This is a genomic window from Vandammella animalimorsus, assembly GCF_002285265.1.
GTDB lineage: Bacteria > Pseudomonadota > Gammaproteobacteria > Burkholderiales > Burkholderiaceae_C > Lampropedia.
On the sequence record NZ_NSJB01000001.1, the window covers coordinates 1 to 55,111 of the forward strand.

Annotated in this window: 54 protein-coding genes (1 of these 54 cut by a window edge); 21 read left to right on the forward strand and 33 right to left on the reverse strand. The window is 67.6% G+C overall.

Annotation, left to right across the window (positions count from 1 at the left end; genetic code table 11):
• The first annotated feature begins 136 nt into the window (after positions 1-136).
• The 5 genes from CK625_RS13445 to CK625_RS13805 all read left to right on the forward strand — a co-directional run bounded on the left by CK625_RS13445 (position 137) and on the right by CK625_RS13805 (position 4,755).
• Positions 137-1,093, forward strand: coding sequence for a hypothetical protein (locus tag CK625_RS13445; protein ID WP_143326117.1), 957 nt, complete (start codon positions 137-139; stop codon positions 1,091-1,093).
• 24 nt (positions 1,094-1,117) lie between these two features.
• Positions 1,118-1,909 carry a peroxide stress protein YaaA gene (gene yaaA, locus CK625_RS00015; RefSeq protein WP_095538254.1) on the forward strand — a complete coding sequence of 264 codons (792 nt, stop codon included), beginning with the start codon at positions 1,118-1,120 and terminating at the stop codon, positions 1,907-1,909.
• 443 nt (positions 1,910-2,352) lie between these two features.
• Positions 2,353-3,255: a 2OG-Fe(II) oxygenase gene (locus tag CK625_RS00020; RefSeq protein WP_095538255.1), complete on the forward strand. Its 903-nt coding sequence runs from the start codon at positions 2,353-2,355 to the stop codon at positions 3,253-3,255.
• Between the two features lie 66 nt (positions 3,256-3,321).
• Positions 3,322-4,095: a serine O-acetyltransferase gene (cysE, locus tag CK625_RS00025; protein WP_095538970.1), complete on the forward strand. Its 774-nt coding sequence runs from the start codon at positions 3,322-3,324 to the stop codon at positions 4,093-4,095.
• Between the two features lie 483 nt (positions 4,096-4,578).
• Positions 4,579-4,755 (forward strand): hypothetical protein, encoded by a 177-nt coding sequence (locus tag CK625_RS13805; RefSeq protein ID WP_172425029.1) that lies wholly within the window; start codon positions 4,579-4,581, stop codon positions 4,753-4,755.
• Positions 4,756-5,107: 352 nt separating this feature from the next.
• On the opposite strand, the gene CK625_RS00035 is transcribed toward CK625_RS13805, so the two are convergent.
• Positions 5,108-7,600, reverse strand: a complete 2,493-nt coding sequence (locus CK625_RS00035) for a TonB-dependent siderophore receptor (protein WP_143326118.1) — start codon at positions 7,598-7,600, stop codon at positions 5,108-5,110.
• 190 nt (positions 7,601-7,790) lie between these two features.
• Between CK625_RS00035 and CK625_RS14195 the strand changes: the two genes are divergently transcribed.
• Positions 7,791-7,922 (forward strand): hypothetical protein, encoded by a 132-nt coding sequence (locus tag CK625_RS14195; protein ID WP_275250104.1) that lies wholly within the window; start codon positions 7,791-7,793, stop codon positions 7,920-7,922.
• An 88-nt stretch (positions 7,923-8,010) separates the two neighbouring features.
• Here the strand turns inward: CK625_RS14195 and CK625_RS00040 are convergent, their stop codons facing one another.
• From CK625_RS00040 to CK625_RS13450, 3 genes are all read right to left on the reverse strand, one after another.
• Positions 8,011-9,480, reverse strand: coding sequence for a sigma-70 family RNA polymerase sigma factor (locus CK625_RS00040; RefSeq protein ID WP_172425030.1), 1,470 nt, complete (start codon positions 9,478-9,480; stop codon positions 8,011-8,013).
• Positions 9,481-9,626: 146 nt separating this feature from the next.
• On the reverse strand, positions 9,627-10,730 hold the full coding sequence (locus tag CK625_RS00045) for an acyltransferase (RefSeq protein ID WP_095538259.1): 1,104 nt from the start codon (positions 10,728-10,730) through the stop codon (positions 9,627-9,629).
• A 133-nt stretch (positions 10,731-10,863) separates the two neighbouring features.
• Positions 10,864-11,169, reverse strand: a complete 306-nt coding sequence (locus tag CK625_RS13450; RefSeq protein ID WP_124855553.1) for a hypothetical protein — start codon at positions 11,167-11,169, stop codon at positions 10,864-10,866.
• Here CK625_RS13450 and CK625_RS00050 point away from each other — a divergent pair.
• Positions 11,168-12,175, forward strand: coding sequence for a hypothetical protein (locus tag CK625_RS00050; RefSeq protein ID WP_095538260.1), 1,008 nt, complete (start codon positions 11,168-11,170; stop codon positions 12,173-12,175). The two genes, CK625_RS13450 and CK625_RS00050, sit on opposite strands and share 2 nt — an antisense overlap.
• A 197-nt stretch (positions 12,176-12,372) precedes the next feature.
• Here CK625_RS00050 and lpdA read toward each other — a convergent pair whose 3' ends face one another.
• From lpdA to CK625_RS00105, 12 genes are all read right to left on the reverse strand, one after another.
• On the reverse strand, positions 12,373-13,791 hold the full coding sequence (lpdA, locus tag CK625_RS00055) for a dihydrolipoyl dehydrogenase (RefSeq protein WP_095538261.1): 1,419 nt from the start codon (positions 13,789-13,791) through the stop codon (positions 12,373-12,375).
• A 72-nt stretch (positions 13,792-13,863) separates the two neighbouring features.
• Positions 13,864-15,216: a dihydrolipoamide acetyltransferase family protein gene (locus tag CK625_RS00060; protein WP_095538262.1), complete on the reverse strand. Its 1,353-nt coding sequence runs from the start codon at positions 15,214-15,216 to the stop codon at positions 13,864-13,866.
• Between the two features lie 4 nt (positions 15,217-15,220).
• Positions 15,221-16,234: an alpha-ketoacid dehydrogenase subunit beta gene (locus tag CK625_RS00065; RefSeq protein WP_172425032.1), complete on the reverse strand. Its 1,014-nt coding sequence runs from the start codon at positions 16,232-16,234 to the stop codon at positions 15,221-15,223.
• A 2-nt stretch (positions 16,235-16,236) separates the two neighbouring features.
• Positions 16,237-17,496: a thiamine pyrophosphate-dependent enzyme gene (locus tag CK625_RS00070; protein ID WP_095538263.1), complete on the reverse strand. Its 1,260-nt coding sequence runs from the start codon at positions 17,494-17,496 to the stop codon at positions 16,237-16,239.
• A gap of 429 nt (positions 17,497-17,925) precedes the next feature.
• Positions 17,926-18,999: a FecR family protein gene (locus CK625_RS00075; RefSeq protein WP_238945422.1), complete on the reverse strand. Its 1,074-nt coding sequence runs from the start codon at positions 18,997-18,999 to the stop codon at positions 17,926-17,928.
• Positions 18,996-19,565, reverse strand: a complete 570-nt coding sequence (locus CK625_RS00080; RefSeq protein ID WP_095538264.1) for an RNA polymerase sigma factor — start codon at positions 19,563-19,565, stop codon at positions 18,996-18,998. Before CK625_RS00080 ends, CK625_RS00075 begins: the two co-directional genes overlap by 4 nt.
• Before the next feature lie 259 nt (positions 19,566-19,824).
• Positions 19,825-22,398, reverse strand: a complete 2,574-nt coding sequence (locus CK625_RS00085) for a TonB-dependent siderophore receptor (RefSeq protein ID WP_095538265.1) — start codon at positions 22,396-22,398, stop codon at positions 19,825-19,827.
• Positions 22,399-22,588: 190 nt separating this feature from the next.
• Positions 22,589-24,184, reverse strand: a complete 1,596-nt coding sequence (locus tag CK625_RS00090; protein ID WP_095538266.1) for a Na/Pi cotransporter family protein — start codon at positions 24,182-24,184, stop codon at positions 22,589-22,591.
• A 24-nt stretch (positions 24,185-24,208) separates the two neighbouring features.
• Positions 24,209-24,352 carry a hypothetical protein gene (locus tag CK625_RS13810; protein WP_172424868.1) on the reverse strand — a complete coding sequence of 48 codons (144 nt, stop codon included), beginning with the start codon at positions 24,350-24,352 and terminating at the stop codon, positions 24,209-24,211.
• 51 nt (positions 24,353-24,403) lie between these two features.
• Positions 24,404-25,828, reverse strand: a complete 1,425-nt coding sequence (thrC, locus tag CK625_RS00095) for a threonine synthase (protein WP_095538267.1) — start codon at positions 25,826-25,828, stop codon at positions 24,404-24,406.
• Positions 25,825-26,262, reverse strand: a complete 438-nt coding sequence (locus tag CK625_RS00100; RefSeq protein ID WP_095538268.1) for a type II toxin-antitoxin system VapC family toxin — start codon at positions 26,260-26,262, stop codon at positions 25,825-25,827. The genes thrC and CK625_RS00100 overlap by 4 nt, the downstream gene beginning before the upstream one ends.
• Positions 26,255-26,533, reverse strand: coding sequence for a type II toxin-antitoxin system prevent-host-death family antitoxin (locus CK625_RS00105; protein WP_095538269.1), 279 nt, complete (start codon positions 26,531-26,533; stop codon positions 26,255-26,257). Before CK625_RS00105 ends, CK625_RS00100 begins: the two co-directional genes overlap by 8 nt.
• 280 nt (positions 26,534-26,813) lie before the next feature.
• Between CK625_RS00105 and CK625_RS00110 the strand changes: the two genes are divergently transcribed.
• From CK625_RS00110 to CK625_RS13815, 3 genes are all read left to right on the forward strand, one after another.
• Positions 26,814-28,694 (forward strand): cation:proton antiporter, encoded by a 1,881-nt coding sequence (locus CK625_RS00110; protein WP_095538973.1) that lies wholly within the window; start codon positions 26,814-26,816, stop codon positions 28,692-28,694.
• A gap of 120 nt (positions 28,695-28,814) precedes the next feature.
• Positions 28,815-29,966 (forward strand): ABC transporter ATP-binding protein, encoded by a 1,152-nt coding sequence (locus CK625_RS00115; protein ID WP_238945423.1) that lies wholly within the window; start codon positions 28,815-28,817, stop codon positions 29,964-29,966.
• The gene (locus tag CK625_RS13815; protein ID WP_095538270.1) at positions 29,963-31,411 is read left to right on the forward strand and encodes a hypothetical protein; all 1,449 of its coding nucleotides are present in this window, start codon (positions 29,963-29,965) and stop codon (positions 31,409-31,411) included. Before CK625_RS00115 ends, CK625_RS13815 begins: the two co-directional genes overlap by 4 nt.
• Positions 31,412-31,435: 24 nt before the next feature.
• On the opposite strand, the gene CK625_RS00125 is transcribed toward CK625_RS13815, so the two are convergent.
• From CK625_RS00125 to CK625_RS00145, 5 genes are read right to left on the reverse strand one after another with little or no spacing between them, the layout of a single operon-like run.
• Positions 31,436-32,080, reverse strand: coding sequence for an alpha-ketoglutarate-dependent dioxygenase AlkB family protein (locus CK625_RS00125; protein ID WP_095538271.1), 645 nt, complete (start codon positions 32,078-32,080; stop codon positions 31,436-31,438).
• Between the two features lie 12 nt (positions 32,081-32,092).
• Positions 32,093-32,812, reverse strand: a complete 720-nt coding sequence (locus tag CK625_RS00130; RefSeq protein ID WP_095538272.1) for an SDR family oxidoreductase — start codon at positions 32,810-32,812, stop codon at positions 32,093-32,095.
• Positions 32,809-33,141 (reverse strand): DUF2834 domain-containing protein, encoded by a 333-nt coding sequence (locus CK625_RS00135; RefSeq protein WP_095538273.1) that lies wholly within the window; start codon positions 33,139-33,141, stop codon positions 32,809-32,811. The genes CK625_RS00130 and CK625_RS00135 overlap by 4 nt, the downstream gene beginning before the upstream one ends.
• Positions 33,138-33,332, reverse strand: coding sequence for a hypothetical protein (locus CK625_RS00140; protein WP_095538274.1), 195 nt, complete (start codon positions 33,330-33,332; stop codon positions 33,138-33,140). The genes CK625_RS00135 and CK625_RS00140 overlap by 4 nt, the downstream gene beginning before the upstream one ends.
• Positions 33,329-33,580: a hypothetical protein gene (locus CK625_RS00145; RefSeq protein ID WP_095538275.1), complete on the reverse strand. Its 252-nt coding sequence runs from the start codon at positions 33,578-33,580 to the stop codon at positions 33,329-33,331. Before CK625_RS00145 ends, CK625_RS00140 begins: the two co-directional genes overlap by 4 nt.
• Positions 33,581-33,872: 292 nt before the next feature.
• Between CK625_RS00145 and CK625_RS00150 the strand changes: the two genes are divergently transcribed.
• The gene (locus CK625_RS00150) at positions 33,873-34,250 is read left to right on the forward strand and encodes an MliC family protein (protein WP_095538276.1); all 378 of its coding nucleotides are present in this window, start codon (positions 33,873-33,875) and stop codon (positions 34,248-34,250) included.
• 189 nt (positions 34,251-34,439) lie between these two features.
• Here the strand turns inward: CK625_RS00150 and CK625_RS00155 are convergent, their stop codons facing one another.
• Positions 34,440-34,967: an alpha/beta fold hydrolase gene (locus tag CK625_RS00155; protein WP_238945424.1), complete on the reverse strand. Its 528-nt coding sequence runs from the start codon at positions 34,965-34,967 to the stop codon at positions 34,440-34,442.
• Between the two features lie 167 nt (positions 34,968-35,134).
• Between CK625_RS00155 and CK625_RS00160 the strand changes: the two genes are divergently transcribed.
• The 7 genes from CK625_RS00160 to CK625_RS00190 all read left to right on the forward strand — a co-directional run bounded on the left by CK625_RS00160 (position 35,135) and on the right by CK625_RS00190 (position 38,141).
• Positions 35,135-35,527 carry a hypothetical protein gene (locus CK625_RS00160; RefSeq protein WP_095538277.1) on the forward strand — a complete coding sequence of 131 codons (393 nt, stop codon included), beginning with the start codon at positions 35,135-35,137 and terminating at the stop codon, positions 35,525-35,527.
• The gene (locus CK625_RS13460) at positions 35,524-35,796 is read left to right on the forward strand and encodes a hypothetical protein (RefSeq protein ID WP_143326119.1); all 273 of its coding nucleotides are present in this window, start codon (positions 35,524-35,526) and stop codon (positions 35,794-35,796) included. The genes CK625_RS00160 and CK625_RS13460 overlap by 4 nt, the downstream gene beginning before the upstream one ends.
• Before the next feature lie 225 nt (positions 35,797-36,021).
• Entirely contained in the window at positions 36,022-36,366 is a 345-nt protein-coding gene (locus CK625_RS00170) for a hypothetical protein (RefSeq protein ID WP_095538279.1), read from the forward strand.
• Between the two features lie 189 nt (positions 36,367-36,555).
• On the forward strand, positions 36,556-36,948 hold the full coding sequence (locus CK625_RS00175) for a hypothetical protein (RefSeq protein ID WP_143326121.1): 393 nt from the start codon (positions 36,556-36,558) through the stop codon (positions 36,946-36,948).
• A gap of 46 nt (positions 36,949-36,994) precedes the next feature.
• A complete protein-coding gene (locus CK625_RS00180; RefSeq protein WP_143326122.1) occupies positions 36,995-37,327 on the forward strand; it encodes a hypothetical protein in 333 nt (110 codons plus the stop codon).
• Between the two features lie 90 nt (positions 37,328-37,417).
• Positions 37,418-37,807 (forward strand): hypothetical protein, encoded by a 390-nt coding sequence (locus CK625_RS00185; RefSeq protein ID WP_143326123.1) that lies wholly within the window; start codon positions 37,418-37,420, stop codon positions 37,805-37,807.
• A gap of 55 nt (positions 37,808-37,862) precedes the next feature.
• The gene (locus CK625_RS00190) at positions 37,863-38,141 is read left to right on the forward strand and encodes a hypothetical protein (protein WP_143326124.1); all 279 of its coding nucleotides are present in this window, start codon (positions 37,863-37,865) and stop codon (positions 38,139-38,141) included.
• A gap of 367 nt (positions 38,142-38,508) precedes the next feature.
• Here the strand turns inward: CK625_RS00190 and CK625_RS00195 are convergent, their stop codons facing one another.
• The 3 genes from CK625_RS00195 to hmgA form a co-directional block, all read right to left on the reverse strand.
• On the reverse strand, positions 38,509-40,029 hold the full coding sequence (locus tag CK625_RS00195; RefSeq protein WP_095538284.1) for a catalase: 1,521 nt from the start codon (positions 40,027-40,029) through the stop codon (positions 38,509-38,511).
• Between the two features lie 204 nt (positions 40,030-40,233).
• On the reverse strand, positions 40,234-41,559 hold the full coding sequence (gene fahA / locus CK625_RS00200) for a fumarylacetoacetase (RefSeq protein WP_429001281.1): 1,326 nt from the start codon (positions 41,557-41,559) through the stop codon (positions 40,234-40,236).
• 98 nt (positions 41,560-41,657) lie between these two features.
• On the reverse strand, positions 41,658-42,977 hold the full coding sequence (hmgA, locus tag CK625_RS00205; protein WP_095538285.1) for a homogentisate 1,2-dioxygenase: 1,320 nt from the start codon (positions 42,975-42,977) through the stop codon (positions 41,658-41,660).
• Between the two features lie 158 nt (positions 42,978-43,135).
• Here hmgA and CK625_RS00210 point away from each other — a divergent pair, with 158 nt between their 5' ends.
• Together CK625_RS00210 and CK625_RS00215 are read left to right on the forward strand one after the other, a co-directional pair.
• A complete protein-coding gene (locus CK625_RS00210; RefSeq protein ID WP_172425034.1) occupies positions 43,136-44,260 on the forward strand; it encodes a LysR family transcriptional regulator in 1,125 nt (374 codons plus the stop codon).
• 119 nt (positions 44,261-44,379) lie between these two features.
• On the forward strand, positions 44,380-45,426 hold the full coding sequence (locus CK625_RS00215; protein ID WP_095538287.1) for a peptidoglycan-binding domain-containing protein: 1,047 nt from the start codon (positions 44,380-44,382) through the stop codon (positions 45,424-45,426).
• 91 nt (positions 45,427-45,517) lie between these two features.
• On the opposite strand, the gene CK625_RS00220 is transcribed toward CK625_RS00215, so the two are convergent.
• The 3 genes from CK625_RS00220 to CK625_RS00230 all read right to left on the reverse strand — a co-directional run bounded on the left by CK625_RS00220 (position 45,518) and on the right by CK625_RS00230 (position 49,632).
• On the reverse strand, positions 45,518-47,659 hold the full coding sequence (locus CK625_RS00220) for a heavy metal translocating P-type ATPase (RefSeq protein WP_343030340.1): 2,142 nt from the start codon (positions 47,657-47,659) through the stop codon (positions 45,518-45,520).
• A 297-nt stretch (positions 47,660-47,956) separates the two neighbouring features.
• Positions 47,957-48,961: an Hsp33 family molecular chaperone HslO gene (locus CK625_RS00225; protein ID WP_095538289.1), complete on the reverse strand. Its 1,005-nt coding sequence runs from the start codon at positions 48,959-48,961 to the stop codon at positions 47,957-47,959.
• Positions 48,962-49,107: 146 nt separating this feature from the next.
• Positions 49,108-49,632 (reverse strand): gamma carbonic anhydrase family protein, encoded by a 525-nt coding sequence (locus tag CK625_RS00230; RefSeq protein ID WP_095538976.1) that lies wholly within the window; start codon positions 49,630-49,632, stop codon positions 49,108-49,110.
• Between the two features lie 176 nt (positions 49,633-49,808).
• On the opposite strand from CK625_RS00230, the gene CK625_RS00235 reads away from it, so the two are divergent.
• Positions 49,809-50,675, forward strand: a complete 867-nt coding sequence (locus tag CK625_RS00235; RefSeq protein ID WP_095538290.1) for a ferritin-like domain-containing protein — start codon at positions 49,809-49,811, stop codon at positions 50,673-50,675.
• Positions 50,676-50,804: 129 nt separating this feature from the next.
• Here the strand turns inward: CK625_RS00235 and prfH are convergent, their stop codons facing one another.
• From prfH to phbB, 5 genes are all read right to left on the reverse strand, one after another.
• Complete coding sequence (prfH, locus tag CK625_RS00240; RefSeq protein WP_095538291.1) at positions 50,805-51,443, reverse strand: peptide chain release factor H; 639 nt, start codon at positions 51,441-51,443, stop codon at positions 50,805-50,807.
• Positions 51,434-52,657, reverse strand: coding sequence for an RNA ligase RtcB family protein (locus tag CK625_RS00245; protein WP_095538292.1), 1,224 nt, complete (start codon positions 52,655-52,657; stop codon positions 51,434-51,436). The genes prfH and CK625_RS00245 overlap by 10 nt, the downstream gene beginning before the upstream one ends.
• A 561-nt stretch (positions 52,658-53,218) precedes the next feature.
• Positions 53,219-53,692, reverse strand: a complete 474-nt coding sequence (gene mntR, locus CK625_RS00250; RefSeq protein WP_095538293.1) for a manganese-binding transcriptional regulator MntR — start codon at positions 53,690-53,692, stop codon at positions 53,219-53,221.
• Between the two features lie 66 nt (positions 53,693-53,758).
• Positions 53,759-54,760, reverse strand: coding sequence for a type I glyceraldehyde-3-phosphate dehydrogenase (gene gap / locus CK625_RS00255; RefSeq protein ID WP_095538294.1), 1,002 nt, complete (start codon positions 54,758-54,760; stop codon positions 53,759-53,761).
• A gap of 172 nt (positions 54,761-54,932) precedes the next feature.
• A protein-coding gene (gene phbB, locus CK625_RS00260; protein WP_095538295.1) for an acetoacetyl-CoA reductase crosses the window boundary here: on the reverse strand, positions 54,933-55,111 show its end. The gene runs 559 nt beyond the window's last position; 179 of the gene's 738 nt are visible here — the last part of the coding sequence; its start codon lies beyond the right edge, outside the window; the stop codon is at positions 54,933-54,935.

Consider the following 55,111-nt stretch of genomic DNA (forward strand, 5'->3'; position numbering starts at 1 on the left):
AAAGAAAAAGCCGGCCACGAAGGTGGCCGTCAGCAGGGCAAACCCCGCCTGGGCGAAGCGAAAGGTCAGGCGCTCCAGCGCCAGCAGCGGTAGCTCGGCGTCGTGCTGGCCGTCCAGGGCGCTGCGCAGCAGCCCCTTGAGCGCCGAAGCCGGCGCCACGGCCGCCAGCCTGGCGCTGGCCGATGCCGCCGCTGCCGATGCACAGGCCGCCGCCCCGCTGACCGGCGCCGCTGAAGGCAGCCAGGCCGATGGCCAAGGCCAGGAGCGCCGCGAACGCCGCCAGCGCGACCGCTACGGGCGCTATCGCCGCCGCCAGGACCGCGACAGCGCCCCGACCGATGCCGAGCAGTCGCAGGATCTGGACGAGCAGGCCCAGGCAGGCTGGGCCGAGCAGCAGGCCGGGCCAGGCGCTGACGCCCAGCCGCAGCAGGACCCGCAAGCGCCGCAGGAGCTGGTGCCGCGCCGCCGCAGCTATTTCGACCGCGCCGCGCAGGACGAGGCTGCGCCGCAGGCCGAGTCCGCACCACAGGCCGCCGCTGCTGAAGCAACCGATGCTGCACCTGTCGCGCCCATGCCCCCGGTGGCCGTGGAGGCGGCTCAGCCCCTGGCTGCATCCGAGCCTGCTCCCCAGCCGGGACCTCAGCCCGCACCACAGGCTGAACCACAGCCCATCGCACAGCCGGCCCCCGAGCCCGCCCAGCCCGCCGTGCCCGCCGCGATGGCACAGCCTGCCGCGCAGGCCTTTGCGCCAGCCACCGCGCCAGCCACCGCGCCCGCCGTGGCGCAGCCCTTTGTGCTCGATGTACAGGCCCTCTCGCACACCGTTGCCACGGCTGGGCTGGACTGGGTGCATTCGGATGCCGACAAGGTCGCGCGCGTGCAGGCCGAAATGGCCGCCGCCCCCCGGCCCGTGCACGTGCCGCGCGAGCGGCCGCCGGTGCCGGTGCTCGACCAGGGCCCGTTGGTGCTGGTCGAGACGCGCCAGGATCTGCGCCAGCAGCAATACCCGTTCGACCAGGCCACCCAGGGCGCCCAGGGCATCCAGGGCATCCAGGGCATCCAGGGCATCCAGGGCACTGCGGCGCAGGCCTGAGCCAGGAAGAAAGGGCTGCAAGCCATGCTGTTTCTGCTCTCGCCAGCCAAGTCGCTGGATTACGACAGCCCGGTGGATGCGGCCCTGCCCGCCACCGAGCCGCACTTCACGCCCCGCTCGCAGCAGCTCATGCAGGTGCTGCGCAAGAAAAACGCCGCGCAGCTGGCGCAGCTCATGGGCATCAGCGACAAACTGGCGCAACTGAACGTGCAGCGCAACCAGGCCTGGCAGGCGCAGGCCACGCCGCAGAACTCGCGCCAGGCCGTGCTGGCCTTCAACGGCGACGTCTACGAAGGCCTGCAAGCGGCCAGCCTCAGCGCCCAGGATCTGGACTGGGCGCAGCAGCACCTGCTGATCCTCAGCGGCCTGTATGGCGCGCTGCGCCCGCTCGACAGCCTGCAGCCTTATCGGCTGGAAATGGGCACGCGCCTTCCCGTGGGCCAGGCCGAGAACCTCTACCAGTTCTGGGCCGAGCCGCTGGCCGAGTACCTGGCGCAGCGCCTGCAGCAGCAGAAAACGCCGCTGATCGTCAACCTGGCATCGGGCGAGTATTTCAAGGCCGTCGATCGCCGCCGCCTGAAGGCGCGGGTGGTCGATTGTGTCTTCTACGACGAAAAAGGCGGGCAGTACAAGATCATCAGCTTCCTGGCCAAGCGCGCGCGCGGGCTGATGGCGCGCTTTGCCATCGAGCAGCGCGCCGAACACCCCGAGCAGCTGCAGGCCTTCGCCAGCGAAGGCTATGCCTTCGACGCGCAGGCCTCCAGCCTCGATCAGCTGGTGTTTCGCCGCCCGGAGTCGGCGCGCCCTGGCTGTTGAGATGGAGTGTTGCGGCGGTGTTTTCGGTCAAACCTGCGCAACTGCCGCGTTGAAAATGCTCGCCAGGCGTGCAGGTCTTGCGCGCATTTCGTTTTCGCCTTGCATCTGCGGCGTTTGCCTCGCAAAACCGCTTTGCAAACCCCATCTCAACAAACCCTGGCGTGCGTCCCGCACGGGCCTGTCCATCGCACCGCGCCTTGCGCGCCAGGGGGGCGCAAACCCCACCCGATCCCACGGCCGCACCCTTGGCCGTTGGCTTCGCGCGGACCTTCCCCCGGGCATAGACCCGCACAATCCGTGCGGGGAAAGCAACGCGCCAGCTCAAGAGCTGTAGCAGATTGTGAGAACATGCAGGCTTTGCCCTGGCTGCATGTCTTTGGCGTCATGCAGCAGCGGCAAACACTGCGCATCGATGTTCAATATTCACAGGGAGGAAGCAGGACATGAGCGAGATCGCCACCACCACCAACCCCCATCTGGCCGCCGTGACGCCGGAGCTGCGCACCTGGATCGTGGAGCAGGCCCAGGCCGGTGTCTCCGCGCCGCGCGTGCTGCAGGCCATGCTCGATGCCGGCTGGTGCGAAGAGGTGGCGCTGGCGGCGATGGAGGCCGTGCTTTCTGAACACCTGCAGGGCACGGCCGCCGCGGCCGTGCAGCCGCAGGCGCGCAGCGAGGACCTGCCGCCTGCCGTGCCGGTGCCCGATCTGACGCTGCAGCAGCACCCGGCCTTTCTGGACGCGGGCGATCGCCAGGTGCGCGTGGTGATGAGCCTGCAGCAGCCGCGCGTGGTGGTGCTCGATGGCGTGCTCGATGCGCAGGAATGCCAGCAACTCATCGAGCTGGCCCAGCCGCGCATGAAGCGCTCGATGACCGTGGACAACAACAGCGGCGGCGACGAGCTCAACGCCGACCGCACCAGCGAAGGCATGTTCTTCGAGCGCGGCGAGCACCCCGTGGTGGCCGCGCTGGAGGCGCGCATCGCCCGGCTGCTGGGCTGGCCGCTGGAAAACGGCGAGGGCCTGCAGGTGCTGCGCTACGGCCCTGGGGCCGAGTACAAGCCCCATTACGACTATTTCGAGCTGGGCCAGCCCAGTACGGCCACCTTGCTGCGCCGTGGCGGCCAGCGCGTGGGCACCTTCCTCGTGTACCTGAACACGCCGCCCGAGGGCGGGGGCACGACCTTCCCCAACGCCGGGCTGGAAATCACCGCCCAACAGGGCATGGCCGTGTTCTTCAGCTACGACAAGCCCCACCCCAGCACGCTCTCGCTGCACGGCGGCGCGCCCGTCATCTCCGGCGAGAAATGGGTGGCCACCAAGTGGCTGCGCGAGCGCGAGTTTCATTGATTTGCATTGCCCCCGGGTGGCGCCAAGGCGCCCCTGGCCCAAGGCCTGTTGCCTGTTTCCCCGAGCATGTTGTCCCGTCTGCGAGCCGATATCCGATGCATTCTTGAGCGCGACCCCGCAGCGCGCAACGCCTGGGAGGTCGTGACCTGCTACCCCGGCCTGCACGCCATCTGGCTGCACCGCATCGCGCACTGGTTCTGGCAGCGCCGGCTGTACTGGCTGGGGCGGCTGACCTCGCACATCGGGCGCTGGTGCACCGGCATCGAGATCCACCCCGGCGCGCGCATCGGCCAGGGCGTGTTCATCGACCACGGCATGGGCGTGGTGATTGGCGAGACCGCCGAAATCCACGACGGCGTGACCATCTACCAGGGCGTCACGCTGGGCGGCACCTCACTGCACAAGGGCAGCAAGCGCCACCCCACCATCGGCGCCGGGGCCGTCATCGGCGCGGGCGCGCAGGTGCTCGGCGGCTTTGAAGTGGGCGCTGGCGCCAAGGTCGGCAGCAATGCCGTGGTCACCAAGCCCGTGCCCGCCGGCGCCACGGCCGTGGGCAACCCGGCGCGCATCATCCAGGCCGACAGCGACCGCCGCCGCGAGGAAGCCTCGGCCCGCATGGGCTTTTCCGCCTACGGCGTCACGCAAAGCGACGACCCCGTCTCCCAGGCGCTGCGCGGCCTGATCGACGCCGCCGCGCACTCTGAAGAGCAAATCGCCCGCCTGTGGCAGGAGATCGAGCGCCTCTGCGGCCAGCAGACCCAGGCCGCTCGCCCCCCGGCAGAGGCCGCGCCGGGCGAAGAATCCGAGCTGAAAAAACTGCGCGAGCTGGTGGACGAGTAACGCACCGCGCCTGAGCCCGGCCGCGCTGGCAAAGCGCGCACTGGCCGCCCGCGCACTGCGCTGCCATCTCACGCATTGCCCGCACAACGGCCCATGCCGCCCCAGCACGGCGGCGTGGGCCGCGCTTTTTCATGCAAGCCCCGGGCCATGGTTTTGCTGTTCCGCCCCCATCAGGCACCTTCTTGCCACGCCATTGCGCTGCGCCCTGGCGTGGCCGCGGGCATGCGGGTCTGGGCCGCTGCACGGCCGAGCACGATGCCCAGGCCGATGCCGCGCGCGCAGCTGCTGGTGGCAGCCGGCCCAGCCGCCAGCGCCCGTGCGCGAGCCCACCGATGCGCAGCGCAAAGAGCAGCGCCAGCGGCAAGCCCAGGCCCAGCGCGCGCAGGCGCAGGCAGCCATGCCGAGCGCCGCAGCGCCAGGGCGCGGCGCAGCCCCAGCTGCCTGCCGAAGACGCGCAGCACGCCAGCCAGCGCTGGCCCGCGCATGCTGCTGGAGCAAACCCTGGCCCTGCTGGTGCTGCTGTTCATGCTGCGCAAGCCCTCGCTGCTGCTGGTGGGCCTGCTCATCCACCTGGCCACCACCGCTTGCGCCGCAGCAGCTGGTGGCTGTTCCTGCCCCTGCTGCTGGCGGCATTGCTGCTGCCGTTCTAATTTCCTGTAAGAAGCGCCGCTGCTGCTCGTCACACCCGCACAGGCGGGTGTCCAGCCGCGACGCTGACAGGGGCGGCGGCGCTGCCGTTTGCCAATCCCCCCGCTCGTGCGCAAGGCTGGCGCTGGATGCCCGCCTTCGCGGGCATGACGAGAGCTGCCTGCGCGATGGCGATGCCAGTCAGCGCCCAAGTCTTGGATTTTGGATTTGTCAACACTCGGGCAGAACACGCGCCAAGGCCTGTTCACAGTCTTGACGCGGGCGGGCAAGAAGCGGGGTTGGGATGGGCCGCAAGGCGCAAGACCTTGCCGCAGACCACCCAACCGGCGGCATTGCCCGCTGCTCAGAGATTGTGGGCAGGCGCTCAGAAGCGGTAATCCACCGTCAGCATCACGCTGCGCGGCGCGCCCCAGGTGCGCCGCCACAGGGTGGCCCAGTAAGTTTTGTCCAGTGCGTTGTTGACGGTCAGATGGGCGGCCAGTTGCGGCGTGAACTGGTAGCGCGCGCTCAGGTTGAGCAGCGCATAGGCGCTTTGCTCCAAACGCACGCGCTGCCCGAGTACGGGGTTATTGCGCCACTCGTGAATACCGCTTTGCCAGTACAGACCGCCGCCCAGCGTCAGCTTGTTCCACGCGCCAGGCAGGCGGTATTGGGTGTGGAGCTTGAGCATGCGGCTGGGGCGGCTGGTCTGTACCCGCTCGCCCTGTGCGTTCTTGCTGCTGAGCTGCGTCCAGCCCAGGCCCACGTCCCAGCCTTCGGCCAGGCGGCCGACCAGCTCCAGCTCGTAGCCGCGCGTTTTCACGCCCTTGGCGGCGCGATAGGCTTGCTCATCCTCCGTGCCGGGCACGATCCATTCGCCGTCTTCAACGGCAAAGTTGTCCTGCGTGGTCTGGAACAGCGCAAAGCTGCCATTGAGCTGGCCGCCCAGCCATTCGGCCTTCATCCCGGCTTCCAGGTTCTGGCCTTTGAGCGGGTCGAGGTAGCGGCCATGCCGGTCGCGGCTGTCCTGCGGGTTAAAGATGCGCGTGGCGCTGGCATAGGCTGAGTAGCTGCCGCCCAGGTCGTACACCGCGCCGATATAGGGCGTGACCACGTGCGGATGTCGCATGTGGTAGGGGCTGTTCCATGCGGTCTGCGGGCTTTGCTGCTGCCAGTGGGTCAGACGCGCACCGGCAATCAAGCGCAGCGGCTCGGCCACGTGCAGGCGCACGGCGCCGTAAGCGGCGCGCTGCTTGGTCACGGTGTCCACCACCCGCTCGGGCGGGTTCAGCGGCAAGGGGCCAGGCGTATTGCCATCGAATGTCCAGGCGTTGCCCAAGGGCCTTTCATCGTTGCCAGCTGTGCGCAGCGAAAGAAAGTCCTGCCGCGATTGCGACAGGCCCAACATGGCCTCGTGCTTGCGCCCCCAGGCATGGAACGGGCCTTGCAGGTTCAGCGTGAAATTGCTTTGCTTGCGCCGGGCGTCGTATTGGATGGGCTCTGCCGCCAGGCCCAGGCCGCTGCCGCGATGCAGCAGGCCGTCGGTGAAAGACAGGATTTCCTCGACGTTGTTGCGGATGTGCTGCGCGTCCAGCTTCAGCCGCCAGTCATTGCCAAAGTGGTGCTCCAGGTTGGCGAAAGCGCTTTTTTGCTGCGTGTTCCACGCGGCCCAGTGTGGCGCCAGGCTGTAGCCGCGCGGCCAGTCGATGATGCTGCCATCGTCATGCCAGATCACCAGGCTGCGCCAGGGCATGCCCGGGCGCTGGTTGTCTTGCCAATCGAATCCGGCCGTCAGGCGGGTGGCGGGGGAAAGATCGGCTTCCGCAGTGGCGAAAAACACCTTGCCATTGGCTTTCTCGCGCATGTTGAAGCCATCTTCGCCCGTCGCTTGGGCCACGATGCGGGCGCGCACGCTGCGGCTGGCATTGAGCGGGGTAGACAAATCCGCCATTGCGCCGCGCTGCCGCCTGTTGCCAAGGTGGCCTTGCAGATGGCCGGTGAAGGTATCGGCCTCAGCCCGTTTGCGCACCAGGTTGACCGACGCTGATGGGTCGCCCGCGCCGGTCAGCAGACCTGTGGCGCCGCGCACGACTTCCACCCGGTCATAAATGGCCAGGCTGTTACGCGACTCACCGGCCTCCCAACCACTTCCCCAACTCATAGGAACGCCATCGATCTGGATGGCGTTCAGACCAAAACCGCGGGCGCTATAGCTCTCGCCCCGGCCATCCACGGTGGCGCTGTGCACCCCCGGCGCAGCCGCCACGGCATCGCTCAGGCTGCTCATGCCCTGGGCCTCGATGCGCTCGCGCGTGATGACGCTGACCGACTGCGGCGTCTGGCGCGGCGAGAGGGCCAGGCCGGTGGCGCTGGACATGGCGCGGGTGGTGAAGGAGCGCGTGCCCTCGGTGGTGCCGCTCAAATCGGGCGCGGCGGTGACGGTCACGGCCGGCAGGGTTTTGGCATCGGCTGCATTGGCGGCTGGGGCATCTGCGGCGGCTGGGCGCGCCGGGGCCGGGGTGATGACCAGCGTCTGCCCCTGCACGCGCCCTTGCAGGCCGCTGCCGGCCAGCAGCGCGCGCAGCGCCTGCGGCAAATCGGCCGTGGGCGGCAGGGCCGGGGCCATGCGCTGGCCAATGCGGGCCGGGTCGGCCACCAGTTGCAGCCCGGCCTGGGCGGCCAGCGCGGCCAGGCTTTGCGCCAGCGGCTGGGCCGGCAGCTGGTAGGCAGGCGCTGCGGCGGGCTGGGCCTGGGCAGGCAGGGGCAAGGCGGCCGGCAGCGCGGCGGCCAGGCTCAGCGCGGCAGCGGCGGCCAGCGGGCGCAGCTCGGGCCTTGCCAAGGGGCGGCAGGGCAAATGGGGGATGGCGGGTCGGGGCATGCAAATCTCCATCAAAGTGTTTGGGGGGCGGCGCGCCATGCCGCAAGGGCCGGCGGGCACGCCTGCATCGAGGCGGCGCTGTGGGCCACCATGAGATACAACACCGCAGCGCGGCAAATCCCTCATGGATGGAGAAAATTTTTTTCGCGCACCCCCTGGCTTGGGCGATGGGGCGCTGTGCCAGCGCCTTATGGACCAATTGCTGCATGCCCATGGCTGGGTGGAGGGCGATGCTGCCGAGCGGCGATTGGGCAGTGTGCTGCAGGCTTTCCAGCGCGGCTTTACGCAGGCGCGTTCACGGATTGGCTCGGCGCTTTTGTGATGGGGCTTTGCTTGGGCTCAGGCCATTGGCCCTGGCTGGCGCTGCGGCTGTGGCCTGTCCATTTTGGGCCTGGGCCGGTGGCGGGGGCTCAGCTGCGCCGCGCCGGCAGGATGTCGATGCTGCCGTCGCTGGCGCGTTGTACGCGCACGGGCAGGGATTGGGGCAGCAGGCGCAGCCATTCGTAGGCCAGGGCGATGCGCACGCGGCCGAGCACGGGCAGCGCGGCGGCCTCGGGGGCGACGCGGATGGGGGCGTGGTGGTAGCGCGCCAGGCGCTGTGCGGCCGCGCCCAGCGGCTCGCCCTGCAAGAGCAGCCAGCCGTGTTGCCAGGCGGCGGCGTCCTCGGGGCGCTCCAGCTGGGTGTGGCGGGCCTGGCCCTGGGCATCGAGCGTGACTTGCTGGCCCGCGCCCAGCAGCAGCGCGGCCGGTTGGGGCTGATCGGGGGTGCCAGGCAGCGGTTGCACGCGCACCTGGCCGCTTTGCACGGCAATGCGCAGCTGCGGTGATTGGGGCGTGCCTTGCCACTCCACGCCAAAGCGGGTGCCCAGCACGGTGATGCGCGCCAGTGTGGTGTGCACGGTGAAGGGGCGCTGGGCATCGGGCGCGACGGCAAAGAAGGCGCTGCCGCGATGCAGCTGGGCCTGACGCTCGGTGCTGAAATAGCGCAGCACGACGTGGCTGGCGGCATCCAGCGTGAGCTGGCTGCCGTCGGGCAGATCTTGCCGCTGCAGTTGACCGATGCCGCTGTCCAGCGCCAGCGTCCATTGCGGCGCGCCCAGCCAGCCCTGGCGCAGCAGCCAGGGGCGCAGCAAGAGCGCCAGTCCGCCCATCGCACCCAGCCCCAGAAGGGCAGAAAGCGCTTGGCGCCGCCCGCCGTGGCGGCGCGCGGTTGACATGGTGGGCTGGGGTGCCGTGGCTGTTGTGCCTGAGGCTTTGGGCGCAGTCAGCGTCGCCGGCGCTTCGCCACGCCATTGGTACAGCGCAGCTTCAATGGCCGCCATGCCAGCGGCAATGTCGCGCTCAATGGTTTTGATGGAGACGCCGTGCTGCTGCGCCAGCTCGGCCTGGGGCAGGCCATCGAGCCGATGGGCCAACAACACCTGGCGCTGACGCTGGCCCAGCTGGCCCAGGTGCTGGTCGATCGCAGCCAAGGCCTGGCGCAACTCATGGGCGCGGGCCGGGTTGGCGTGAGTTTGTGGCCAGTGGCAGGGCTGCTCGGTATCTTCGTGCCCGGCCACTTCGATCCACTGCTGTTGCCTGCCCTGATCGCGCAGGCGGTTGAGCGCCAGCCGTGCGCCGACGGCATAGATATAGGCCCGAGCCGAATCGTGCTGGGCGGCAGCGCCTGCCTCTTCGGGCCAGCGGCCAGCCAGTATGGGCTGTGCTGTGCTGCAAGGGCTGTCTTGGGCGCTGTTCGCATCGGCACGCACGACCAGGCGCAGCCAGGTCTCGTGCGCCAGCTCGTGCGCGGCATCGCTGCAGCCAGTGCGCTGGCGCAAAAAGCGCACCAGGCCTTCATAGTGCTGGCCAAACACCGCCAGCGCTACGCCGGCAGTCATGGGCTGTGGGGAGGTGGGGTGGGCGCCAAGCATTTTCAGGGATGAGAATCGTTCTTGATTCTATGTCTGTTTTTTGCCTGGTATGGCCGGGGCTGCAGCGCTGCGCACAAGGCCAGAGGGGCAGGAAAGCCCTGAACGGGGCTGGCTCACACCACGCAGCGCAGGCCTGGCAGGCGGGCCAGCAGGGCGCTGAGCAGCAGTGAGATCAGCAGCGTGCAGGCTGCAACCAGCGGGATGAATGCCCATTGCGTCAGCGCGTCGGGGCGCAGCAGGCGGTAGCTGCCGATGGCGTCGAGCACCAGCGGGTGCAGTAGGTAGATGCCCAGCGTGTGGCGTGCCACGGCACTGGTTGCTCTGCCCAGTAACGGGCGCTGTAGGCGGCGCAGCAGATGCACTGCCACCAGCGACATGGCGATGACGCCGGGGCTGAAGTAATCGTAAAAGTACAGGCCGGCAGCCAGGCCATGGCGGAGCGCTACGGCATACAGGCCAAACATGGTGGCCAACATGGCCAAGCCAAACAGCAGCGGCGCTGCGGCCGACCGGCGCGGCGCCGTTGCTGGTGCCTGCTGCAGCGTACTGCCATACAGGTAGTAGCCCAGAAAAGGCAGCCAGAGGGTGAAGAACAGCGCTGGCAGCAGGCGCAGGCCGCCGTGCTGCACCAAGCTGAGCATGGCGGCAATGGCCAGCAGGGCCAAGGAAAGGGCGCGACGCTGTGCCATAGGCATGGCAGCGCTGTGACGCGAAAGCCAGGGGGTGAGCAGGTACAGCCCGGCCATCATGCTCAGAAACCACAGGTGAAAGTGCGGCGCGCCAGCCAGCCAGGATCGCGCCAGGCCGGGCGCCAGCGCCTGCCAGGCCGCACTCAGGCTGCTTGGTAGCTGGGCCTGCTGCAGCAACAGCCATGCGTTGTAGAACAGGCCCCAGAACAGCAGCGGCGCCAGCACACGTGCCATGCGCCGGCGCTGCGCCTGCCAACTGGCAGCGGCGCTGTGCGGCGTGAGCAGCAGGCAGCCGCTGAGCATGACGAATACCGGCACGCTCCATCGCATGGCCGCATCCCAGGCATTGCCGGCCCACCAGTCTGCTGAGCCCAGCGGCGCATAGACCACGGCGCTGGCGGCCACGTGCAGCAGCACCACGGCGGCGCAGGCCAGCAGCCGGGCGTTGTCGATCCAGACGCTGTGAACAGGCAGCTCTGCAACGCTGCCAATGAGCGACTGTGTGGAATCGGGCGGGGCACCAGACATGGCAAGATGCGCTCCGTTACAGTTGTGGTGTGCCCAGCCATTTTGGCAGGCTGCTTGTGCAGAAGCATTCCTGCAAAACCCGTATGCGCCGCGCAGCTTGGCCTTTTGAGCTTGCGGAGCCAGCGCTCAATGCTCAAAAATACAAATGAGAATAAGCATTGATATTGTTCTGTACAATTTGAAAAATAAACGCCTGCTTTTCCTGTCCTCCCAAGCGCCTCGCACCGCTCCTAGCGCCATGCCTCGGACAAGGGGGTGTTGAGATTTGGCTTGCAAAGCGGGTTCTGACCGAAAACACCGCTGCAACACTAAGCATGTCAACAACCCCAGGTGTGGCGCGAGGAGTTTGAGGACAGGCCGAAAGGCCAGCAGCCCAGGTGGCAACGCTGCCTGGTTGCGGCACAGTTTTTCCATCAACGACAAGGAGTTCTACAGCCATGCCCACACGCAAACCAAGTCACCTTGCCCTCGCCTTGCTGCCCATGTTGCTGGCCGCTTGCGCCAGCACCCAGCCGCAGGCCCCGGCCGAGCAGCACAAGCAGGCCACCCCTGTACAGGGCAGCCGGCCCGCAGCTTCCGTCGGCCATGGCAATGACATTGGTGAATACATCCAGGTCATGGATGGCAACAAGGATGGCGCTGTCACTGCCGAGGAGGTGCGCGCCCAGCGCATGGAGCACTTCCAGCGCGTCGATGCCAACCGCGACGGCAAGATCGACATTCAGGAGTACGTGAGCGAATTTCAGCAGCGTCTGCAAGCCGGCATGGTGGGCGACCGCGCAGAAATCGACCGCATGACGCTGGTGCGCTTCAACTCCCTGGCCGGTGAAGGGCAAAGCCACGTCAGCCGCAGCCGCTACGACCAGGCCAGCGAGCGCGCCTTCGCCGCCTTCGCGCAGGGCAAGTTGCCGGAGAAGCTCTCTGCCAGCAAACAGGGCCAAGGCCAAGCGCATGGCCATGGCGACAAGGCCGAGAAAGGCCAAGGCCAGCAGCGCCCCAACATGCTGGCCATGCCCACCAATCACAGCAAGGCTGGCATGATGGCTTTGTACGACCTCAACCGCGATGGCAAGCTCACGCGCGAGGAGTTTGACAAAGTACGCGAAGAGCAATTCAAGCGCACCGACGTCAATGGCGACGGGCGCCTGAGCCTGGGCGAATACGCCACCGAGTTCGATCTGCGCATTGACGCAGGCGTGAGCGAACTCATGGCACGGCAGATGACCCAGGCGCGCGTGCGCTTTGGTATCCTCGACGCCGACAAGAGCGACTTCCTGGAGGCCGAGGAATTCGTCCAAAGCGGCATGCGCATGTTCCAGCGCGTCGACCGCAACAGCGATGGTCGCGTCGATCAGGTCGATGCCTCGCTGCCGGCACCCAAGCGCGGCGAAGGCGCAGCCCGCCAGCAAGAAGGCCAGAAAGATTCGACCAAGGCGAAGAAGTAAGCCTGCTCTTTGACCATCACAGCGGGCCGCTTGCAATGGCCCGTTGTGGTCAGGCCTGAAAAAAAAAACCTGTGCGCCATTGGCGCACAGGGGTTTGTTTCATCTGCCGGGGCAGCGGGCGGCCCGGCTATTGCGTTTGCCTGGCAGGCCGCCCAAGCCGCTTGGCTTCATGCCGAGTTCGGGCTTTGAGCAGGCTCTCACACATGCAGCGCCTGGCCCAGGGCGCGCAGGGCGGTTTCCTGGATGGCTTCGCCCAGGCTGGGGTGGGCGTGGATGGTGTGGCCCACGTCTTCCAGGCGCGCGCCCATCTCGATGGATTGCGAGAAGGCGGCGGCCAGCTCGGCGACGTGGCCGCCCACGGCCTGCCAGCCGAGGATGCGGTGCGTGTCCTTGCGGGCCACGACGCGGATGAAGCCTTCGCTGTCCTCCAGCGTCATGGCGCGGCCGTTGGCGGCAAAGGGGAATTGGGCGCTGAGCACTTCGTGGTCGGCGGCCTTGGCCTCCTCGGGCGAGAGGCCGACGCTGACGACCTCGGGGTCGGTAAAGCACACGGCCGGGATTTGCGCGGGCTCAAAGCGCCGCGTCTTGCCCGCGATGATCTCGGCCACCATTTCGCCCTGGGCCATGGCGCGGTGCGCCAGCATGGGCTCGCCGGTGATGTCGCCAATGGCCCAGACGTTGCGCATGCTGGTGCGGCATTGCTCGTCGATTTGCACGGCGCGGCCTTTCATGTTCAGCTGCAGGCCGTCCAGGCCGTAGCCTTCGGTGCGCGGCTTGCGGCCCACAGCCACCAGCACCTGCTCGGCTTTGAGAGTGGTGGGCTTGGCATTGGCATCGCCTGCGGGGCGGATGTCCACGCCGGTGGTCTTGCCCGAGGCCGGGCCGACGACTTGGTGGTTCAGGTACAGCGCGATGCCCAGCTTTTCCAGACGCGCCTGCACGGGGCGGGTCAGCTCGGCGTCGTAGGCGGGCAGGATGCGCGGCGCGGCCTCGACGACGCTGACGGCCACGCCCAGCTTGCGGTAGGTGATGCCCAGCTCCAGGCCGATGTAGCCGCCGCCGACGACGATCAGCGTCTTGGGCAGCTGCTGGGGCGAGAGCGCCTCGGTGCTGGAGATGATGCGCTGGCCGTCAAAGGGCAGCATGGGCAGCTCCACGGGCTGCGAACCGTTGGCCAGCAGCAGGTGCTCGCACTGGATGCGCTGCATGGCCTGGCCCTGGGCGTCGCGCACTTCGACGGTTTTGCCGTCGAGGATGTGCGCCCAGCCCTGCACGACTTGCACTTTCTGGCGCTTGAGCAGCGCGCCCACGCCGCCAGTCAGGCGCTGCACGATGCCGTCTTTCCAGGCGATGGTTTGCGCCACGTCCAGCGTGGGCTTTTGCACGCGGATGCCCAGCGGGCTGTCGCCGCTGGCCTGGGCCTGGGCGCGGGCGTATTCGCTGGCGGCGTGGATCAGCGCCTTGGAGGGGATGCAGCCGATGTTCAGGCAGGTGCCGCCCAGGGCCTGGCCTTCCACCAGCGTGGTCTGGATGCCCAATTGCCCGGCGCGGATGGCCGCCACGTAGCCGCCGGGGCCGCCGCCGAGGATCAGCAGTTTGGTTTGAAGGGTTTGCATAAAGAGTCTGGTATCGCTTCAGTGGTGCCGGGCGGGCTCTGGCAAGGGCCAGGCCCGCCCGCCCGTGGTGGGTCAGTCGATGAACAGCTGCGCCGGGGTTTCCAGCAGGGCGCGGATGGCCTGGATGAAGCGCGCCGCGTCCATGCCGTCCACCACGCGGTGGTCGAACGAGGAGGACAGGTTCATGGTCTTGCGGATCACGATCTGGCCGCCCAGCACCACGGGCTTTTCCACCAGGCGGTTGACGCCGACGATGCCCACCTCGGGGTGGTTGATCACCGGGGTGCTGACGATGCCGCCCAGCGCGCCCAGGCTGGTGAGGGTGATGGTCGAGCCGCTGAGCTCATCGCGCGTGGCCTTGCCCGCACGGGCCGCTTCGGCCAGGCGCGCCACTTCGGCGGCATTGCCCCACAAGTCGCGCGATTCGGCATGGCGCAGCACAGGCACGACCAGGCCGCCATCGGTCTGCGCGGCAATGCCCAGGTGCACGCCGTCGTAGCGGGTGACGATGCCGGCATCGTCGTCAAAGCGCGCATTGATTTGCGGGAAGTCGCGCAGCGCAACCACCATGGCGCGGGCGATGAAGGGGATCATGGTGAGCTTGCCGCGCTCTTTGCCGTACTGGGCGTTGAGCTTGCCGCGCAGGGCTTCCAGCTCGGTGACGTCCACCTCCTCCACATAGGTGAAGTGCGGGATGCGGCGCTTGGACTCCTGCATCTTCTCGGCGATCTTGCGGCGCAGGCCGATGACGGGCACCTGCTGCACGCCGGTGCGCATGGCGTAGCCGCTGCCGGCATGGCTGGCCGGGCCGCCCTGGCCGCTGGCGCGCTGCATGTAGGCGTCCAGATCCTCGTGCAGGATGCGCCCGTGCGGGCCGCTGCCGGGCACGAACTGCAGCTCGATGCCCAGATCCCAGGCGCGGCGGCGCACCGCAGGCGAGGCCAGCGGCGCTTCGCCAAAGTTGCGCGCCGCAGGGGCTGCCTGGGCAACCGGGGCGGCAGAGGCGGGGCTGCCCGTGCGCGGCGCGCTGGCCGGGGCCTTGGCGGCGGGGGCCGGGGTCGCTGCTGGCTGGGCCGCTGGGGTTGCAGGGGCCGCTGCCGGCGCGGGGGGCGTGGCAGCGGGGGCTGTGGCTGGCGTGGCCGCAGCGGGCGTGGCGGCCTCGTCGGCGCTGACATTGCCTTCGCCTTCGACCTCCAGGCGGATCAACTCCGAGCCCACGGCCATCATTTCGCCCAGCTTGCCGCCCAGGGCCAGCACTTTGCCAGCCACAGGCGAGGGGATTTCAACGGCGGCCTTGTCGGTCATGACGTCGGCCAGGTTCTGGTCCTCGCGCACCGTGTCGCCGACCTGCACATGCCAGGCCACCAGCTCGACCTCTGCGATGCCCTCGCCGATGTCCGGCATCTTGATGATGTGAATACCCATTGCTTTATGCCTCCATCACTTTCTTCAGGGCCTGGGCGACACGCTCGGGCCCGGGGAAGTACGACCATTCCTGTGCGTGCGGGTAGGGGATGTCCCAGCCGGCCACGCGCTCGATGGGCGCTTCCAGGTGGTAGAAGCAGTGCTCTTGCACCAGCGACAGCAGCTCAGCGCCAAAGCCAGCGGTGCGCGTGGCCTCGTGCACGACGACGCAGCGGCCGGTTTTTTGCACGGACTGCACGATGGTGGGCAGATCCAGCGGCCAGAGGCTGCGCAGGTCGATGATTTCGGCATCGATGCCCGACTCCTGCGCCGCGGCCTCGGCCACGAACACCATGGTGCCGTAGGCGATCACCGTCACGGCCTTGCCTGGGCGCACGATCTTGGCCGAATCCAGCGCCACGGTGTAATGCCCGTCGGGCACCTCGCCCAGCTCATGCTTGGACCAGGGCACGACCGGGCGGTCATGGTGGCCGTCGAACGGGCCGTTGTACAGGCGCTTGGGCTCCAGGAACACGACCGGGTCGTTGTTCTCGATGGCTGCGATCAGCAGGCCCTTGGCGTCATACGGGTTGCTGGGCATCACGGTGCGGATGCCGCAGGTGTGCGTGAACAGCGCCTCGGGGCTTTGGCTGTGCGTCTGCCCGCCGTAGATGCCGCCGCCGCAGGGCATGCGGATGACCATCGGCGCGGAGAAATCGCCCGCCGAGCGGTAGCGCAGCCGCGCCGCCTCGCTCATGATCTGGTCCAGCGCCGGATAGACGTAATCGGCAAACTGCACCTCCACCACCGGGCGCAGGCCGTAGGCGGCCATGCCCACGCCGGCGCCGACGATGCCGCTTTCGGTGATCGGCGCATCGAACACGCGGTTCTTGCCGTACTTGGCCTGCAGGCCCTCGGTGCAGCGGAACACGCCGCCAAAGTAGCCCACGTCCTCGCCATAGACCACCACGTTGTCGTCGCGCTCGAGCATCACGTCCATGGCCGAGCGCAGCGCCTGAATCATTGTCATCTTGGCCATGTTCACACCCCCAGCTGCTGGCGTTGCGCGATCAGATGCGGCGGCATCTGCTCGTACACGTCGTCAAACATATCGGCGGCGCTGCGCTGCGGGCCGCTGATGAGCGTGCCGTAGCCCTCGGCCTCCTTCTGCGCGGCCAGCACCTCGGCCTCGACCTCGGCCTGCACGGCCTCGTGCTCGGCCTCGCTCCAGGCGCCCAGGCCCATCAGGTGCCTGGACAGGCGCACGATCGGATCGCCCAGCGGGAAGCGCTGCCAATCATCGGCCGGGCGGTATTTGCTCGGGTCGTCCGAGGTCGAGTGCGGCCCGGCGCGGTAGCTGACCCACTCGATCAGCGTCGGCCCGTGGTTGCCGCGCGCGCGCTCGGCGGCCCAGCGCGAGGCGGCCAGCACGGCCAGGAAGTCGTTGCCATCCACGCGCAGCGAGGCAATGCCCATGCCCGTGCCGCGCGCGGCAAAGGTGGCCGTGGAGCCCCCGGCAATGGCCTGGAAGGTGGAGATCGCCCACTGGTTGTTCACCACGTTCATGATGACTGGCGCGTTGTAGACCTGCGCGAACACCAGCGCGGTGTAGAAGTCCGCCTCGGCCGTGGCGCCGTCGCCAATCCAGGCCGTGGCAATGCGCGAGTCGTGCTTGATGGCCGAGGCCATCGCCCAGCCCACAGCCTGCACGTACTGCGTGCCCAGGTTGCCGGAGATGGAGAAAAAGCCGTACTCCTTGGCCGAATACATCACCGGCAGCTGGCGGCCCTTTACCGGGTCGGCCGTGTTGGAGTAGATCTGATTCATCATCTGCACCATCGGCATGCCGCGCGTGAGCAGGATGTTTTGCTGGCGGTAGGAGGTAAAGCACATGTCGTCCTGGTTGAGCGACATGGCCTGGCCCACGCCAATGGCCTCCTCGCCCAGGCTTTGCATGTAGAAGGAGGTTTTCTTCTGCCGCTGCGAGATCACCATGCGCGCGTCAAAGGCGCGCGTGAGCATCATCAGCCGCAGGCCGCGGCGCAGCTCCTCGACGCTGGCCTTCGGATCCCACGGGCCTTGCGCCTGATGGTTCTCGTCGAGCACCCGGATCAGGCCATTCTTCAGCGCGATGGTCTCCTCATACGCGCAGTCGATGGCCGGGCGCGGCACTTCGCCGGCCTTGGAGAGTTTGAGGAAGGAAAAATCGGTCTTCTGCCCCGGCCGCGCCGATGGCTCCGGGACTTGCAGGCGCAGCCTGCCTTTGCCGGGCCCCTGCGCCGGGGCCTTGGATTTGCGCATGGTTGGTGTCTCCCAGTGGATTGTGTCCACCATTGGTTGCAGGGCCACCCCTGGCAATGCAAGCCCCGCCGGGCGGGGGCCTGGCGGGGCTTGGATGCGGGGGCAAAAGCCCAGGAAAAATCGGCTTGTGCAGCGCGAGTGTGTCGCCCTGCAAAGCCACGGCCTGCATGGGGTGGATAACGCCCCATCAGGCCGGGCGATATCGTAGCAAGGCCATGGGGCTTTGCCTCGTGGTGCAAACCCTCAGATCCCGGGCCGGCGCGAGCGGGGGGATTTTTGGCCTGATTCGTGTGCGTCAGGTTTTGTCTCTGGCGATTTTTGGGTGGCGGTTTTTGGGGATGGCGGTTTTTGGGGGGCGGTTTGGGATGGCGGAGGCGGTGCGCGGCCGCTGCCTTGGCCTTTCTTTGCGGGCCAAAGCGCGGCAATGCGTCAACGCGGCGCAATCAGCCAGCTGCCGTCGCCCTGGCGCTGCACGCGCAGGGGCAGCGTGCGCGGCAGGCTGGCCAGAAAAGCGCCCGGATCGCGGATGGGAAAGCTGCCCGTCAGCCGCAGCGCTTGCAGGCGCTGGGCGTTGCCCGCCAGGCGCAGGCCGGGGCGCAGGTAGCCATTCCAGCGCGCCACCACTTCCGGCAGCGGCGTGGCGTGGAACACCAGCCAGCCACCGTCCATACCGCCTTGCCATGCGCCCACGTCGGCGGCATCGATGGGCTGGGGCTGGCCGCTGTGGCCTGCGCCAAGGCGCAATTGCTGGCCCGCGCCCAGCTCCGCCAGCGGCGCGCTTGGTTCGACCTGGGCGGCCGGGGCATCGGCCTGCGCCCACACGGCCACGCGCCCTTGGGCCACAGCCACGTGCATGTGCGCCTGGCGCACGGCCACGCTAAAGCGCGTGCCCAGCACCCGCACCCGACCCTGGGCGGTGAACACCGTCAGCGGGCTGTCTGCATCCGGGGCCACTTGCAGGTGAATTTCGCCGTGCTCCAGGTGCAGCTCGCGGCGCTGGCGGTACAGGGCCACGCGCACGCGCGTTTGCGCATCCAGCGCCAGCTCGGTGCCATCGGGCAGCCTCAGGCGCTGGATTTCACCCTGGCCGGTGGCCAGCGCCTGCGCAAAAGTCGGCCGCAGCCACAGCCAGCGCCCGGCTGCGCCCAGCCCCAGCGTCAGCGCCGCCACGCCCATCAGGCCCAGCACGGCGCGGCGCGGCGCGCCCTGGCGCTCGCGGGCGCTGGGCGGCAGGCTCAGGCTGTCGCGCAGGGCGCTGCCGTCCGTGGCCTGCCAGATTTGGCGCGCCGCCTGGCAGGCGGCGGCAAAGGCCGGCTCGCGCGCGCTGCGCGCTTGCAGCTCGGCCTGGGCCGCCTGCGCCTGCTGTGCATCGCCGCCGTGGCTGCGCGCCAGCAGCAACAGCGCTTCGCTGACCAGGGCATCGTTGCTCGGGGCCTCATCCATCAAAGCCTCATCCGGCAAGCTGTCATGCGCCACGGCGGCATGGGGCGGCGGCATCTTCATGGCTGGGCCGTGGCGGCAGGGGCGGTGGCGATAGGGGCGGTGGCGGCGGTGGCAGTGGTGGAACCCGCCTTGGGCGCAGCAGCGGCAGCGGCCAGCAGCGCGCGCGGGGCCAAATCCAGCGTGGCGCGCACCACGTGCTTTTCAATGCCGGCCACGCTCACGCCCATGTGGGCTGCGGCCTCGGCATGGCTGAAGCCATGCACCCGCACCAGGATGAAGGCCGTGCGCCGCCGCAGCGGCATCAGCGCCAGCCGCGCGCTCAGACGTTCGAGCTGCTGGCTGGCCGCGCAGCAGCGCTCGGCGCTGGGGGCGGCGTCCTGCTCGCACAGCAGCGCCAGGTTGTGCAGCGCCTGGGCCTCGGCCCGGCGGCGGCGCGCCTCGTCGATCACCAAATGTCGGCCGATGCGAAACAGCAGCGCGCGCAAATCCAGCACCGCATCCAGCCTCGGCCCCAACGCCCAGGCGCGGGCGTGGCTCTCTTGCACCAGATCGCGCGCGGCCTCGCGGTCGCCCGTGGCGCGGGTGAAGTGGCCCAGCAATTCGTCGTAATGGCGGGTGAAAGACATGCGCGTGCAAAGCAAAAAGGCAAGCCAAGAAGGGTTGGGCGGCCCAGGCTGCAAAAAGCACGCGCGATGCGTGCAATCTAAATAGGAAGGGTTTGCATTCTATTAATTTTCTGTTGCCGCCCTCCCAAAGAGAGATTGCGATTTTCCCGAAGAGCCTATCTCCACAAAGGAAATTGCCCTCCATGCCTGCAAAGAGCGCCAGGCATGAAGGGCAAGTGCGCCCAGGCCAAGGGCGCGTGGGCGGATTTTTGTGGCGCGCTCAGAAGCGGTAATCCACCGTCAGCATCACGCTGCGCGGCGCGCCGTATTGCAGGCGGTCGAAGGCCGAAACGTTGGACAGGTAGCGCTTGTCCAGCACGTTGTTCACGGCCAGGCGCGCGCTCAGTTGCGGTGTGAACTGGTAGCGCGCGTTCAGGTTGAGCAGCGCGTAGGCGTTCTGGCGCAGTTGCTCGGGCGCACCAGTGACCGGGTTTTCCGTGTTTGTGTATGTGCGGCCTTGCCAGTTCAGGCCGCCGCCCAGCGTGAGCTTGTTCCACGCGCCAGGCAGGCGGTACTGGGTATAGAGCTTGAACAGGCGGCTGGGGTGCTGGGGGCGCACACGCGTGCCATCGGCTTCCTTGGTACTCAATTGCGTCCAGCCCAGGCTCAGGTCCCAGCCGGGGGCCAGGCGGCCCGCCAGCTCCAGCTCGTATCCGCGCGTTTTCACGTTGTTGGCGGCGCGGTAGGCCTGTTCGTCCACCGTGCCGGGCACGATCAGATTGCCGTCTGGCACCGCCAGCTTGTCCTGCGTGGTCTGGAACACGGCCAGGCTGCCGGTGAGCTGGCCGTCCAGCCATTCGGCCTTCAGGCCCGCTTCCAGGTTTCGGCCCTGGAGCGAGGGCAGTGGCTGGCCGTAGCGGTCGCGATCTTCCTGCGGCTTGAAGATGCGCGTGGCGCTGGCATAGGCCGAGTAGCTGCCGCCCAGGTCGTACACCGCGCCGATGTAGGGCGTGAACACGTGTTTGTCGTGCGTCTGGAACGCGTAATGCCAGATGGCCCCGGCGCCGCCGGTGCGCTTGAGGTCGGTCACGCGCGTGCCCACGATGAGCTTGAGCGGCTCGGCCACGTGCAGACGGGCGGCCACGTAGGCGGCGCGCTGCGTGCTGCGCACATCGCCCATCAGCTCAGGTTCGGCCAGCAGGGGCGGCTCGGGCACCGTGCCGTCAAAGGCCCAGGCGTTGGGCAGCGCGTACTCACCCTCATGGGTTTTTTCAGCCCACCAGCGCTGGCGCGCCCAGCTCAGGCCGGCCATCAGCTCGTGGCGGCGGCCCCAGGCATTGAGAGCGCCGTTCAGGCGTAAGCCCAGGTCCTTCTGATTGCGCTCGCTTTGCTGATAGCTGTTGTAAAACTCCACGCCGCCGCCGCTGTGGCGGTCTGGCGTGCCCTCAGGCCAGCTCAGTTTGAGGTCAGCATTGTTGTCGGCGTGCTGGGCGTCCAGCTTCAATGTCCAGTCATCGTTGAAGCGGTGCTCCAGCTTGGCGAACAGGGTTTTTTGCGTGCTGGCCCAACCGCCCCAATTGGCCGCGAGGCTGTAGCCGCGCGGCCAATCGGTGATGCGGCGGCCCTCGCTGTCCCAAAGCAACAGGCCGCTCCAAGGTGCGCCGCGCGGCTTGAAGTTTTGCCAATCGCCGCCCAGGGTCAGGCGGGTGCCAGGGCTCAGGTCGGCCTCTACCGTGCCGTAAAAGAGCTGGCTGTCGATGTGCTCGCGGTCTTGGAAGGTGTCGCGGCTGGTGGCCTGGGCCACCACGCGGGCGCGCACGCTGCGGCTGGCGTTGAGCGGGGCGGACACATCCGCCATGCCGCTGCGGTGCTGCCACGAACCCAGTTCGCCCTGCACCTGGCCGGTGAACACGTCCGATTCGGCGCGCTTGCGCACCATGTTGATGCTGGCCGAAGGCTCGCCCGCGCCGGTCAGCAGGCCGGTGGCGCCGCGCACCACTTCCACCCGGTCGTACATGGCCAGGTTGTTGCGGGTTTCGCCCGCGTCCCATTGCCGGGGCCAGTTGAGCGACACGCCGTCGATCTGGTAGTTGTTGATTTCAAAGCCGCGCGCGCTCATGCGGTCGCCGCGCACGTCGTTTGGCATGGTGTGAACACCAGGCGTGGCCATCACGGCATCGCTCAAGGTGCCCAGGCCCTGGGCCTCGATGCGCTCGCGCGTGATGACGCTGACCGACTGCGGCGTCTCGCGCGGCGACAGCGCCAGGCCGGTGGCGCTGGCCATGGCGCGGGTGGTGAAGGAGCGCGTGCCTTCGGTGGTGCCGCTCAAGTCGGGCGCGGCGCTGACGGTGACGGCGGGCAGGGTTTGGGCCTCGCCTCGCGTGGCGGCAGCGGCGGGTTGGGCCGGTGTGGCGGCTGGGGCGCGGCGCACCACCCAGCCGCCCGCGACGGCTTCGGCCTGCAAGCCGCTGCCGGCCAGCAGTTGCCGCAGCGCCTGGGCGGTGGTGAGCTGGCCGGCCACGGCGGGGGCTTGCTTGCCCGCCATCAGGGCGTGGTCGGCCGAGATGGCCTGGCCAGTCTGCCGCGCCAGCGCGTTCAGGGCCTGGGCCAGATCCTGCGCGGGCAGGGCAATGGCGTGTACGCGCTGGGCCTGCGGGGCGGCTGCGTTGGGTTGGGCTTGCGCCTGTGCTGGCGCAGCCGCAGCCGCCGTCAGCGCCAGCCAGGCGCAGGCCCAGGCCACGGCGGTGCAGGCCCAGGCCGGTTGCCTGCGCGGCAGGGCGGCGGGCGAAGGGCTTGCTTTGGAGGCGGGTTCAAGGGCGGATGCGAGCGGGAAGGGCGAGGCGGTGGAAGGCATGCTGTCTTGTCCTTTCAATCGGTTGGGCCAGTGTGGGCCGGGGTTTGCGGCCAGCGGTACAACCGTGAAGACGAAACAGCCGTGCAGAACCGGACAGTTTTTTTGCTGATTTTTTTGCCGGGCCTGTGCGGTGCGGGCGGCAGGGGCCGGGCACAGGCCCCTGCTCAAGCGGCCGCGCCAAAAACCTCATTCATCCCCCATACAGCGCACGGGCCTCGCCCAAGGTATTGGCAATGCGCGTCATGTGCTTGGTCACGCGCTCCAGCCAGCGCTGCGCGGTCAGCTGCTCCAGCGCGGCGGCGGCGCTGACGCGGTAATTGGCTGCGCCCTCGACCACGGCGCGGCGCGCTGCGCCCTGCTGCTCATTGACCCAGGCGCTGATCTGGCGCAGCTCTTCGGTCACGTCTTCGCGCAGGGCCAGGGCGTCGTCGGCCAGCCATTGGGCGCTGCGTTCGAGCACCGGCGCCAGGCGCTGGGCCAGCTCGGCCAGGGCAGGGCGCTCGCGCAGCACCTCGGCGTGTTCGATGCTCTCCAGATCGTCGCGCAGCACGCGGGTCTGGTCCATCAGCAGCAGCAGGTGGATCAGGCGCTGCTGGTCGCTGCTCGATTGCGGCACGGGCAGCGTGGCCAGGTAGGCATCGACGGCGATGAGCAGCTTGTCCAGCGGCATGCCGCTTTTGCTGGGCGTCAGCGGCTGGCCTTGCAGGCGGTGCGCCAGCAGGGTGCAGCTGTCGGCCAGGCCCAGGCAGAGGGTTTTTTCCGCCGCCGCAATGGCCAGCGCAGGCACCGATTGCAGGGAGTTGTCCAGATAGCGCAGCGCTGGCGGGGCCGACTCTTTGACCAAGCGGCTGGCCATGCCCGCCAGCAGCGAGGTTTGCGGCAAGAACACCAGCGCGCCCAGCACACTGAAGGCGGTGTGAAAGGCCGCCAGCGCCATGGCGGTGTTGACGCCGCCTGTGGCGGGCGCCCAGGTCTGCATGGCGTACAAAAACAGCGGTTGCAGCGCCAGCAGGGCCAGCACGGCCGAGCACAGGTTGAACAGCAAATGCACCAGCGCGGTGCGCTTGGCGCTGGCGCTGCCGCCGGTGGCCGCCAGCAGCGCGGTGGCGGTGGTGCCGATGTTCTGGCCGATGACCAGCGAGGTGGCCTGGGCAAAGTCGATGGCGCCGCTGGAGAGCGCCGCCAGCGTGGTGGCCAGCGCCGCGCTGGAGGCCTGCAGCAAAATCGTCATGACGATGCCAATGGCCACCAGCACCAGGCGCGTGCGCCAGCTGGAGTCGGAAAACGGCGTGAAATCCACGCGCTGGGCCATGTCGGCCATGGCCTGCTGCAAGAAGTCGATGCCCACGAAGATCAGCCCGAAGCCGGCCATGGTCAGCCCCACCAGGGCCATGCGGTGCTTGCCCAGCAGCTTCATGATCGCGCCCACGCCCAGCAACGGCATGGCCAGGCTGGAGATGGAGAACTTCATGCCCAGCAGCGCCACGATCCAGCCCGTGCTGGTGGAGCCGATGTTGGCGCCGATGATGACGCCGATGGCGTTCTGAAAGCTCAGCAGGCCCGCACTGACGAAGCCGATGGTGGCCATGGTCGTGGCGGTGGAGGACTGCACGGCGGCCGTGGCCCCCATGCCCGCGAGCATGGCCTTGAAGGGCCGGCCCGTCAGCCGCGCCAGGCCGGTGCGCAGCGATTCACCGGCCATGGCCTTGAGGCTGTCGGACATCAACACCATGCCCAGCAGGAACAGGCCAATGCCGCCTGCGAGCAGACTGAGGGTGGCGAACATGCAGCGTTGGAGGGCGGTGCGGCTTCAGCGCCCCCCGCGCAGAAACCAGAACAGCATGACGACGCTGACAATGGCGATGAGGCCCTTGACGATGATTTCGGCCGACAGGTAGGTGAACAGGCCCTGCCAGAAGCGGGCCCAGGCGGATTGGGGTGGTTGGTCGGGCATGGTGCATCCTCCTCATTGAAACTTTGCGCCCTGGCAATCGCACCAGGTGCGTTACGCGCAGTGCCGGGCAATCAGCGCCTTGACCTGCGCTGCATCGGCGGGCAGCACCTGTACGCGGCGCGGCAGGTCTTCGATGCCTTCCAGGCCCGCGGGGCGCTCGGGCTCGCGGCCCAGGGCTTCGCGGATGGTGGCGGCGAATTTGATGGGCAGGGCCGTCTCCAGCACGATCATGGGCGCGCCGGGGCGCTGGTGCTGGCGGGCGACTTTCACGCCATCGGCGGTGTGGGTGTCGATCATCACGCCGTGCTGCTCGTACACGTCGCGGATGGTCGCCAAGCGGTCGGCATGGGTGCTTTTGCCGCTGGCCCAGGCTTGCCCATGATCGCGCCAGGCTTGCAGCTCGGCGGGCAGGCTGAACTCGCCATCGCGCGCCAGCGCGTCGGCAAACAGGGCTTGAACGCGCGCGCCGTCGCGGCCCAGCACATCGGCCACGAAACGCTCGAAATTGCTGGCCTTGCTGATGTCCATGCTGGGGCTGCTGGTCTCGAACGTGTCGGCGCTGCTGCGCACGCGGTAGCGACCGGTGCGGAAGAATTCGTCGAGCACGTCGTTCTCGTTGGTGGCGACGACGAGCTGGCCGATGGGCAGGCCCATCATGCGCGCCACGTGGCCGGCGCAAACGTTGCCGAAGTTGCCGCTGGGCACGGTGAAATCGACTGGTTCATCATCCGATTGGGTAGCCTGGAAGTAGCCCGCGAAGTAGTAAACCACCTGCGCCAGCAGCCGCGCCCAGTTGATGGAGTTGACGGTGCCGATCTGGTGCTGGCGCTTGAAGGTCAGGTCGCCACTGACGGCTTTGACGATGTCCTGGCAGTCGTCGAACACGCCCTCGATAGCGATGTTGTGGATGTTGTCGTCTTGCAGGCTGAACATTTGCGCCTGCTGAAAGGCGCTCATGCGCCCGTGCGGGCTGAGCATGAAGACGCGGATGCCCTGCTTGCCGCGCATGGCGTATTCGGCGGCGCTGCCGGTGTCGCCGCTGGTGGCGCCCAGGATGTTGAGCTGCTGGCCGCGCCGCTTCAGCTCGTACTCGAACAGGTGGCCCAGCAGTTGCATGGCCATGTCCTTGAAGGCCAGCGTGGGGCCGTTGGAGAGGGCCTCCAGATAAAAGCCGTTGCTCAACTTCTTCAGCGGCGTGATTGCGGCCGTGCCGAAAACCTGCTGTGTGTAGGTCTTGTCGCAAATGGCGCGCAGATCGGCGGCGGGGATGTCGTCGATGTAGAGGCTGAGGATCTCAAACGCCAGCGCGGCATAGCCTTGCTGCCGCCACACGCCGCGCAGGCGTGCCAGCTCGGCGCTCGTCAATTGCGGGTAACGCTCGGGCAGGTACAGGCCGCCATCGGGCGCGAGCCCTTCGAGCAGGATGTCGCAGAACTGGCGGGGGGTGGCGTCGCCACGGGTGGAGAGGTAGTTCATGGTTTCCAGGGATTGATCAGCGCAATGCCGGTATCGGTGAAATGGCGGGTGTTGCGGGTCACGAGGGTCAGGCCATGCGCCATGGCGGTGGCTGCAATGACGATGTCCAGCGCATCCTGCATGCGGCCCATGGCGCGCAGCGAGGCCTTGAGCTCCCCAAAGCATTTCCAGGTGTTGTCGTCGGTGCTCATGATGCGGCCCGAGAATTGCTGCGCCAGCAAATTGGCCCAGGCGTAGAGCTGATTGCGCTTGGCGCCTGTGGGCAGGCAGGCGATGCCGTAGTGAATTTCCCCCAGCGATGCGGAAGAGAGAACGCACTGGTCAGCGTGTGGCATCAGCCATTGGCGCAGCCCTTCATTGGGGTGCGGCTTGCTCAGCTCCGAAATGGCGCAGGTGTCCAGCAGCCAGCGTGCCTGCAGGGGGGGCTCATTCATCATCGGCAAACAGCGGCGGGCGGCCCGCACTGCGCTGGCGTGGCATGTCAGGCAGACCACCTTCCACTTTGGGCATACGCAACAAGAACTTCAGAAAATCGCCTGCCTGCGAACCCGTTGATGTAGGCGTTGCATCAGCGCCGGCCACGGCCACCACGCGCACCACGGGCTTGCCGCGCTGCGTGACGGTTTGCGGGCCTTCGCGCAAGGCGCGCTCGATCACTTCGCCAAAGCGGCTTTGGGCTTCTTGCACTGGCCAGGTGGTGCTCATGATGGGCGCTCCTTGCGGTTGAAGGAGGGCCTGCACGCGGCGCAGCGCACACTGCGGCTGTCGGATCGGTGCAGACCTTCCTGGACGGGATGGGGCAAATTCTAGAGCGTGTTATGCACTTTGCGCGGGGGGCAAAGTGCATAACACGCTCTAGATGGAATCGGCATGCAGACCATGTGCTGCGCAGGCAATGGAATCTGGCATGCTGCCGCTGCGCGAAGGCCGACTGGCCGCGTTGGTTTTGACCTGACCCTCTGCTGGCTTGCCCGATGATTGCCCCATGACCCAGATCCTGCTCTACGCCTTCATGTATCTGTTTGCCGCCGTGGCCGCGGTGCTGGTTTCCAAGCGCTTTGGCATGGGCTCGGTGCTGGGCTATCTGGTGGCGGGCATTGCCATCGGCCCGGTGCTGGGGCTGGTGGGCAAGGAGCTGCAAAGCATCCAGCAGGTGGCCGAGTTCGGCGTGGTGATGATGCTGTTTCTGGTCGGGCTGGAGCTGGCGCCGCACAAGCTCTGGGCCTTGCGCAGCAAGCTGCTGGGCCTGGGCGGCTTGCAGGTGGGGCTGACGGCGGCGCTGATTGCCGCCGTGGCGGTGCTCTTGGGGCAGAGCTGGCAGATCGGCGTGGCCGCCGGCTGCATTCTGGCGCTGTCGTCCACCGCGATCGTGCTGCAAACCCTGGGCGAAAAGGGGCTGCTGTCCAGCCAGGGCGGGCAGGCCAGCTTCATGGTGCTGCTGTTTCAGGACGTGGCCGCGATTCCGATGCTGGCGCTGCTGCCGCTGCTGGGCGCGGCCGGCGCCGCGGCCCAGGCCGAGGGGGTCGATCACTCCATCAACCTGCTGGCCGGCGAGCCGGTCTGGCTGCAGGCGCTGGCCACGGCGCTGGTGCTGCTGGCCATCGTGCTGGGGGTGCGCCGCATCGTGCCGCCGGCCTTGCGCCACATTGGCCGCACCGGGCTGCGCGAGATGTTCACCATCTTCACGCTGATGCTGGTGGTGGGCATTGCCGAGCTGATGTCGGTCATTGGCCTCTCGCCCGCGCTGGGCACCTTCATCGCCGGGGTGGCGCTGGCCGAGAGCGCCTACCGGCATGAGCTGCAAAGCCATCTGGAGCCGTTCAAGGGCCTGCTGCTGGGGCTGTTTTTCATCACCGTGGGCGCGGGCATCAACTTCCGGCTGCTGGGCGCGGAGCTGTGGCTGATCGTGGGCCTGACGCTGGGCCTGCTGCTGCTGAAGATGCTGGTGCTGTACGTGCTGGGCCGGGCCTTCCGCCTGCCCCGGGCGGCCAATACGCTGTTCGTGTTCAGCCTGGCGCAGGCCGGCGAGTTCGGCTTCGTGCTGCTGTCCATCAGCACGCAAAGCCATTTGCTGCCGCCGCTGATTGGCGACCGCCTGCTGCTGGTAATCGCGCTGTCGATGGTGGCCACGCCGCTGCTGTTTTTGCTCTACGACTGGGTGGCCGCGCGCGGCGCGCAGCCCGAGGGCGCGCAGGAGCGCCCGCACGACGAGATCGGCGCAGGCAAGCCCATCATCCTGCTCGGCCACGGCCGCTTTGGGGTGCAGGTCAACAGCATGCTGGCCGCCTGCGGCTTTCACTCGACGGTGATCGACTACCACGCCGAGACCGTCGAGGGCCTGACCCGCTTTGGCCTGAAGACCTACTACGGCGATGCCAACCGCCCCGAGCTCTTGGCCTCGGCCGGGCTGCACGAGGCCAAGCTCTTGATCGTGGCCATTGACGACCAGAGCCGCGCGCTGGAGATCATCCAGTTCGTGCGGCGCCACTACCCCAAGCTGCCCATCATCGCCCGCGCCTACGACCAGAGCAATGGCTACGAGCTGCACCGCGCCGGGGCCGATCACGTCATCCGCGAAACCTTCGACGCCGCCATGCGCAGCGCGCGGCTGGCGCTGGAATCCTTGGGCATCGCCCCGGCCAAGGCGCGCGAGCTGGCCGAGCTCTACACCGAGCGCAGCGAGCACCGGCTGCAGGTGCTGGCCGAAATGCACGACCCCCAGCTGCCGGCCTATGCCAATGAGGCGCTGACGGCGCGGCTGCGCGAGATGGAGGCGCAAACCGCGCTGCTGATGCAGCAGGCGCTGCGCGCCAGCGAGCCTGAAGCCGAGCCGCGCAGCGAACCAGCAACCGGCGACCTGAGCTGAGCAAAGCTGAGCGGCGGCGCTGGCACAATGCCCCGCTGTCGTACGTCCGGCTTTTGTTGGCGGCAGGTGGGCGGGGGAGCCGCCAACCACGGGCCAGGCCATGAGGAGGAGCAAAAGGCCATGGCCTTGATCGAGATCGACCAACTGGTATTCGAATACCCTGGGCATCGCGCGCTCGATGGCGTCAGCCTGCGCCTGGAGCGCGGCAGCGTCACGGCGCTGGTGGGGCCCAACGGGGCGGGCAAGTCCACCTTGCTGCGCTGCATGGCCGGGCTGGAGACGCCGCTGTCCGGGCAGATCCGCATCGATGGCATTTCGGTGATCGATGCGCCGCGCCAGGTGCATCGCAAGCTGGGCTATCTCTCGGACTTCTTCGGCCTGTACGAAGGCTTGCGCGTGCGGCAATGCCTGGCCTATGCCGCGCTGGCCGTGGGGGTGGCGCGGCAGCAGCTGCCCGGGCGCGTGGCGCAGGTGGCGCAGGCCATGGACTTGACGGCGCTGCTGCAGCGCCGCCCGGGCGAGCTCTCGCGCGGGCAGCGCCAGCGCCTGGCCATTGGCCAGGCCATCATCCACAGCCCGCAGGTGCTGTTGCTCGACGAGCCGGCCAGCGGCCTGGACCCGCAGGCGCGCAGCAGCTTGGCGGCGCTGTTTCGCCAGCTGCAGGCGCAGGGCATGACGCTGCTGGTCTCCAGCCACATCCTCAGCGAGCTGGACGAATACAGCACCCACATCCTCAGCATCCGCCAGGGGCGCATCGTCAGCCATGAGGATTTGCGCGCCAGCCCGCACTGGCCCCAGCCTGCCGGGCCAGATGCGCCAGCGGCAGCAGATGCGCCGCAGCGCCAGCAGCGGGATCCGCACCTGTATCCGCATTTGCTGGAACTGGCCTGCGCCCCTGATGAGGAGCAGGCGCTGCAGGCCCGCCTCGAAGCCGCCTGGGCCCAGCTGCCGCACAGCCAGGGCCTGCCGCCGCCAGCGCGCCACGCATCGGCATCGCCGCCATCGGTCCTGCCGCCCTCGCCGGCAGGGCAGGCCCACTGGGTACCCAATGGCGCAGAGCCTGCGGTCAGCCTGCAATGGCAGCTCTGGCTGCCCGCTGCAGCGACCGCGCGCGCCCAGCTCGTGCAGCAGCTGGTGGCCGCAGGCCTGCCGGTGGCCGGGCTGTGGCCGCTGCGCCTGCGCTTGCAGGAGCGCTATGCGCGCAGCTTGCAAACCGAGCCGCCCAGCCCGTGGCCGACCGAGCAACCCCCACACGCAGGAGAGCGCCCATGATGCTTGGCAACCCTGAATTCCAACGTCAGCTCTGGCTGCGCTGGGGCCCCTGGCATGGGCTGTGGCTGCTGCTGTTCGTGGCCCTGGCGGCGTTGGTGGTGGCCGTGCTGTCCGCCCCCGGCGAGCGCCTGCGCAACGTGCTGTACGTGGCCTTGCTCACCATGTGCCTGGCGCCGGTGTTCCCCGGGGCCAGCACGGCGGGCAGAAGCTTGCAGGAAGAGCTGGTGCAAAACACCTGGGATTGGCAGCGCCTGAGCGCGCTGGGCCCCTGGCAAATGGCCTGGGGCAAGCTGCTGGGCAGCACGCTGCCGATGTGGCTGCTGGCGCTGGTGTGCGCCGCGCTGGCGCAGGCGCTGGCCTGGCTTTGGCACTTGCGCCTGGCCAGCCTGCCGCCTGAGGGTGAGGACTGGGCGCCGCTGCTGGCCGAGCCGATACAGGCCCATGCCCACCTGGCCGAGCTGGTCTGGCTGGCGCCCAAGCTGGCCCTGCTGGCGCTGTTGTGGGGCCTGGCGCTGCAGGCCTTTGCCATGGCCAGCGCGCCGATGAAGATCGACGCCGAACGCCAGCGCCGCAATCAGCCCGGCATGCGCGTGGCCGTGCTGGTCATGCTGGCCTGGATGCTGTTCTCGACCTTGCAGCAAGAGCAAATACTGGATTTCGGCCTCAAACGCTGGTGGGGCCAGTCGCTGGGCTTTTTCGAGCTGGGCTGGCTGTTTGGCCTGGCCGCGCTGGGCCTGAACCTGCTGGCCCTGTGGCGCACCATGGGCATGCGCCTGGATGTGCCGGCGCTGCCCTGGGCCATGCCGCTGGGCTGCATGGCGGCCGCGGCCATGCTGGCTGGCCTGTGGCCGCACGCGCCGGGTGCCCGGCATTGGCTGGTCGTGACGGCATACCTGGCTCTGGGCTGCAGCCTGCTGACCTGCCTGAGCCAGCGCGAAACGGCCTTTGCGCAATGGCGGCGCGTGCAGGTCTGCTGGGGCCAGCAGCGCTGGCTGGCCGGCTGGCAGGCCATGCCCTTGTGGCCGGTGAGCTGGTGCCTGGCCGCCGCCGCAACGCTGGCCCTGCTGCTGTGGCCGGCTGCCGGCGCGGGCGACGGCACATTCCAGCGCGCGCTGCCCTTGCTGCTGCTGGCGCTGCTGCGCGATGCCGGCTTCGTCCTGCTGTGGGCCTTGCAGCCCATCGGGCTGCGCCGCCTGGGCCCGGCGCTGAGCCTTGGCTGGGTGGCGCTGGGCATCATGCTGCCCCTGATGCTGCTGAGCACGGGGAACTTCCCGCTGGCGCTGGCCGTGCAACCCTGGCTGGCGCCATTCATGCCGCCGCTGCGGCTCGATGCGCTGCACTGGCTGGTGCTGGCCCTGCAGCTGGGCGGCATGGCGCTGCTGGTCTGGCGCGCCTGGCGCCAGCGCGTGGCGCAGTTGGAAATGGCCGGGCCGCAGCCGCGCTGAAGCCAGAGCCGCTGGCCCGGCGGCTCAACTGCTGGGCGACAAGCTGCGAAAGGTTCGGAAGGTCAGGTTCACGCGCGGCGCATGCACCCGCGCGGACTTCATCAGCGCGTGCTGCCAGTGCGTTTGCGTGGCGCCGCGCATCACGATCAGCTGGCCGTGCTGCAGCAGCAGCGCGCGCTTCTCGCCGCTGCGCCGGTGGCGCAAGGCGAACTTGCGCGTCGCCCCGAGGCTGAGCGAGGCAATCACCGTCTGCGGCCCCAGCTCGGCTTCGTCATCGCTGTGCCAGGCCATGCCTTGCGTGCCGTCGGTGTAGAGGTTGAGCAGGCAGGAGTTGAAGCGCGTGGGGCTGATCGGGGCAATCGCCGCCTCCACCCGCGCCTTGATGGCCAGCAGCGCATCCGTCCACGGCAGCGCGGTGCGGGTCGCGCCGGAGTAGCGGTAGTCGAACGCCGCATCGCCATACCAGGCCACTTGCCGCGCGGTGACGATGCGCCTGCCGTAAATCACCGCCTCGTCATGCCGCCAGGGGATTTCATCGAGCAGATAGCGCAAGAGGCCATCGGCCTCATCCGGCGCAAACACCGCGCCGTAATCGTTGACGATGCCATCGAAGGGCAGCAGGTTGGCTGCCGGATCGGGCGCGCTGGCAAACAGGTCAGGGGTGTTCATGCGGCGCCCGCGCTACAAGCCCTTGCGCATGATGCGCTGCGCCAGCGCGGGCGAGAGGCGCTGGATCAGCGCCAGCAGGCGGGTTTTGCCGCCCAGCACCTCATGGCGGCCGGCCGCGAAAGCGCGCCAGAACTCGGCGGCCAATGCATCGGGGCTGATCTTGCCCTTGCCGCGGCCTTGGGTCATGGCGGTATCGACCAAGGGCGGCAACAGCTCGAACACTTGCACCGGCGTGCCTTCCAGCTGCCAGCGCAGGGTTTGCGAAAAGCTGTGCAACGCAGCCTTGCTGGCGCAATAGATGCTGGCCGCCTCCTTGGGCACCAGCGCCAGACCCGAGGAGACATTGACGATGGCTGCCTGCCGCTGGCGCAGCAGCACGGGCAGAAACGCATGGGTCAGCAGCACCGGCGCGGCCAGATTGGTTTCCAGCTCGTGGCGGATGTCGGACTGGTCTTGCTCAAGCAGAGGACGGTTGATCTGGATGCCGGCGTTGTTGACCAGGATGGAAATATCGCCATGCGCCTGCAACAGCCGGGCGCGGTCGGCGGGCTGTGTGATGTCGGCCACTTCCGTTTGTGCGCCGGGCAAGGCGCGCGCCGCTTCGGCCAGGGCATCGGCGCGGCGGCCTACCAGCACCACCGAGTTGCCCGCGGCATGGAAGCGCTTGGCCAGCGCCAGCCCGATGCCGCTGGCGCCGCCAGTGATCAGCACTTTGTGGCCGGATGTGTTCATGGGTTTGCTCCTTGCGATGAAGCGTGGTCAAGATGCCGCTGGCGCAGCCACAGAAACAGCGGCAGCGCCAGTGACACGCCAACCGCCAGCCCCAGCAAGGCCAGCGGCCCGTGTCGCAGGCCGAGGCGGCGGCTTTCGGCCAGCACAAAGGCGATCAGCGCCAAGGCTGATACCAGCACATCGGCCCAGGCAAAGGCCGACAGCCGGTCGGCCTGAATTTGCTGCCACATCAGCGGCAGGTGCAGGCCGTGCTCGGCCAGCCAAGGGATGAACTGCGCCAGCGGCAAGGCGGTGCCGATCAGGCAGGCCAGGGCGTAAAAGGTTTTCATGCTTGCTCCTTCATCAACAGCGTCATGCTGGCCAGCGCACCAGCGCGCTCATCGGCAAAGGCCAGCCAGCACAGGCCGTGGCCGGTGGCGGCCAGCAACACCTGGCCCCAGGGGCGTGGCGGCGAACTGGTGGCGGATCTCAAGGCCAGCGCCGCCCGTCTTGTGCCCGTCTTGTATTCGCCCGGCGTCATGCCCTCGATGGTGACGAACGAATCATGCAGGCGGCCAGCACCGCCTTGGCATGGGCCAGGCTGAGGCGCTGCAACATCTTATTCGGGCTGAGATGCACGTGGGCGGCGCGCGCTTCCAGCGATGGCTGCTCGCGGGCGTGGTCGTAGAGATATTCGATGGCGGCCGCGACGCGGGCCAAGGCGGGGGAGGGAAAAGACTGCATGGGGCGCGAGCGAGGAAGGCGGATGATGCGGCGGATGCCCTGCATGGCAGGCCGCACGCATGGCAACTCAAACACCGTCGTCCCTCCAGCGAAGGTGAGAGTCCGGCACAACCGTCGCAATTGGATGTGAAGGCATACAATGCCGCGCTGGTTTCAAGGGAGCTTTTGAAAACCTACTGCGCGAACATCTGGTGGCCGCCGGCGCTGCTCGGAATGCTCATGCTTTGCTGGATACGCGGCGCTTTCTGCGCTGCGGCGACCACCATCGGCCATCGGCTCGCACCGAGTCTTCGAAGACGGTGACTCAGAGGCTCCAAGCACATATCGAGGATTTCTTATGCACACACTGAAATGGATGGCGCCGTTGCTGGCGGCCTTGCTGGCAAGCGCCTGTGTCAGCCTGGACGGCGTCAGCAGCCCGGGCGCGGGCGCGTACCAGCTCGATGGCCATTACCGCGCCTTCCATTGCGACAACGGTTACCGGGTGAGCATCAAGTACAAGTCCGCAGAACAGATCAGCATCAACTTCAGCACGGGCAAGGACATTTTCGTCGCCATCGCCAACAGTGCGCCCTCGGCTTCCGGCGCGCAGTACGTCAATGATCTGGGCAATCTGCGCTGGCAGGAGCGCGGCGACATGGCGCATTTCACCTATCCCGCCAGCGATTGGCGCAGCAGCGGCCGCCTGCTGGAGACCACTTGCCGCGTCAAATGAGCCAAGGCAAGTCGAGCTGAGCCGGGGGCCGCAGCGGGCGTCCGCGCGGGCCTGCCAGCGTGTTCCGATGGCCGGGCCTGCAAGGCAGGCCGGGTGGCAGTCAACAGGCCGTGACGAAGGCTTGCAGCGCCGCCCAGACCAGTGCCGGCTGCCCGGCGATGGCCTCGTGCGCGGCAAAGGGCACTGGCATCAGATGCGCCTGGGGCAGCACAGTCTTGAGCGCGGCCCAGTCGGACAGCGAGAGCAGAAAATCGTCCTCGCCGCGCAGGCTGAGCAGTGGGGCGCGGATCTGCGCGCCAGATAGGCGGCCACTTGTGCCGGCATGCGCTTGCGCGCAAAGGCTTCGTCCAGCGCCTCGTACAGCGGGCGGATGGCGGCCAGTTGGCGGCTGTGCCAGTGCGCGCCGATGGTGCTCAGGCGCGCAACCCTATCCGGGTGGCGCGCGGCCAGCCGGCAGGCGGCGATGCCGCCATCGCTGAAGCCGATCACGGCGCAGCGCGCCACGCCCAGCGTTTGCAGCACATGGCGGGCATCACCAGCCAGTTGCGCATAACTCAAGGGCGCATCGCCCAGGGTGAAGCGGCCATGGCTGCGGCTGTCGAGGGCGATGACGTGAAAGTCCTGCTGCAAGCGCGGCAGCAGCGGCGCGAAATCATCCTCAGACCCCAGGCCGCCGTGCAGCAGCAAAACGGCCGGGACATCGCTGCGGCCGCTCACAGCCACATGCAGGGCCGCTCATAGGCGGAGGATTCGTGGCTGAGCCGAAAACAGGGCCATCTTGGGTGAAAGGTTTGCGTGTCGTGAAAATGCGCTGGATGATGCTCCCCTTCACCTGCCAACAACCGCCATGCTGTTCGATAAGAGGCCATATGAATGTGACATCTATGCCATTCTCCGACGCTGAGCTGTACTGCCAGCTTTACGTATCCGGCGCGTCTGATCCGGATACGCTGGCTGCCGCCCTGGGAGAGATTGCGCAGGGTCACGTCACCCAAGGCGCTGCGTTGGTGCAAGCCCCGTTGCTGGACATGTCCGTGCATGCCGAGTCGCGGCACCTGCCTCTGAGCGATACGCAGGATGACTTCACCTTGTGGCGGCACTTCGTGGAGGTGGACGCTGCTGACGACGAGATCACTTTCCAGGCCTTTTTGGCCGCGCTCGCGCGATTGGTGGCCGCCTTGCGCGCGCGCGGGCTGCGCGTGGTGGCAGCCTGTGATTTTGAAGCGCAGCTGGAAGCGGCCGTTCAGGCGATCCTGGCGGATGAAGGGCGTCCATGAACCACGGCGCTGACCTGTACTGCAAGCTGTTCGTGTCGGGCGCTGCGGATGACGAAGCCCTGAGCGCAGCGGTGAATGCGGCGCTGCGTGAAGACGCCGGACGGGCAGCGGCGGGCGCTGATGCTGTGCCGATGCTGGACATCGCCCGTCATCTATCTGTCGCATCCCGGATGATGCGCCCCTTCACCTGCCAACAAGCGCCATGCCGTTTGACGACGCCCCCCCGCCCCCCGCATCGCAAGCCCCGCGGACTTGGCACGCCACGCTGATCGAGGCCACGCGCAGCGGCGTGCGGCCCGAGCAGGGCGTGTTCACCCAAGCCATGCCCCCGCTGGCGGCCAGCGCACGCGCGCTGGGAATTTTGAGGCGCGCGAAAGCCTTTTTGTTGGCCCATCCGGTAAGGCTGTGAAAATTGAGAGCCATTTCATAATTCTTGAGGATGGATCGCGAAGTTTAACCGCTGTTACTCCATTCAACTGGCTAAGGAGTAAAAATTGAATTTTCCGGATACGGCTGAGTTCCTGGAGGCATTCGGTATTGAGCCCGTTGAGGAAGATCCTCATATGGCTTACTGCCGCTATGTGAGAAAATCTGCCGATGGTTTCCAGGAGCTGGATTTTTCCTTCAGTGCAGTTACAGAGTCATTTCAGGTGGTGCTGCGAGGCGGTGGCAAAGATTTGATGAAAGTGTCCTCGGAAAGATGTAGGCTTATCGAGATTCGGCGCAATTTGGCTGGATTTGAAATCCATGTGGTTTTCGATATTTCGGGTGCAACATCCGAGGCGGTTGTGATTTTTGAGCCGGATATTTATTGTCATTGGTGGACTCTGCGTGACTGAAAGAGTTGGTGCAGAAAAATAAAGCATAAAAAGACGCTATTGCGCTCGACCCTTTGGCCTGCGCGATTTGACTGCGCTGACGGCAGCCGCTGGCGATGAATTCGCCATGTAACAAAGCGTTATTTTAAATTTAGATGGGAAGATTATACACTTCACCCCTGAAAGGGATGTTTTGACAGGATGGAAGCCATGGTAAACAAGCAAATCTCATCCCATAAAAAGAAGCGCCTTCACTCTAGGGAAATGGAAGAGATTGCGCGCTTGGCTACGCGGGAGGCGCTCAAAGAGTACCTGTGGCCGCTGACGCCAGAAGACGAAAAAAATCTGACTCTGGGGGGGATGCGGCGTCATGATGATAAGGATCATGAAACATTCATGCTGTATATATCAGCCGACCCCCCTGAGAATGGCATCGTCCTGACGCAAGCCAAGGTCAATGCCCTCACGGGCGAGGTGCAGGTCAAGATTTTTCTGCCGCGTCGGCCCGATGCGCCGCCGCTCTCAGATCCCTCCGTCCAGCAGCTGGAACCGGGCGATGAGAGCAAGACTTGGTTAAGCGAAAGAGGCGACAAGCCATCATAATGCGCGCCATGCCGCAGAAAAAATATCCTCTCCATTGAAGCAAGCGATGAAGTTCTTCAATGACAATGGAATATACAAGGTGTCCAGAATAAGCGGTCCATTGCATAACTACCTTGGACTGGTTTTTTCTGACGTGCCTGTAGCAGATGTGGATGTGGTGGCTATCAAACTGGATGCAAAAGAACCTGAGCGGCTGCGGAGCAAGGAAGTGCTCAAACAGGTTCTGGCGGGTGCGGAACACAGCAGTCGCGTACTGTCCAGGCCCTATAACATCAAGAAGGTAGAGTTTGTCAGCGGCGACTCCTTGCCTGAGGAAATATATTTCCATTTGACCCAAGCCATTATCGAGCGTCTGCACACAGAAGGGGAAAATTTTTAGCCGCAGAAGCGCAACCGCCCCGGCCAGCAGCCTGGGGCAGAAAGTGGTCAATGGGCTACTGGGGCTGGATGTTTTGACCGGATGGAAGCCATGGTAAACAAGCAACTCTCATCCCATAAAAAGAAGCGCATTCACTCCAGAGAAATGGAAGAAATTGCGCGCTTGGCTACACGGGAGGCACTCAAAGAGTACGTGTGGCCACTCACACCTGAAGATGAAAAAAATCTGACGCTAGGGATGTTTATAGATCACCCTGACAAAGACCATAAAACATTCGAGCTGTATATATCAGCCGACCCTCCTGAGAATGGCATCGTCCTGACGCAAGCCAAGGTCAATGCCCTCACGGGCGAGGTGCAGGTCAAGGTTTTCCTGCCGCGCCGGCCCGATGCGCCGCCGCTCTCGGATCCCTCCGTCCAGCAGCTGGAACCGGGCGATGAGAGCAAGACTTGGCTAAGCGAAAGAGGCGATAAGCCATAAGGTGCTGATGAGGGCGGCCGGTGGCCCGGCAGGGCCGCTCATAGGCGGGGGATTCGTGGCTGAGCCAAAAACAGGGCCATCTTGGGTGAAAGGTTTGCGTGTCGTGAAAATGCGCTGGATGATGCGCCCTTTCACCTGTCATGCCTTTGGCTTGGGCAATATCCGTGGCCACTGGGTTTATGACGTGCAGACCCGCGCGGCGCAGTGCATCGTCCCAGACGATGCGCAGGCCTGGGAGACACCCAGGATACAAATCATCGGCAAGGATTTGGTGATCTATGCTGACCTGGGAGACATGCGTGCAGGCCGCGAGGCCCGGCGGGTGCGGCTTTGAGCCGCAGCGCACCCTGCGGCGGATGCGGCGCCGCGCGGCTGCCGCTTGCGGTGGCTGAAGATGCCCTGGGGGCGGTGCTTTTTCAGTTGGCCAGCCTTGGAACCTGTTCAGTGCCCGCCGCGCAGGGATTTTGAACAGGTTCTTATGGGTGTTCAGCCGGCGATGGCTGAAGCCACGGGCTTGGCTTGAGAATCTCCTCCATCTTCCTTCTCCTCGGGTGAACAGCCTGCTAGGGTGGGTGATGACGAGCAGCTGGCGCGCGGCCTGCGCGGCCAACGAAAAAAGCCCCGGCGTCCGTGAGGAGCGCCGGGGCATCCGGGCTGCGGTGGCCCGAGGTCTCGGGGGCTTGGTGAACGCCCCCTGGCGTTTACAGCAGGCCGGGCTGGCCCTTGGCCGGGTCGCTGTCGCGGGCGGCCAGCGCGTCGGCCACCGTCATGCCCAGGGCCTTGGCCACGCCTTCGCCATAGGCCGGGTCGCAGGCGTGGCAGTTGCGGATGTGGCGGTATTTGATGAAGTCCAGCGCGTCGCCCATCGCGGCGGCGGTGTTGTCGAACAGGGCCTGCTTCTGCGCGGCGCTCATCAGGTTGAACAGCGCGCGCGGCTGGCTGAAGTAGTCGGCGTCGTCCTCGCGGTAGTCCCAGTGGTCGGCGTTGCCGCTGATCTTCAGCGGCGGCTCCTTGTACTGGGCCTGCTCCTGCCACTGGCCGAAGCTGTTGGGCTCGTAGTGGAGGCGGCCGCCGTAGTTGCCGTCCACGCGGCCCATGCCGTCGCGGTGGTTGCTGTGCACGGGGCAGCGCGCGGCGTTGACCGGGATCTGGTGGTGGTTCACGCCCAGGCGGTAGCGCTGCGCGTCGGCGTAGTTGAACAGGCGCGCTTGCAGCATGCGGTCAGGGCTGACGCTGATGCCGGGCACGACGTTGCTGGGCGCGAAGGCCGATTGCTCCACGTCGAGGAAGAAGTTCTCCGGGTTTTTGTTCAGCTCGAACTCGCCTACTTCGATCAGCGGGTAGTCGGCGTGCGGCCAGACCTTGGTCAGGTCGAACGGGTGGTAGGGCACTTTCTCGGCGTCCAGCTCGGGCATGACCTGCACGTACATCGTCCACTTGGGGAAGTCGCCGCGCTCGATGGCGTCGAACAGGTCCTTCTGGTGGCTTTCGCGGTCCTTGCCGATCAGGGCTTCGGCCTCGGCGTTGGTCAGGTTCTTGATGCCCTGCTGGGTGCGGAAGTGGAACTTGACCCAGAAGCGCTCGTTTTGCGCGTTGATGAAGCTGTAGGTGTGGCTGCCAAAGCCGTGCATGTGGCGGTAGCTGGCGGGGATGCCGCGGTCGCTCATGACGATGGTGACCTGGTGGAAGGCCTCGGGCAGCAGCGTCCAGAAGTCCCAGTTGTTGGTGGCGCTGCGCATGTTGGTGCGCGGGTCGCGCTTGACGGCCTTGTTCAGATCCGGGAACTTGCGCGGGTCGCGCAGGAAGAACACGGGGGTGTTGTTGCCCACCATGTCCCAGTTGCCCTCTTCGGTGTAGAACTTGAGCGCAAAGCCGCGGATGTCGCGCTCGGCATCGGCTGCGCCGCGCTCGCCGGCCACGGTGGTGAAGCGGGCGAACATCTCGGTCTTCTTGCCCACTTCGCTGAAGATCTTGGCGCGGGTGTATTGGGTGATGTCCTTGGTGACGGTGAAGGTACCGAAGGCGCCCGAGCCTTTGGCGTGCATGCGGCGCTCGGGGATGACTTCGCGCACAAAGTTGGCGAGCTTTTCGTTCAGCCACAGGTCTTGGGCCAGCAAGGGGCCGCGCGGGCCGGCCGTGAGGCTGTTCTGGTTGTCCACCACGGGCGCGCCAAAGGCGGTGGTGAGGTGGGTGACGGGGCACTTTTTGGTTTGGTCGTTCATGGGAAACCCTTGTGTGTGTAGGTTGGGCGGGGCGCCAGGTTCAACGCAGCCGGGCCAGAGAGCGCAACTGCGATGGGATGGCGTGATTGTATTTAGTTTTGGGCTATCAATGTTTATTTTTTGATTGAAAATAATTAATTTGATGATAGTGAAAAGCCCGGCGCAAGCCGGGCTGGGATGGGCGGGGGCGGCGTGGCGCGTTGTTCAACTCTGCGCCGCAGGCAGGGCCGGGGCGGGCAGCACCGTGGCGCGGGCCTCGCCCAGACCGATGCGCCGCGCGCCTTCGCCTTCGCACCAGGCGCGCAGGATCAGGCAGTCGCCGTCTTGCAGGAAGCGGCGCTGCTCGCCATTGGGCAGGGTGATGGGGCGCTTGCCGCCTTCGGTCAGCTCCAGCAGCGAGCCGGCCTGCTCGCGCTGCGGGCCCGAGAGGGTGCCCGAGCCCAGCAGGTCACCGGGCTGCAGGTTGCAGCCGCCGCAGCTGTGGTGGGCGATGAGCTGCGCGGCGCTCCAGTAGGCGGCCTGGTCGGCGCGGCCCAGCGTCAGGCGCGCGGCGGGTTCGCCGGCCTGGCGCATGGCCTCGGTCTGCAGCAGCACTTCCAGCGTGATGGCCAGCTGGCCCTTGGCGCGGTTGGTGGCGCCATCCAGATAGGGCAAGGGCTGGGGATCGCCGGCTGGGCGGGCAAAGGGGCGACGAAATGGCGCCAGGGCTTCGCTGGTGACGATCCAGGGCGAGATGGTGGAAGCGAAGTTCTTGGCCAGGAAGGGCCCCAGCGGCTGGTATTCCCAGGCTTGGATGTCGCGCGCCGACCAGTCGTTGAGCAGCGCCACGCCGAAGAAATGCGCCTCGGCCTGCTCCAGCGCGATGGGCTCGCCCAGCGCATTGCCTTGCGCGACGAAAAAGCCCAGCTCCAGCTCGTAGTCCAGCCGCTGGCAGGGACCGAAGGCCGGGGCGCTGGCATCGGCGGCCTTGGTCTGGCCGTTGGGGCGGCGCACGTTCTGGCCGCTCACGCCGATGGAGGAGCTGCGACCGTGGTAGCCGATGGGCACCCATTGGTAATTGGGCATCAGCGGCTGGTCGGGGCGAAACAGGCGGCCCACGGCCGTGGCGTGGTGGATGCCGGTGTAGAAGTCGGTGTAGTCGCCGATGCGGCAGGGCAGGGCCATTTCGGCCTGGGCCTGGGGCAGCAGCAGCGCCTGCCACTCTTGCTGCTTGGCGCTGCCGCTGCGCAGGCCATCGAACAGCGCATGGCGCAGGGCCTGGCGCTTGGCAGGCGGCAGGGCCATCAGGGCGTTCATGTCGTCGGTGTCGATGACGCCGGCGGCGCGCGCGTCGAGGATGTGCTCGCCAATGGCCACGCCAATGCGCCAGGCCGCCTGGCTGCCGGCCTCGCGGTAGCGGCCCCAGGGCAGGTTTTGCAGCGGGAAGTCGGCGCCTGCGGCGTTGGCCGAGGCCACCCAGCTGGCGGCGCTGGCGTCGTGGGTGTGGTCGATGTTCAGGCTGGGGTTCATGATGGCGGTGTCCAAGGTCATGGGAGCGAGGAGGGCTGGCCGGCGTGAAGCGTGAAGCAATACAAAGCAACAAAAAGCCAAGGCGCCAGGCCTTGGCTTTGCTGCGCTGCGGTTGCAGATCAGCGCTGCTGGGGGTTGAAGTATTTTTTCACATCCAGCCAGCACTGGTGGTAGTTGGCCTGCAGCTGGGCCGAGGCCAGCGCCGCCTTGGTGGGGCGGATGACGTGGCGCGTCTCGAACATGAAGGCCATGGTGGCGTCCACCTTCTGCGGCGTGCTGGTGTCGATGCGGCTGGCCTTTTCATAGGTGGCCGCATCGGGGCCGTGGCCGCTCATGCAGTTGTGCAGGCTGGCGCCGCCGGGCCGGAAGCCATCGGCCTTGGCGTCGTACTCGCCGTGGATCAGGCCCATGAACTCGCTGGCGATGTTGCGGTGAAACCAGGGCGGGCGGAAGGTGTTTTCCGCCGCCAGCCAGCGCGGCGGGAAGATCACGAAGTCGATGTTGTCCCAGCCCGGGGTGTCCGAGGGCGATTGCAGCACCAGGAAGATCGACGGGTCCGGGTGGTCGTAGCTGATCGAGCCGATGGTGTTGAAGCGGCGCAGATCGTACTTGTAGGGTGCGAAGTTGCCGTGCCAGGCGACCACGTCCAGCGGCGAATGGCCGATCTTGGCGCGCCAGAGGTTGCCCATGAACTTGGCCACCAGCTCGAAGTCGCCCTCCACGTCCTCGTACCAGGCCACGGGGGTCTGGAAGTCGCGCGGGTTGGCCAGGCCGTTGGAGCCGATCACGCCCAGGTCGGGCAATTGGAAGGGCACGCCGTAGTTCTCGCAAATGTAGCCGCGCGCGCTGCCATCGAGCGCCTCGACGCGAAAGCGGATGCCGCGCGGGATGACGACGATCTCCTGCGGCTCGGCCTCGATCAGCCCGCACTCGGTGGCAAAGCGCAGCCGGCCCTGTTGCAGCACGATGAGCATTTCGCCATCGGCGTTGTAGAAAAAACGCCCCTGCATGCTGCGATTGATGGCGTAGATGTAGATGGCCGAGCCGCTTTGCGCGTGCGGATCGCCATTGCCGGCCATGGTGTGCAGGCCGTCGATGAAGTCCACCGCCTGGCCCTCGGCGGGCAGCGGCAGCGGATCCCAGCGCAACTGGTTGGGCGTGGTGGGCTGCTCAAGGAAATCCTGCGTGATGCCGCCGTTGTCCATGCGCTCGAAGGGCTGGTGCGCCGCGCCAGGGCGCATGCGATAGAACCAGGTGCGACGATTGGCGCGGCGCGGCGCGGTGAAGGCCGTGCCGGAGATCTGCTCGGCATACAGGCCGTAGGGGCAGGTCTGCGGCGAGTTCTGGCCGACGGGCAGCGCGCCGGACAGGGCCTCGGTGGCCCATTCATTGGCAAAGCCGCTCAGGTATTGCAGCGGCGCATGGGGGGCGGTGGGCATGGGGCGTCTCCTTGTGTTCCCTTGGATGTGGCGCTGCATTCCTGACCTTGGGCGCAGCAGAACCAGCCATTGTGGTCATGCTCAGGTTATTGGCAATAAAGATGGCGTTATAAATACTATTCACAAAGCTGATGGATCAACCTTGGATTTGCCGCCTTATGTCGTTGGACAGCCTGCGCCGCTTCGACCTGAACCTGCTGCTGATCTTTCATGCGCTGATGGACACGCGCAGCGTCTCGCGCGCGGCGCAGGCGCTGGGCATGTCGCAGCCGGCCGTCAGTGCGGCGCTGGCGCGCCTGCGCCAGGCGGTGGGCGATGCGCTGTTCGTGCGCTGCGGTCGCAGCGGCATGCAGCCCACCCCGCTGGCCGAGCAAATGGCCGGCCCGGTGGCCGATGCGCTGGCCGGCATCAGCCACAGCATGCGCGTGCGCGCCGATTTCGACCCGGCGCGCAGCCGGCGCCAGTTCACCATCGCCATGCTCGATGCGGCCGAGGCGCACTTCATGCCCGCGCTGGCCGCGCACTGCCAGCGCCATGCGCCGGGCATTGGCATTGCCGTGCAAACGCCGCTGCAGGCCGCAGGCGGCGTGCAGGCCGCGCTCTTGCAAGGCACGGTGGACTTGGCCATCGGCGCTTTTGAGGACATGCCGCAAGGCGCGCTGCAACAGCTGCTGTTCGAGCAGCCCTTCGTGCTGCTGGCGCGCAGCGGGCACCCGGCTCTGCCCGATGCCGCCGCGCCCGGCCCTGGCCCGGCCCGCAGCCGCGCGGCCCGCGCCGTCCAGCCGCCGCCATTGGGCCACTGGTTGGCCCAGCAGCCCCAGCTCGATGCCGCCTGCCTGGCTGGGGCCGCCTGCGCGCTGCTGCAACAGCCGCAGGGCGCGTATGCACAGGCGCAGCAGGTGCTGCTGGCACTGGCTGGCGGCAGCGGCAGGAAGCGCCAGCGGGGGGCGGGTGCGGCGGCGCAGGCCGCGGGCGCTGTCGGCCCAGGGGCCGAGCCCGCGCACTACCACTGCGCCAGCCTGCTGACGCTGCCGCTGCTGGTGGCCCAGTCGGACGCCGTGGCGCTGGCGCCGGCGCATTTGGCGCGCACCTTCACGGCCGTTCTGCCGCTGCGGGCCTGGCAGCTGCGGCTGGGGCGACAAGCGCCGGTGCTGCGCACCTATTGCTTCTGGCATCCGCGTTTTCACCGGGATGAAGGCACGCGCTGGTTGCGTAACATGTTGTTTGCACTGTTCGCGCAGCCAGCCCCGACCGCTAGAATCGCTCGCCGTTCGCCGAAGTGAGCCAGTGCAGTGTGCTGCACGGCATCGCTTCGGTGTTCGCGTGTGCAGAGGGCTTGCCCTGGCAAGTGGCCCTGCGCACGGCCAACCATTTAACAACTTTCTTAGTGAGGCATTTCTTTATGCAGCGTATCGGTATTTTGGGTGTGGCTTGCGCGGCCGCATTGACGTTGGCCGGGTGCCAGACGACAGGGATGAACTTCGGCGGCGGCAACACCGTGGCCACGGGCGGCGCGGCCGGCGGCAACGCCACGGGCGCCAATACCCAGCTCGAGCGCTGCGATTCGCCGCTGGGCACGGTCTCGCTGGTGGAAAACGAGGCCGCCGGCTGGTACACCATCCTGCGCAATGAATACCGCCTGCCGCCCACGGCCAATCTGCTGCGCCTGATGATCCAGCAGTCCAACTGCTTCGTCGTGGTCGAGCGCGGCGCCGCCGGCATGAACGCCATGAGCCGCGAGCGCGAGCTGATGCAAAGCGGCGAAATGCGCCGTGGCAGCAACTTTGGCCGTGGCCAGGTCGTGGCCTCGGACTACGCGCTCTCGCCCGAAATCATCTTCAGCGACGACAACACCGGCGCGCTGATGGGCGCTGTGGGCGGCCTGATCGGCGGCGGCAGCGGCCGTGCCCTGGCTGCCATTGGCGCGGGCACCCAGCGCCGCGAGGCCGCCGCCATGCTGACGCTGGTGGACAACCGCTCGGGCGTGCAGGTGGCTGCGGCGCAGGGCAGCGCCTCCAAGATGGACATCGGCGGCTTTGGCGGGCTGTTTGGCCGCGCCGGCGGCGGCCTGGGCGGCTACAGCAGCACGCCGCAGGGCAAGGTCATTACCGCCGCGTTCATGGACGCCTACAACCAGATGGTGGTTTCGCTGCGCGGCTACAGCTCGCAAAGCGTGCAGGGCCAGGGCCTGGGCGGCGGCGGTCGCCTCGGCGTCGATGGCGGCGCGGCCCCTTCGCAAACTCGCGCTGGCGAGCCCGCTGCTGCCGGCGGCCGCATGAACTTGCGCGCCGCCCAGGCGCGCCTGAACGAGCTGGGCTACAACGCTGGCACGGCCGATGGCCGCATGGGCCAGCGCACGGCCAACGCGCTGCGCACGTTCCAGCGTGACAATGGCTTGGCCGTCACCGGCCGCCTGGATCAGGCCACGGCCGCCGCTCTGGCGCAGTAAGCGTGGCGCGATGCCGGAACTCTGAGCCGGCACGGCCAGCCCCCATGAAAAAGCCGCCCCTTGAAGGGGCGGCTTTTTCATGGGGGCATTTTTACTGGATGGGTCTGTCGTCATCGGCCCAGGCCCGCGCCGGGCGCAGCAGCCGCAGGCCATTGGCCAGTACCAGCAGGCTGGCGCCCATGTCGGCAAAGACGGCCATCCACATGCTGGCCTGGCCGGTCATGGCCAGCAGCAAAAACAGCAGCTTGATGCCCAGGGCCAGGGCGATGTTTTGCCACAGCAGCGCATGGGTGCGGCGCGACAGAGCAATGGTCTCGGGCAGGCGACGCAGGTCGTCATTCATGACCACCACGTCGGCTGCCTCCATGGCCACGTGGGTGCCCATGCCGCCCATGGCAAAGCCGATGTCGGCCTGGGCCAGGGCCGGGGCGTCGTTGATGCCGTCGCCGGCCATGGCTGTTGGGCCCAGACGCTGCTGCAGCGCGGCAATGGCCTGCAGCTTGTCCTCGGGGAGCAATTCACCATGCACGGCGTCGATGCCGGCTTGCGTGGCGATGTGGCGTGCTGCGGCCAGATGGTCGCCGCTGAGCATGACGGTGTGTACTCCCTGGGCCTTGAGCGCGGCAATGGCCTGGGCCGAACTGGGCTTGATGGCATCGGCCACGGCGTACAGCGCCAGCGCGCGCTGGCCATCGGCCAACAGCGTGACGCTGTGGCCCTGCTGCGTTTGCGCCTGCACGAGCGCGGCCAGCTCGGCCGGATACTGGCCGCGCTCGTCCAGCCAGCGGGCATTGGCCAGCACATAGGGCTGCGCGCCAATGCGCCCCTGCACGCCGCGCCCGGCCACGGCCTGAAAGTCCTCGACTGGCCAGTCCGCATCCGGGGTGGCCTGCGCCAGGCCCTGGGCGATGGCCTGCGAAATTGGGTGGTCCGAGCGCTGCGCCAGGCTGCGCGCCAGGCGATGCGTGGCGGCGTGGTCTGCGGCCTCATCCAGGCATTGGGCGAGCAGTAGCTGCGGCTTGCCGGTGGTGATGGTGCCGGTCTTGTCCAGCGCCACTGCGCGGATGCGGCGCGCGCCTTCCAGGTGTGCGCCGCCTTTGATGAGCACGCCGCGCCGCGCGGCAGCCGTCAGCCCGCTGATCACCGTCACCGGCGTGGAGATGACCAGCGCGCAGGGGCAGGCGATGACCAGCAGCACCAGCGCTTGGTAGAGCGCCTGCAGCCAGCTGGCCTGGCCCAGCAGTGGCAACAGCAGCAGCGCGGCCAGGGCGATGGCGAACACCGCCGGGGTGTAGATGGCGGCCAGGCGATCGACCAGCTGCTGCGTGGGCGCGCGCGTGGCCTGGGCCTGCTCGACGGCGAGGATGATGCGCGCCAGCGTACTGTCCGTGGCCGGGGCGCTGGCGCGCACCTGCAGCTCGCTGGCCTGGTTGATGGTGCCGGCGTAGACGGCATCGCCCGGGCCTTTGTCCAACGGCAGGCTCTCGCCCGTGATGGGCGATTGGTCCACCGTGCTGTGGCCGCGCTCGACCTGCCCGTCCAGGGCAATGCGTTCGCCCGGGCGCACGCGCAGCAGGGCGCCGACGCCGATGTCCGCCACCGGCTGGCGCAGCCACTGGCCGTCGGCCTGTTGCACCTCGGCCTGCTGCGGGGCCAGCGCCAGCAGGCCCTGGATGGCTTGGCGCGTGCGGTCCACGGCGCGCGCCTCCAGAACTTCGGCCAATGCGTACAGGCTCATGACCATGGCCGCCTCGGGCCATTGGCCGATCAAAAAGGCGCCGGTGACGGCCACCGTCATCAGCGCGTTGATGTTCAGCCGCCCCTGGCGCAGCGCCGTCAGCCCTTTGCGGTAGGTGGCGCTGCCGGCCAGGGCGATGGCCAGCGCGGCCAGGGCCATGCCCAGCCACATGCCGCCCTGCGGCAGCGCGCTGCCGGGCGCATGGTGCGTGAAGAACAGCAGCTCGGCCGCGATGGCCAGGCCCAGCGCCAGCAGCAGCCGGCCGCTGCCGGCCCACAGGCTGCGGCGATGCCCGGCGGCGATGGCAGGGGCTGCTGTCGCCAGCGGCTCGACCTCAAAGCCCGCAGCGCGAATGGCCGCCAGCACCGCAGGCAGTTGCGCAGCTGGCGCGGCCAGGCGCAGCAGGCGCTGGCCGAAGCGAAACTGCAGCTGCGCAATGTCGGCAATGCCCGCGAGCGCCTGACGGATTTGGGCCTCTTCGCTGGGGCAGTCCATGTCGGGAATGCGCAAATAGTGCCAGCTCTGACCATTGGCATGGTCTTGGAGTGCTGGCTGCGCATCGCTTTCTCTGCCAGCGCTGCTGCTTGCGTCGTTGCTTGCGCCGCTGGGTGGGGCATTGCCGACACAGCCGCTTTGGCAAGCGCAGCAACTGCTGCTTGATTGCGCCTTGGCGCCGGCTGCTTGGGCTTGGGACTGGGGCGATGGCGTGCTGGGGGCTGGGCTCATGGGCATGATCCGGGCAAAAGCGGCCAGTATGCCCCACGGATGTTGCGCACAAACCCAGCGTGGTTTTCAATGCCGCAGGCCCTGCTGCCCCGGCGCGGCCAGGGGCGTGAACAGCTGGGCGGTGTCCACAGCGTCAAAGCGGTATTGCGCGCCGCAGAATTCGCAGCCGATCTCCAGCGGCTGGCCTGGTTGCTCCTGCTGCATGGCCTGCACTTCGGCCTGGCCCAGCGATTGCAGCATGGCTGCGACGCGCTCGCGGCTGCACTGGCAGCCAAAGTGCGGCGTGAGGCCGGCGGCGTCCAGCGGTTGCAGCTGCTCTTGCCAGAACAGGCGGCGCAGGATGGTGGCGCTGTCCAGCGTCAGCAGCTCCTCGCGCGTGAGGCTGCGCGCCAGCGTGGCAATGCGGTTGAAATGCTCGTTCTGGCCCAGCGCGTCTTCGCTGTCGGTGTCCTGCAGCGCGCCGCCCAGATTGGCCTGGCCCTTGACGGGGATGCGTTGCAGCAGCAGCCCGGCGGCCACGCGCTGATCGGCGGCCAGCAGCAGCACGGTGTCGAGCTGCTCGGACTGCTGCATGTACTGCTCCAGCGTGGCCGCCAGCGAGGGCAGGGTCTGGCCCTGGGCGTCGGTCAGCGAGACGATGCCCTGGTAGGGCCGGTAGCCGGGCTGCTTGTGCTCGGCATCGAGCGTGATGGCGCAGCGGCCCTGGCCGTGCGCATTGCACAGCGCCTGCAGCTCGGGGGCGCTCAGGGCCTGCAGGGCTGCGCCGGCATCGGGGGCCAGCTGGGCCGTGGCGCGCAGCCGCAGGTTGGACTTGACCTCGGCCACGGCCAGGCGCAGCGGGCCATCGCCCTGGATTTGCAGCACCAGCGCGCCGTCGAAGCGGATGTTGGCCTGCATCAGCACGGCGGCCGCGCCCATCTCGCCCAGCAGCTGGGCCACGCATTCGGGGTAGGGCCCGGTTTCGGTGTTGGCGGCGCGGCGCGCCAGCATTTCTTGCCAGGGGGCAGCAAGGCGCACGATGGAGCCGCGCACGGGCAGGCCTTCAAAGAGGAATTTCTGGATTTCGGACATGGGGCGGGCAAATAGGGCGGCGCGGCAGCGGGGGCGCGGCAGCGCCTGGGCAAACGAATGCCGCACAGATGGCGGCGGTGCGGCGGGTTTCAAGCGCTGCCGCGCGAGTGGCGCGCGGGCATTGGCCAGCGGCCCTGGAGCCGACCTCAGTCCACGCGCTTGAGGCCTTGGGCAAAGCGCTGCGCGTTGTCGCGGTAGTGGCGCGCGCTTTGGCGCAGGGCTTCGATTTCCTGCGGCGTGAGCATGCGCACCACCTTGGCCGGGCTGCCCAGAATCATGCAGCCGTCGGGAAATTCCTTGTTCTCGGTGACCAGTGCGCGCGCGCCGACCAGGCAGTTCTTGCCGATCCTGGCGCCGTTGAGCACCACGGCGCCGATGCCGATGAGCGACTCGTCACCGATCGTGCAGCCGTGCAGCATGACCTGGTGGCCGATGGTCACGTCGCGGCCGATGTCCAGCGGCTTGTCCGGGTCGACGTGCAGCACGCTGCCGTCTTGCACGTTGCTGCCCGCGCCGACGCGGATGTGATCGCCATCGCCACGGATCACGGCGCCGAACCAGACGCTGCTGTGCGCCTCCAGCGTGACATTGCCCAGCACCGTGGCCGAATCGGCCACCCAGCTGCCGGGCTCCAGGGTGGGGCGGATGCCATCGAGTTCATACAGGGCCATCGGTTTCTCCTTGTGCTGTGGGGTGCTGTGGGGTGGCTGCGGGCTGCAGGTTGCGTTGCCCGTGTTGCATTGGGCTGTGATTGTAGGGAGCTTGCGCGGCCGCGCCGCCTGCAGCGCCGCTTGGTGCAACGCTGCCTGGTGCAACGCCGCCTGGTGCATGCCTACAATCGCCGCCCATGATCCAGGCCTGCCAGACCCACACTGCTACCGAAGCGGCCTGCCTGCGCCAGCGGGCGCGGCAGCTGCTGCAGTGGCAAGACCCCACCGCCAAGGCCGAGGCTGTGCTGCAGTTGCACGCCAACCAGGCCCAGATGCGGCTGGACGTGCAGCAGGCCCTGGCCGCGCCCGAGCCCGACGAGCCCGGCATGCCGCCTGGCCTGCGGCTGGCGCCGCACACCGAGGTGGCGCGGCGTTCGCCAGCCACATTGCAAGGGCGTGCGGTGCTGGTGCACGCCATCGTGCACATTGAGTACAACGCCATCCACCTGGCGCTCGACGCCGTGTGGCGCTTTGCTGGCATGCCCGCTTCGTACTACGGCGATTGGCTGAAGATCGCCGCCGAGGAAGCGCGTCACTTCCAGCTGCTGCGCGCGCAGCTGCAGGCCATGGGTTTTGACTATGGCGACTTCCCCGCGCACCAAGGGCTGTGGGCCATGTGCAGCAAGACCCGGCACGACATCCTGGCGCGCATGGCGCTGGTGCCGCGCACGCTGGAGGCGCGCGGCCTGGACGCCACGCCCTTGATCCAGCACAAGCTGCGCCAAGTCGATACCGAGGACGCGCACGCCATCTGCGCCGTGCTCGACATCATCCTGCGCGAGGAGGTAGGCCATGTGGCCATCGGCAATTACTGGTACCGCTGGTTGTGCCACCAGCGCGGGCTGGACGCAGTGGCCCTGTACCCGCAGCTGGTGGCGCAGTATGAGGCGCCGCGACCCAAGCCGCCGCTGAACCTGGACGCGCGCCGCGCGGCAGGCTTTACCGAGCAGGAGCTGCACTACCTGCAATGGGGCAGCGAAAACCCGCCGGATGTGGCCGGTTGAGCTGGGTTTGATGCGGCTTTGGGGCGCTGGCAGGTTTTTGGCTGCACAGGCGCGCAGAAGAACTTGCCTGCACCTTGCCGCCTTCGTCGCGAGCGCGGCCCGCTTTCGTGCAGGCCGGCTCCTCGCGCGCTACAGCAGGCCCGCCTGGGCGTGCAGCACGCGCACCGGGTTGCCGCGATCGACCTGCCAGTGCAGTTGCGCGCGCGCCTGGCGTGCGGCGGCCTGGCGGGCCTGGGCCTGTTCGGCCAGGCGCAGCGCGATCAGGGCCCGGGCCAGTTGCTTGTTGGCATGCTGGCTGCGGGCGCTCATGACCTTGACGGCAATGCCGCTGGGGCGGTGCAGGGCATGCACGGCCGAGTCGGTGGTGTTGACGTGCTGGCCGCCCTTGCCGCTGGCGCGGCAGGCCTGGTAGTCGATGTCCTCCTCGCGCAGGGCGCGGCTCAGGCCTTCGCCGGCCGTGGGGCAGCGCTGCACGGCCACGAACCAGTTCTTGCGCCGGTGGCCGGGCCGCAGCGGGCTTGGGAAGATGCACTGGATGCTGCCCAGCCAGCCCTGCAGCCAGGCTTGCAGCGCGCGGTCATCGCCGGGCCTTGCTGGCTGCAGCTGCAGCAGCACGGATTTGTAGCCCGCGGCTGTGGGCAGGCTCTCGACCTGCTCGGCCTGCACGCCGGCGCGCTGGGCGTCGTCCAGCAGGGCCCGCAGCGTCAGCCGCACAGCCAGTTCGCATTCGGCCGGCCCTTGGGCGGCGGTGATCTGGATCAGCAGCATGGCTGGCCCCCTTTCTTGTAGGTCAGCAGCGGCTTGAAGCGCGCCAGCAGCCGCACCAGGCCGGCCTCGAGCAGGCTGGCGATGACGCTGTCGATGGCCTTGTAGGCCTGTGGCGCTTCCTCGTACAGCAGCGCCTTGTCGTTGCAGACCACGGTGCTGCCCAGGCGCGTCTTGCGCAAGGCGCTGGCCTGAAAGCGCGGTGCCAGCCGGCCCATGCAGTCGCTGCGCGCCCACTTGCGCCCGGCGCCGTGCGCCAGCGAGTTCAGCGCCGCAGCGCAGCCGGGCAGCGGCTGCACCAGGTAGCTGTAGTCGCCGCGCGAGCCGGGGATGAGCACTGGCCCGACATCGGCCGGCGTGGCGCCCTTGCGGTGGATGAAGCCCTGCAGGCCGTCGTGGGTGGCGGGCAGCACGTGGTTGTGGCTCACGTCCAGCAGCGGCAGGCCGTCGCTGCGCAGCGCCTGCAAAAAGCGCTGCGCGATGGCCTCGCGGTTCAGGCGAGCGTAGCGCAGCGCGGCCTCGTGCTGCATGAGGTAGTGCTGCGCCTGGGGCGTATCGGCGGCCAGGCCGGCGTGGCCATGGGCCTCGACCTGGGCGCGCAGGATGGCGCCGCCCAGGCCGCGCGAGCCGCTGTGCACCAGCAGGTACACGGCCTTGGGGTCGAGCGCTGCGCACACTGCCGTCGTGGCCGTGGTTGCGGCATCGGCATCGGCAGGGCCGTCGCCTTCGGGCGCAGCGTACAGCTGCTCGCAGGCCAGCAGCTCGGCAAAGTGGTTGCCGCCGCCGATGCTGCCCAGGCTGCCGGCCAGCTGCGCGGCAGGCAGGGGCAGCGCAGCGTCGTGGCACAGGGCGGCCAGCTCGGGCTGCGCCTGGGCCAGCAGCGCCTGGGGCAGCGGCCCTTCCTGGCTGCCCAGCAGCTTTTCCAGCCGGGCAGGGGAGGTTTTGTGCGCTTTCAACCCAGTGCGCCACAAGGCCATGCCGCAGCCGATGTCGCCGCCCACCAGTGCCGGGTACAGATGGCCGACTGAGAAAAACGCCGCGCCGATGGGGTAGCCGCGGCCGGCGTGCAGGTCCGGCAGGCCAACGGCCGCGTGGATGTGCGGCAGTTGCGCCGTGGTGTGCAGCTGCGCCACGGCATTGGCTTCCAGCCAAACGTCGTTGTTGGCAAACACGCGCACCTTGTCCGCGCTGGGTTTGCCTTGCAAAGAATTGCCCATGAGAAATCCTTGTCGGGAAAACAAACACGATGTGATGGGCAACCTGGGGGCGCTGCAGGCCCGTGCGGCCACGGCGCAGCCAGCGTGCGCCTGCCGCAGAAGCGGGCATGGCACACGGGGCTGGCGTTGCTGTGTCGGGGATGGCGCGTGAGATGCGCTGCGGGCCGGGTGGTCAGGCGATGGGCCTGCTCAGCCCCCGGCGCGGGTGTGCTGCGGCACGGGGTGCGTGCGCAGATTCTTAAACCCTGCTCAGGAGTTCAGAGCGCAGTTTCAGAGCGCAGGCCACGGCGCTGCCAGGTTGCAAAGTGCGGGGGCATGGCGTTGGGTCATGGGGCGGCTCCTTTGCAAACGGCGGGCGGGGGAAAGGCGGGAAAAGCGCAGCGGGCTTTGCCTGTCCCGTGGGGGCGGGCATGGCAGTGTGCGCTGCGCCGCTGACTGAAAGGGCGCGAGTCTAAATGTGTTGGTGCTGCCAGGGCAAGGCCTGGCCGGGCCTGATGCAGCGGCAGGCCGAGCATGTGTTGCGCGCCTGCTGCACGGGGCCATGGCGCGGCGCGATGGCGCTCAGCCTTGGCGCGGCTTTTTCGCAGGTTTGGCCTGGGCCTGCTGCAGGTAGCGCTGAAAGGCATCCAGCGTGGCCTGGCTGACGTGGTGCTCCATGCCCTCGGCGTCGCGGCTGGCGCACTCCGGGTCCACGCCCAGGGCCAGCAAGAACGATTCCACCAGTTGGTGGCGCTGGCGGCTGTAGTCGGCCGTTTGCTCGCCTTTTTCGGTCAGAAGCACCCCTTGATAGGGGCGCAGCTGCACATAGCCTTCTGCCTGCAGGCGCTTGAGCATCTTGGCCACGGTGGGCTGGGCCACGCCCAGGCGCTGGGCGATCTGCACCTGCCGGGCCTGGCCGGTGCTGTGCAGCAGGTCGGAGATCAGCTCCACATAGTCCTCGATGATTTCCATGCGGTGCGCCTGGCGCACTTGCTGGAAACCGGCCACCTGCGCCTGGGTGTCGGGCAGGGTTGTGGGCTGGGCGGGGCGGTTCATCGTTTTTTGGGGTCGGTGCAGGCCGCCGGCAACGCGGCGGGCGTTGCGGCAGCCCGCAGGGCGTGCTTACTTGGCGCTGACCACGCGTGCCAGATCCAGGCACTTGTTGGAATAGCCCCATTCGTTGTCGTACCAGGAGACGAGCTTGACGAAGGTGCCATCGAGCGCGATGCCGGCGTCGGCGTCGAAGATCGAGGTGCGAGGGTCGCCGCGGAAGTCGGTGGCCACGACCTTGTCCTCGGTGTAGCCCAGGATGCCCTTGAGCTTGCCTTCGGACTGGGCCTTCATCTCGGCGCAGATTTCCTCATAGGTGGCGGGCTTTTCCAGCTCCACGGTCAAATCGACCACGCTCACGTCAGACGTGGGCACGCGGAAGGCCATGCCGGTGAGCTTGCCCTTGAGCGCGGGCAGCACCACGCCCACGGCCTTGGCCGCGCCGGTGGAGCTGGGGATGATGTTTTCCAGGATGCCGCGGCCGCCGCGCCAGTCCTTGGAGGAGGGGCCGTCGACGGTCTTTTGTGTGGCCGTGGCCGCGTGCACCGTGGTCATCAGGCCGCGCTTGATGCCCCACTTGTCGTGCAGCACCTTGGCCAGCGGCGCCAGGCAGTTGGTGGTGCACGAGGCGTTGGAGACGATGGCCTGGCCGGCATAGCTTTGGCAGTTCACGCCGACCACGAACATGGGCGTGTCGTCCTTGGAGGGGGCCGAGAGAATGACCTTCTTGGCGCCGGCGTCGATGTGCTTTTGCGCCGTCTCCTTGGTCAGGAACAGGCCGGTGGACTCCAGCACCACCTCGGCGCCGACTTCGTCCCACTTCAGGTTGGCCGGGTCCTTCTCCTGGGTCAGGCGGATCTTCTTGCCGTTGACGATCAGCGTGTTGCCCTCGACGGCCAGCTCGCCCTTGAAGCGCCCGTGCACGCTGTCGTATTGCAGCATGTAGGCCAGGTAGTTGGGTTCGAGCAGGTCGTTGATGCCGACGACTTCGATGTCGTCGAAGTTCTGCACCGCAGCGCGCAGCACGTTGCGACCGATGCGGCCAAAGCCGTTGATCCCCAGCTTGATGGTCATGGCAGGTGGTTCCTTCCTGTGTTGATGGCGGAAATGACAGCCCGGCAGCGCGCTGCCGGGCTGGAGGGCAAAGCGCGATTTTAGAGCGTGTTGTGCGCGAGGCGCCCCCGCGCGCGGCGGCCCAAAAAGCAGGGAGCCCGCACGGGCTCCCTGTGTGGCGGGGCGATCGGGCTCAGCCCATGTGCAGGCCGCCGTTGCAGGAGAAGTCCGCGCCGGTGGTGAAGCCCGAGTCCTCACCGGCCAGCCAGGCGACGATGGAGCCGATCTCCTCGGGCGTGCCCAGGCGCTTGACGGGGATGGTGGCAACGATCTTCTCCAGCACGTCGGGGCGGATGGCCTTGACCATGTCGG

Coding starts and splice junctions, on each gene's coding strand:
- CK625_RS00115 (WP_238945423.1), top strand. CDS start 28,815: ATGGCCTTGATCGAGATCGACCAACTGGTATTCGAATACCCTGGGCAT.
- CK625_RS00130 (WP_095538272.1), bottom strand. CDS start 32,812: ATGAACACATCCGGCCACAAAGTGCTGATCACTGGCGGCGCCAGCGGC.
- CK625_RS00040 (WP_172425030.1), bottom strand. CDS start 9,480: ATGACTGCCGGCGTAGCGCTGGCGGTGTTTGGCCAGCACTATGAAGGC.
- CK625_RS00215 (WP_095538287.1), top strand. CDS start 44,380: ATGCAGCGTATCGGTATTTTGGGTGTGGCTTGCGCGGCCGCATTGACG.
- mntR (WP_095538293.1), bottom strand. CDS start 53,692: ATGAACCGCCCCGCCCAGCCCACAACCCTGCCCGACACCCAGGCGCAG.
- CK625_RS00230 (WP_095538976.1), bottom strand. CDS start 49,632: ATGGCCCTGTATGAACTCGATGGCATCCGCCCCACCCTGGAGCCCGGC.
- CK625_RS00075 (WP_238945422.1), bottom strand. CDS start 18,999: ATGAAGATGCCGCCGCCCCATGCCGCCGTGGCGCATGACAGCTTGCCG.
- CK625_RS13805 (WP_172425029.1), top strand. CDS start 4,579: ATGCTGCTGGAGCAAACCCTGGCCCTGCTGGTGCTGCTGTTCATGCTG.
- CK625_RS00090 (WP_095538266.1), bottom strand. CDS start 24,184: ATGTTCGCCACCCTCAGTCTGCTCGCAGGCGGCATTGGCCTGTTCCTG.
- CK625_RS00045 (WP_095538259.1), bottom strand. CDS start 10,730: ATGTCTGGTGCCCCGCCCGATTCCACACAGTCGCTCATTGGCAGCGTT.
- CK625_RS00225 (WP_095538289.1), bottom strand. CDS start 48,961: ATGTCCGAAATCCAGAAATTCCTCTTTGAAGGCCTGCCCGTGCGCGGC.
- CK625_RS13450 (WP_124855553.1), bottom strand. CDS start 11,169: ATGGCTGTAGAACTCCTTGTCGTTGATGGAAAAACTGTGCCGCAACCA.
- CK625_RS00185 (WP_143326123.1), top strand. CDS start 37,418: ATGGTAAACAAGCAACTCTCATCCCATAAAAAGAAGCGCATTCACTCC.
- CK625_RS00235 (WP_095538290.1), top strand. CDS start 49,809: ATGATCCAGGCCTGCCAGACCCACACTGCTACCGAAGCGGCCTGCCTG.
- CK625_RS00080 (WP_095538264.1), bottom strand. CDS start 19,565: ATGTCTTTCACCCGCCATTACGACGAATTGCTGGGCCACTTCACCCGC.
- CK625_RS00065 (WP_172425032.1), bottom strand. CDS start 16,234: ATGGCCAAGATGACAATGATTCAGGCGCTGCGCTCGGCCATGGACGTG.
- CK625_RS00100 (WP_095538268.1), bottom strand. CDS start 26,262: ATGAATGAGCCCCCCCTGCAGGCACGCTGGCTGCTGGACACCTGCGCC.
- fahA (WP_429001281.1), bottom strand. CDS start 41,559: ATGACCTTGGACACCGCCATCATGAACCCCAGCCTGAACATCGACCAC.
- CK625_RS00160 (WP_095538277.1), top strand. CDS start 35,135: ATGCCATTCTCCGACGCTGAGCTGTACTGCCAGCTTTACGTATCCGGC.
- CK625_RS00020 (WP_095538255.1), top strand. CDS start 2,353: ATGAGCGAGATCGCCACCACCACCAACCCCCATCTGGCCGCCGTGACG.
- CK625_RS00210 (WP_172425034.1), top strand. CDS start 43,136: ATGTCGTTGGACAGCCTGCGCCGCTTCGACCTGAACCTGCTGCTGATC.
- CK625_RS00140 (WP_095538274.1), bottom strand. CDS start 33,332: ATGACGCCGGGCGAATACAAGACGGGCACAAGACGGGCGGCGCTGGCC.
- CK625_RS00145 (WP_095538275.1), bottom strand. CDS start 33,580: ATGCAGGGCATCCGCCGCATCATCCGCCTTCCTCGCTCGCGCCCCATG.
- CK625_RS00245 (WP_095538292.1), bottom strand. CDS start 52,657: ATGGGCAATTCTTTGCAAGGCAAACCCAGCGCGGACAAGGTGCGCGTG.
- CK625_RS13460 (WP_143326119.1), top strand. CDS start 35,524: ATGAACCACGGCGCTGACCTGTACTGCAAGCTGTTCGTGTCGGGCGCT.
- CK625_RS13815 (WP_095538270.1), top strand. CDS start 29,963: ATGATGCTTGGCAACCCTGAATTCCAACGTCAGCTCTGGCTGCGCTGG.
- CK625_RS00035 (WP_143326118.1), bottom strand. CDS start 7,600: ATGCCCCGACCCGCCATCCCCCATTTGCCCTGCCGCCCCTTGGCAAGG.
- cysE (WP_095538970.1), top strand. CDS start 3,322: ATGTTGTCCCGTCTGCGAGCCGATATCCGATGCATTCTTGAGCGCGAC.
- CK625_RS00110 (WP_095538973.1), top strand. CDS start 26,814: ATGACCCAGATCCTGCTCTACGCCTTCATGTATCTGTTTGCCGCCGTG.
- CK625_RS00150 (WP_095538276.1), top strand. CDS start 33,873: ATGCACACACTGAAATGGATGGCGCCGTTGCTGGCGGCCTTGCTGGCA.
- CK625_RS00125 (WP_095538271.1), bottom strand. CDS start 32,080: ATGAACACCCCTGACCTGTTTGCCAGCGCGCCCGATCCGGCAGCCAAC.
- CK625_RS00180 (WP_143326122.1), top strand. CDS start 36,995: ATGAAGTTCTTCAATGACAATGGAATATACAAGGTGTCCAGAATAAGC.
- yaaA (WP_095538254.1), top strand. CDS start 1,118: ATGCTGTTTCTGCTCTCGCCAGCCAAGTCGCTGGATTACGACAGCCCG.
- hmgA (WP_095538285.1), bottom strand. CDS start 42,977: ATGCCCACCGCCCCCCATGCGCCGCTGCAATACCTGAGCGGCTTTGCC.
- CK625_RS00050 (WP_095538260.1), top strand. CDS start 11,168: ATGCCCACACGCAAACCAAGTCACCTTGCCCTCGCCTTGCTGCCCATG.
- thrC (WP_095538267.1), bottom strand. CDS start 25,828: ATGAACTACCTCTCCACCCGTGGCGACGCCACCCCCCGCCAGTTCTGC.
- CK625_RS00070 (WP_095538263.1), bottom strand. CDS start 17,496: ATGCGCAAATCCAAGGCCCCGGCGCAGGGGCCCGGCAAAGGCAGGCTG.
- gap (WP_095538294.1), bottom strand. CDS start 54,760: ATGACCATCAAGCTGGGGATCAACGGCTTTGGCCGCATCGGTCGCAAC.
- CK625_RS00135 (WP_095538273.1), bottom strand. CDS start 33,141: ATGAAAACCTTTTACGCCCTGGCCTGCCTGATCGGCACCGCCTTGCCG.
- CK625_RS00105 (WP_095538269.1), bottom strand. CDS start 26,533: ATGAGCACCACCTGGCCAGTGCAAGAAGCCCAAAGCCGCTTTGGCGAA.
- lpdA (WP_095538261.1), bottom strand. CDS start 13,791: ATGCAAACCCTTCAAACCAAACTGCTGATCCTCGGCGGCGGCCCCGGC.
- CK625_RS00085 (WP_095538265.1), bottom strand. CDS start 22,398: ATGCCTTCCACCGCCTCGCCCTTCCCGCTCGCATCCGCCCTTGAACCC.
- CK625_RS00060 (WP_095538262.1), bottom strand. CDS start 15,216: ATGGGTATTCACATCATCAAGATGCCGGACATCGGCGAGGGCATCGCA.
- CK625_RS00175 (WP_143326121.1), top strand. CDS start 36,556: ATGGTAAACAAGCAAATCTCATCCCATAAAAAGAAGCGCCTTCACTCT.
- CK625_RS00220 (WP_343030340.1), bottom strand. CDS start 47,659: ATGGACTGCCCCAGCGAAGAGGCCCAAATCCGTCAGGCGCTCGCGGGC.
- CK625_RS14195 (WP_275250104.1), top strand. CDS start 7,791: ATGGACCAATTGCTGCATGCCCATGGCTGGGTGGAGGGCGATGCTGCC.
- CK625_RS13810 (WP_172424868.1), bottom strand. CDS start 24,352: ATGCCCGACCAACCACCCCAATCCGCCTGGGCCCGCTTCTGGCAGGGC.
- prfH (WP_095538291.1), bottom strand. CDS start 51,443: ATGCTGCTGATCCAGATCACCGCCGCCCAAGGGCCGGCCGAATGCGAA.
- CK625_RS00195 (WP_095538284.1), bottom strand. CDS start 40,029: ATGAACGACCAAACCAAAAAGTGCCCCGTCACCCACCTCACCACCGCC.